Origin of the sequence: Pseudomonas sp. NPDC089395 (assembly GCF_044749525.1) — a bacterium.
GTDB lineage: Bacteria > Pseudomonadota > Gammaproteobacteria > Pseudomonadales > Pseudomonadaceae > Aquipseudomonas.
Window position 1 is genome coordinate 394,613 of the sequence record NZ_JBIVID010000003.1, and the last position, 56,744, is coordinate 451,356.

The following is a 56,744-nucleotide window of genomic DNA, read 5'->3' on the forward strand; positions in this document are numbered from 1 at the left end:
CTACGCCCTGCAGGACGCGGTCCAGGCGCACCGTGACCTGGAATCGCGCAAGACCACCGGCTCGTCGATCTTCGTCATCTGAGGAGGGCGCTGTCATGCAAGTCGAACAATTGACCTGCGCCATCGGTGCCGAGCTGGTCAACGTCAAGTTGGCCGATGCCATTCACGATGACGGGCTGTTCGCCGAGATCCGCGCCCAGTTGCTCAAGCATCGGGTGCTGTTCCTGCGCGATCAGGACATCAGCCGCGCCGAGCACGTGGCGTTCGCCCGCCGCTTCGGCGAGCTGGAAGACCACCCGGTGGCCGGCAGCGACCCGGAGCACCCGGGCCTGGTGCAAATCTACAAGTCTCCGGAAACCCCGGTGGACCGTTACGAGAACGCCTGGCACACCGACGCCACCTGGCGCGAAATTCCGCCCATGGGCTGCGTGCTGCGTTGCGTCGAAGCGCCGTCGGTGGGCGGTGACACCATGTGGACCAACATGGTGCTGGCCTACGACAACCTGCCGGCCGATATCAAGGCTCGCATCGAAGGGCTGCGCGCCCGCCACAGCATCGAGGCGAGCTTCGGCGCGGCCATGCCGATCGAGCAGCGCCTGGCCCTCAAGGCCCGCTTCCCCGACGCTGAGCACCCGGTGGTGCGCACCCACCCGGAAACCGGCGAGAAGGTGCTGTTCGTCAATGCCTTCGCCACCCATTTCAGCAACTACCACACCCCCGAGCGCGTGCGTTTCGGCCAGGACGCCAACCCCGGGGCCGGCGAACTGCTGCGCTACCTGGTCAGCCAGGCGTACATCCCTGAGTACCAGGTGCGCTGGCGCTGGAAGCCCAACAGCATCGCCATCTGGGACAACCGCAGTACCCAGCACTACGCCGTCATGGATTACCCCGCCTGCCACCGCAAGATGGAACGTGCCGGGATCATCGGCGACGCGACTTTCTGACCGTAAAAGAACAAGATTGAGGATTAGACATGCAATTCTTCGACGACTCGCTGCACCCGGAAAACATGGAAAAGGTAGTGATCACCGTGGCCCCTTATGGCCCGGAGTGGATGCCCGACGACTTCCCTGAAGACATTCCGGTCACCATGGATGAGCAGGTGCAAAAGGCAGTCGATTGCTATGAGGCCGGCGCCACCGTGCTCCACCTGCACGTGCGTGAACTCGATGGCACCGGCTCCAAGCGCCTGTCCAAGTTCAACGAGCTGATTGCCGGTGTGCGCGAAGCCGTTCCGGACATGATCATCCAGGTCGGTGGCTCGATTTCCTTCGCCCCGGAAGGCGAGGGTGAAGCGGCCAAATGGCTGAGCGACGACACCCGTCACATGCTGGCGGACCTTACGCCCAAGCCAGACCAGGTGACGGTGGCGATCAACACCACCCAGATGAACATCATGGAGCTGCTGTACCCGGAATACCTGGAAGGCACCTCGCTTTCCAGCCCGGCAATCCAGGCAGCCTATAGTGAAATGACCGTGCCCGCGGGCCCGGCCTGGGTCGAAGAGCACCTGCGTCGCCTGCAGGCCAGCGGTATCCAGCCGCACTTCCAGCTGACCGGCATCCACGCCTATGAAACCCTCGAGCGCCTGGTGCGCAAAGGCGTCTACAAAGGCCCGCTGAACCTGACCTGGATCGGCATCGGTGGTGGCTTCGACGGCCCGAACCCGATGAACTTCTTCAACTTCGTGAACCGTGCGCCGGACGGCTGCACCCTGACCGCCGAATCGCTGCTCAAGAACGTGCTGCCGTTCAACATGATGGCCTTGGCCATGGGCCTGCACCCGCGCTGCGGCATCGAAGACACCATCATCGACCAGCATGGCAAGCGGTTCAGCTCGGTGCAGCAGATCCAGCAGACCGTGCGCGTGGCTCACGAGCTGGGCCGTGAAATTGCCAGCGGCAAGGAAGCCCGTGCGATCTACCGCATCGGCGAGCAGTACGGATCCGTGGAAGAAACCCTGCTGGCCAACGGCATGGCGCCGAACCGTCGGCCGGGCCAGAAGGGCGTGCCACAGCGCGCTTGATGGTCCACTGGCCTCATCGCCGGCAAGCCGGCTCCCACAGGTACACCACTGTTCTCTGGGCAGTGGTCCTCCTGTGGGAGCCGGCTTGCCGGCGATGAGGCCAGCAAAAGCAGCACAGATTTTGGCAAGTGTTCATAACAACAAAAGCAACTTTAGCCAGATACCCGAGGAGGCAGCATGGCCACCTATCACGTTGGTGCGGCAGAACCAGGCACTGATACTTCGCTCGGCATCCCACGGCGCTATGCCTGGATCGTCTTCGCCCTGACCTTCGGTCTGTTGATTTCCGACTACATGTCGCGGCAAGTGCTCAATGCCGTGTTCCCGCTGCTCAAGCAGGAATGGCAGCTCAGCGACAGCCAGCTGGGGCTGCTCAGCGGCATCGTCGCGCTGATGGTCGGCCTGCTGACCTTCCCCCTTTCGTTGCTCGCCGACCGCTTCGGCCGGGTCAAGAGCCTGACCTTCATGGCGGTGATGTGGAGCCTGGCCACGCTGGGTTGCGCACTGGCCGAAGACTACCAACAGATGTTCATCGCCCGCTTCATGGTCGGTGTCGGCGAAGCTGCCTATGGCAGTGTCGGCATCGCCGTGGTGGTGTCGGTGTTCCCGCGTGAAATGCGCGCCACCCTGGCCGGCTCGTTCATGGCCGGCGGCATGTTCGGCTCGGTACTGGGCATGGCCCTGGGCGGCGTGATGGCCCAGCACCTGGGCTGGCGCTGGGCGTTCGCCGGCATGGCGTTCTTCGGCCTGATCCTGGCGCTTTTGTACCCGCTGATCGTGCGCGAAGCGCGCATTGCCCCCAAGCGCCTGGCCGAGACCATGGACAAGGCTGCGCTCAAGGCCATGCGCCCACTGCGTACCTTGTATAACAGCCGTTCGGTCATCAGTGCCTACATCGGCAGTGGCCTGCAGCTGTTCGTCGGCGGTACGGTGATCGTGTGGTTCCCCAGCTACCTGAACCGCTACTACGCCATGACCACCGACAAAGCCGGCGCGGTGGCCGCGATCATCGTGCTGTGCAGCGGTGTGGGCATCATCCTGTGCGGCATGCTCTGCGACCGCTTGGGGCGTAGCCGTCCGGACCGCAAGATCAGCCTGGCCATCGCCTACTGCCTGGGCAGCTGTGTGTTGCTGTCGATTGCCTTCGCCTTGCCGCCGGGGCTGCCACAGCTTGTGCTGATCTGCCTGGGCATGATGATTGCCGCCGGCACCAATGGCCCGTCCAGCGCCATGGTTGCCAACCTGACCCACTACACGGTGCACGGCACCGCGTTCGCCACCCTGACCTTGAGCAACAACCTGCTGGGGCTTGCCACCGGCCCGTTGATCACCGGCAAGGTGTCCGACGTGATCGGCTTGCAGTCGGCATTCCAGCTGGTGCCGTTGATCAGCATCGCTGCCGCTGCGGTGTTCTTCTACGCCAAGCGTCACTACCACCCGGACATGGCGCGCCTGAAGCACGGTGAAACCGCCCAGGCGCCTGTCCAGCCTGTACTGGAGGAGGCTCGCTCGTGAAGCGTTCGTTGTCGATTGATGTGTACTTCGATTTCATCTGCCCATGGTGCCTGATCGGCCGGCGCCAATTGCAGCGTGCCCTGGCGCAGTTCAAGGCCGCGCAGCCAGAGGTCGAAATCGACCTGGCCTGGCAGGGCGTGCAACTGCTGGCCGAGATGCCTGCCCAGGGGCAACCCTTCGCCGAGTTCTACCGCCGTCGTCTGGGCAGCGAGCAAGCGGTTCTGCAACGCCAGGCCCAGGTACGCGAGGCGGCCAGCATGGTGGGTGAGCAGATCGATTTCAGCCTGATCCAGCGCATGCCCAACACTGCCGACGCCCATCGTCTGTTCCTGCATGCCAGCGAACTGGGCGACGAGCAACAGGTCGAGGCGCTGATGGAGCGGCTGCTGGCGGCGTATTTCCACCGCGGCGAAGACCTGGGGGATCGCGACACGCTGTTGCGCATCGCCGAGGAATGCGGTTTCGCGCCGGAGGCCCTGGCCGGCAGCTTGCGGGGTGATGGCATGCCGTTCGTCAGCGCCAGCGCCGACATCGCGGGCCGTGGCGTGCCGTGCTTCGTCTTCGACGATCGCCTGCAGGTGGTCGGTGCCCAGCCGGTGGAAGCTTTGCTCGAAGCCATGCACATGGCGGTGGCCCGTTCGACGGGGGCAGGGCAATGAGTCAACGCATCGAAGTGCCGGCGCAGCGGGTGCCCGCCGTCGGCGAGCGCTGCCTGATCGAAGGCGAGGGCAAGAGCGTGGCGCTGTTCAACGTCGGCGGGCGTCTGCTGGCGATTGACGACAGCTGCCCGCACCAGGGTTCGTCCCTGTGCGCCGGCAAGCTCGAAGGTGCGGTGATCCAGTGCCGCGCCCATGGCCTGCGTTTCGACCTGACCAGCGGCTACCTGCTCAATTCCAAGGCGCTCAAGGTGGCCAACTACCCGGTAGAGGTCGAGGATGATCGGGTGTTCATCGTCCTGGCCGCCCAGGAGGCGTTGTCATGAGCACGCTTGCGATTACCCAGGTCAACAACCGCGTGCGTGAGCTGGCGCCAGGCCTGATCGTCAGCCTGATGGCCGCAGCCGCGGCGAGTTTTCTGGCTGAACACTACGGCGCGCCGGTGATGCTGTTTGCCCTGTTGCTGGGGCTGGCGCTGAACTTCCTGAGCACCGAAGGCAAATGCAAGGCCGGTATCGAGTTCACCGCGCGCACCGTGCTGCGCCTGGGGGTGGCCTTGCTGGGCATGCGTATCACCCTGGAACAGATGGCCGGTCTTGGCTGGAAGGTGGTGGCGCTGGTGGTGATCCTGGTGGTGGTGACCATCGGGGTGTCGATGATCGCGGCCAAGGCCATGGGTTTCCAGCGCCTGTTCGGCATGCTCACCGGTGGCGCCACGGCGATCTGTGGCGCTTCGGCGGCGCTGGCGCTGGCTGCCGCGTTGCCCAACCACCCGCAGAAGGAACGGGCCACGCTGTTCACCGTGATCGGGGTGTCGGCGCTGTCGACCCTGGCGATGATTCTCTACCCGATGATTGCCAATGCCTTTGGCTTGTCACCGCAGGCCGCCGGGATATTCCTCGGCGCCACCATCCATGATGTGGCCCAGGTGGTGGGCGCGGGTTACAGCATGTCCACCGAAACCGGCGATACCGCCACGGTGGTCAAGCTCATGCGCGTGGCCATGCTGGTGCCGGTGATCGTTGTCGCGGCCATGATCGCGCGTCGCCAGGGCACCGACACCGCAGGCAAGCGCCCGCCCTTGTTGCCTTGGTTCGCGGTCGGCTTCCTGATTCTGGCGTGCGTCAACAGCACCGGCTGGGTGCCGACGGTGGTGCAGGGCGGTATCAACGAACTGTCGCGCTGGTGCCTGGTGGTATCGATCGCTGCCTTAGGCATGAAGACCCAGCTCAAGGAGCTGGCTTCCGTGGGCATCAAGCCGATCCTGCTGATGGTGGGGGAGACGGTGTTCCTGGTGGCGCTGGTACTGGTGGTGATGCGCGTGGGGCTGTAACCGACAGCCCCAGACCTTCAGCGTACGCCGGCCGATCCTTGGCCGGCGTTGCGGTTGCGCTTGGGTGGTGTCTGCAGTTCGTGCTGCGCACGCCAGCTGGCAGGCGGCTGGCCGAACTGGCTGATGAACCAGCGGGTGAACGAGCTGTGCATGGAATAGCCGAGCATGTCGGCAATGCGCCCCAGCGAATAGCCGGGGCTTTCCAGGTAACGCACCACCAGGTCGCGGCGCACGCCGTTGACCAGCTCGCTGAAGGTCGCACCTTCTTCCTCCAGGCGGCGCTGCAAGGTGCGCACGTTCATGCCCTGGGTCTGGGCGATGTGCTCGATGGTGGCGCGACCCATGGGCATCAGCAGAAAGATCGCCTTGCGTACTTCAAGGGTCAGCGACGGCAGGTTCTCATCCTGCAACAACCCCACGTAACGCTGTGCCAGCCGCGCCATGCCTTCGTTGGCCTGGGGGTTGGCGGTGTCGAGGTCGGACGCCGAGCAGACGATGCCGTTGAAGTCGCTGTTGAACTCCAGCTTGCAGCCGAAGATGCGCCGATGGATGGCCAGGTCGGTGGGCGCTGCGTGGGTGAAGTTGGCGCTGATCGGGTGCCAGTGCGGGCCGAGCAGTGCCGAGCAGAAGCGGTGCATCACGCCAATGGCCAGCTCGATGGCCTGGCGACTGTGCATGGGCTGATCGGTGATGACCTCCTCACGGATGATCACGGTCTTGCCGATCTCTTCTACATGGATGGCCAGGGCGTTGTTGAGCAGGTGGCGGTACTGCACGATCACCTGCAAGGCATCGCGCAGCGAGTGCTGGTGGCTGATCAGCAGGCTGACTTCGCCGAAATCCGACAGCTGGCGCAGTTCGGCCATGCGCAGGCCGAACGCTTCACAGCCGCTCAGTCGCGCCGACTCTTCCAGCACGCTGATGGCAGCGGCCACGGGGATACGTTGGTCGGGGGTTTCCAGCAAGGAAGCGCTGAGGCCGTTCTGGGCCAGCAGGCCATGGCCGTTGAGGCCTAGATGGCGGGAAACTTCCAGGTAATTGGTCAGGGTCGCGGCACGGGCGAGCACGGTCATTTTATTGTTTTCCACGTGATCTTGATGAGCTCCCGCTGCGCTGGCGGGTTGTCCACTTATAGCGCTTGTGTCGTCAGATGCAAAGTCATTTCCGAGCGGCCGACCACGGGTGGTCGGCGCAAGCGAGGGCGTGTCATCAACTGAAAAGTTCGTGACGCGCAATGTAAAGCGCCTGGCAGGGCGACTCATTACTCTGGCCCCAAGCAGTCGGCAATCGACCGACCTAACAAGAACAAAGGGCCTCGACGTGGAAAAACTGCAAACCACTGCAACCGTGCTGATCGTGCCTGGCTTGCGCGACCATGTACCTGAACACTGGCAAACCCATTTGCAGGCACGCCTGGGCAAGGTCCGCTCGGTGCCGCCGCTGGAAACCGACAAGCTCAGCTGCAGCGCCCGCGTTGAAGCGATCGAGCGCGAGCTGGCAAGCATCGAGGGCCCGGTGATCCTGGTCGCGCACAGCGCCGGGGTACTGATGGTGGCGCACTGGGCTGCACGCTACCAGCGTCCGATCAAGGGCGCCTTGCTGGCCGCCCCACCAGACCTGAATACCGAATGGCCGGCCAATTACCCCACCCCCGACACCCTGCGCGCCAATGGCTGGGCGCCACTGCCCAGCGGCCGGCTGCCCTTCCCAAGCGTGGTAGCCGCCAGCCGCAACGATCACCTGGCCAGCTTCGACGCGGTCGCCTGCATGGCCGACCAGTGGGGTAGTGCGCTGATCGACCTCGGCGACGTCGGCCACCTCAACCCTGCCTCGGGCTTTGGCCCATGGCCACACGCCGAGGTACTCGTCCAGCAACTCGATCACTAAGCGGCGCAAGGCACGCGCACACCCAGGGTCCGCCAGCGCCCGATCATTGCTGGCACCTTGTACATCCCAAGCAGAGACATCGCATGAACAACAATAAAAAAGTTCTCTTCTGCCTTCACCGCCGCAACCTGATGGTCACACTGTTGGTCATCGGCGGGGTACCGGCTGCCCAGGCATTTCAACTCGACCTCTCCAACCCTGACTGGAGCGTGCGTTTCGACAACACCGCCAAGCTCAGCTATGGCCAGCGTGTCGAAGGTGAAAATTCCAAGATCGCCAATACCGCCAACCTCAACGACGGCGACAAGAACTTCAGCGTCGGCAGCGCGACGACCCAGCGCCTGGACCTGCTGACCGAGCTGGATGTGGTCTACAAGGACACCATGGGCATGCGCGTCAGTGCCGCCAGCTGGTACGACCACGCCTATGACAATGTCGGCTCCAACTCCAACCCGTTCCCAGGCCAGGCAGGCAATGCCGGCAACCTGGTGCTGGCGCGCCCGGTCGGCAACCTGCCGGCGGGCACCGTGCTGCAGGGTGGCCCGTCCAAGCGTCACGGCCTGAGCAACTACAGCGACCGTTACTACAACGGCCCGTCCGGTGAGTTCCTCGACGCGTTCGTCTTCTACAACACCGAAGTCGGCGAAGAATCGATGTTGAGCGGCAAGCTCGGCTGGCACTCGGTGTACTGGGGCGAAACCCTGTTCAACGCCGCCAACGGCATCAACTATGGCCAGTCGGCGCTGGACCTGGCCAAGCTGTACAACGTGCCGGGTACCGAAACCAAAGAACTGTTCATGCCGCGCAAGCAGCTGTCCATGAGCTTCACGGTCAACCCCGAGCTGACCCTGGCGGCCCAGTACTTCCTTGAGTTCGACAACTCGCGCCTGCCGGAAGGTGGCACCTACATGGGCGGCTACGACATGCTCGGCGAAGGTGCCGACATCTTCTGGCTGCCGGTGCCCAACGCCGTCGGCGGGGCCGGTGCCTTCTACGGTGCGCCCCGCGGTCATGACATCCGTCCACACAACTCGGGCGACTTCGGCGTGATGGCCAAGTGGAGCCCGGAATGGCTCGACGGCACCCTGGGCTTCTACTACCGCAACACCTCCGACCCGACCCCGGCGGTGCTGATCAACGCCCCCAACCTGCACACCGGCAGCCTGGCTGGCACCACCTACATGACAGCCTACGCCGACGACATCGACATCTACGGCATCAGCCTGGCGAAGAACGTCGGCCCGGTCAGCGTCGGGTTGGACGTCAACTACCGCGAGAACATGCCGCTGATCAGCAACTTCAGCACCATCAACGGCCCGCTGTACGACGCCCTGGCCGGCACTGCCGGCGGCACCAACCTGATCGGTGAAGTGCCAGGCCACGGTGAAACCGGTCTGGCCCGCGGCAAGACCTTCCATGTCGTGCTCAACGGCCTGGTCACCTTCGGCGCCACGCCGCTGTGGAACGCCTCGTCGCTGGCCGTGGAAGGCGCCATGACCCACCTGGTCAGCGTCGACGAGGCCGAGCAGACCTTCAAGGGTGACTCCACCTACGAAGGCGTCGACAAGGTCACCACCAATGCCTACACCCTGGCAGTCAACTTCACCCCGACCTGGTTCCAGGCGCTGCCGGGGGTCGATATCACCCTGCCGCTGTCCTACAACGTCGGCCTGAAAGGCAACTCGGCTGTCCAGCTGGGTGGTAACGAAGACTCCGGCAGCTACTCGATCGGTATCGCCGCTGACGTCTACCAGAAATACAAGTTCGACCTGAAGTACGTCGATTCCTTCGGCAAGTTCGATACCTGTGAGACCGGTACCGACAACAACACCCCAGGCACCAACGGACGCTACCAGTGCATCCCCGGACAGATCACTTCGCAGGCCGGCCTCGCGCCGCTGCTGAAGGACCGCGGCATGCTCACTGCATCGTTCAAGACCACCTTCTAAAAGCTCCAGTACAACAACAAAGCGGAGAAAAGCGATGAAGTATCTCAATAGCCTGCTGTCGGCCTCCATTGCGCTCGTCATCGCAGGTTCGGCCCATGCGGCCGCCCCGGCCCAGGAAGTCGCCCGACTGGGCAAGGACTTGACCCTGGTAGGTGCTGACAAGGCGGCCAACGCCGACGGCTCGATTCCGGCCTACCAAGGGGGCCTGAACACCCCGCCTGCCGATTTCAAACAGGGCGATAGCATGCGCCCCGATCCCTACGCCGCGGACAAACCGCTGCTGGTGATCGACGCCAAGAACGTCGACAAGTACAAGGACCAGCTGACGGCCACCACCGTGGAACTGGCCAAGCGTTTCCCGACCTTCCATATCGACGTCTATCCAAGCCACCGTACCGCCGCCTTGCCCAAGGCGCTGCTCGACAACACCCTGAAGAACGCCGCCAATGCCAAGTCCCTGGAAAATGGCCTGGCCATCGAGAATGTCCTGCCGGGTGTGCCGTTCCCGATCCCGCAATCGGGCGCCGAGGCCATGTGGAACCACCTGCTGCGCTACCAGGGTGTGGCGCAGAAGGCCAAGTATGACTCCTGGAACGTCGACTCCGCCGGTGTCGCCGCCCTGGCCACCACGGGACTGGCCTATAACGCCTACCCGATCTACGAAGACCTGAACAAGGTCATCGAACCCAAGGACATCTATTTCCAGACCAAGCTGTACTTCGAAGGCCCGGCCCGTCGCGCCGGCGAATCGATGATGCTCAAGGACGCCGCCAACCCGCTGGTGCAAGAGCGCCGCGCCTGGCAGTACCTGCCGGGTCAGCGCCGCGTGAAACTGGCACCTAACCTGGCCTACGACACGCCGAACCCAGGTACCGCAGGCTCGGGCACCTTCGATGACGTGTATGTGTTCAACGGTGCGCTGGATCGCTACGACTGGACCCTGGTCGGCAAGAAGGAAATGTACGTGCCGTACAACACCTACAAGCTGACCTACATCCACGACCCGAAAGCCCTGACCACCCCGAACCACCTGTCGCCTGATCAGGTGCGCTGGGAGAAGCACCGCGTCTGGGTAGTGGAAGGCACGCTCAAGGGCAACGCTCGCCACATTTATGCCAAGCGCCGCTTCTACCTCGACGAGGACAGCTGGTTCGCTTTGGCATCCGACCAGTACGACGCCCGTGGCCAGCTGTATCGCGGCTCGTTCAGCTTCTTCACCCAGAGCTACGACAAGCAGATCCCCAACAACAACCCGCATGTGGTCTACGACCTGGTCGGTGGTACCTACAACGTCAACGGCCTGATCGGCCCACACGGCGGTATCGAGTACATCACCCCTCTGTCCAAGGCGCAGTGGTCGCCGGAAGCCCTGGCTGGCGCCGGTATTCGCTGAACCCGTCGATCCGCCTGCCGGCCCACCCTGGAGGGCCGCCGGCAGGTTTTGCAGAGGATGTGGCATGGCTTCTTTGAACAAGTATGCGCCGTTGGCGCTGGCAATCACGCTCGCCCTGGGCGGCACCTTCGGTGCGGCCCAGGCGGCGTATGTCGATGTGCTGGACTTGCCGGCCAAGGCCAGCGCACTGGCGTCGCACACCGCGTTGCGCGATGTGGCGCGGGCCGGTGACCGGCTGGTGGCGGTGGGGCCCCGTGGCCACATCGTGTATTCCGACAACCAGGGCCAGGACTGGCGCCAGGCCAATGTGCCGGTAAGTGCCGACCTCAATGCCCTGGTTTTCCCCACTCCCGAGCAAGGCTGGGCGGTGGGCAACGATGGCGTGATCCTGCACAGCGGTGACGGCGGTGCCACCTGGGCAGTGCAGCTCGATGGCCGAGGCATCGGCGCGTTGGTGACGGCCCATTATCAAGCCCTGGCCACGGCCCACCCGGACGATGAGCGCTGGGCGCAGTTCGCCGCCGAAGGCCAGCGCCTGGAGCAGGAGGGCGCCGACAAGCCGTTCCTCGGCGTGTGGTTCACCGACGCCAGGCATGGCTACGCGGTGGGGGTGTTCAACCTGATCCTGCGTACCGACGACGGCGGCAACAGCTGGGTGCCGATGCAGGACAGCACCGACAACCCGCAAGGCTTGCACCTCAATGCCATCCGTGCGGTGGGCGATGAGCTGTACGTGGCCGGCGAACAGGGCCTGCTGCTCAAGTGGAATGCCCAGCAGCAGCGCTTCGCCGCCTTGCCAAGCCCTTACCAGGGCACCTGGTTCGGCCTGGTTGGCAAACCTGGCGAAGTGCTTGCCTATGGCCTGCGTGGCCATGTGGCGCGCAGCCTCGACGGCGGGCAGAGCTGGACCAAGGTGGACACCGGCCTTGCCCTGAGCATTACCTGCGCCAGCCTCGACAGCAGCGGTGACTTCTGGCTGTACAGCCAGGCTGGACATGTGCTGCGCAGCCGTGACGGCGGCCAGAGCTTTGCCGTGCAGCCGCAGGTGCCGCTGGCACCGGTGGCCGGCGCCCTGCAGACCGGCGCCAACGGCATCGTGCTGGTAGGCGAGCGCGGCGTACGCGTACTTGCGGCCCACTAAGACCCACAAGAATTACAAGAGAACCTCGTGATGGCCAACATCAAGCAAGACACCATGCCGGTGATCCGCGACCTGCGGGATTTCGACCGGCATTCCGGCAACCTGCTGGAACGCATGGTCTTCAACTATCGCCCGCTGTTCATGCTGTTCATGGTGCTGGCCACGCTGGTCCTCGGGTATGTGGCTGTGACCCGCCTGGAACTGCGCCCCAGCTTCGAGAAAATGATCCCGCAGAGCCAGCCCTACATCCAGAACTACCTGGAAAACCGCAAGTCGCTGCGCGGCCTGGGCAACTCGGTGCGGGTGGTGGTGGAGAATACCCAGGGCGATATCTTCGACCCTGAGTACCTGGACGTGCTCAAGCAGATCAACGACGAGCTGTTCCTTGCCCAGGGCGTCGACCGTGCCTGGATGAAGTCGTTGTGGAGCCCAGGTGTGCGCTGGACCGAGGTCACCGAGGAGGGCTTCCAGGGCGGCCCGGTGATGCCCGACGACTACCAGGGCAAGCAAGCCGATATCGAACAGCTGCGCCAGAACATCAGCCGTGCCGGTATCGTCGGCAGCCTGGTGGCGACCGACTTCAAGTCGAGCATGCTGGTGGTGCCGCTGCTCGACCACGACCTGGCCACCGGACGGGGCATCGACTACCGGCAGTTCTCGCAGATGCTCGAAGAGAAGCTGCGCGACAAGTATGAATTCGACGGCGACACCAAGGCGCGCCTGTCAGGTGAAGAAGGGCACGGCAAGTACAAGGTGCGGGTCATCGGCTTCGCCAAGCTGATGGGCGACCTGATCGACGGCCTGATCCAGGTGATGATGTTCTTCGCCCTGGCCGTGGTCACTTCGCTGGTGATCATCTTCCTTTACACCCGCTGCGTGCGCAGCACCTTGCTGGTGGTGTTCTGCTCGCTGGCAGCGGTGGTGTGGCAGCTGGGTATCGTCGGTTGGCTGGGCTATGCCATCGACCCTTATTCGATCCTGGTGCCGTTCCTGATCTTCGCCATCGGCGTGTCGCACGCGGCGCAGAAGATGAACGGCATCATGCAGGACATCGGCCGGGGTACCCACAAGCTGGTGGCGGCGCGCTACACCTTCCGCCGCCTGTTCGTGGCCGGGGTGACGGCGCTGCTGGCGGACGCCGTGGGCTTTGCCGTGCTGATGCTGATCGACATCCCGGTGATCAAGGACCTGGCGATCACCGCGAGCATTGGCGTGGCGGTGCTGATCTTCACCTCGTTACTGTTGATTCCGGTGTCGCTGTCTTACGTTGGCGTGGGTCGCAAGGCGTCCGAACGCGCCCTGCGCATCGACCTGCGTGCCGCCGAGCACCGTGGCTTCGGCAAACTGTGGGACGCGCTCGACCGCTTCACCACGCGCAAGTGGGCCACCGGTGCGGTGCTGGTCGCCACGCTGATGGGCCTGGGCGGCTTCTGGGTGAGCCTGCAGCTGAAGATCGGCGACCTCGACAGTGGTGCGCCGGAGCTGCGTGCGGACTCGCGCTATAACCGCGACAACGCCTACATCACCAGCCACTACGCGCTGTCCAGCGACATGTTCGCGGTGATGATCAAGACCGCGCCGGAAGGCTGCCTGAACTACAAGACGCTGATCCTGGCCGACCGACTGGCCTGGGAGCTGCAGCAGTATCCGGGCGTGCAGACCACGGTGTCGCTGGTCAACGCCGTGCGCCAGATCACTGCAGGCTCGTTCGAGGGCAACCCGAAGATGAGCAGCCTGCAGCGTAACCAGGACATGCTCAACTACGCCGCCCAGCAGGCCTCGGTCAACGCTCCGGAGCTGTTCAACAACGACTGCTCGATGATGCCGGTGATCGCTTACCTCAAGGACCACAAGGCCCAGACCCTGGACGACGTGGTGGCCATCGCCGACCGCTTCGCCCGCGAAAACAGCACCCCCGACCGCCAGTTCCTGCTGGCTGCCGGCAGCGCTGGCATCGAGGCCGCCACCAATATCGTGGTGCGCGAAGCCAACCGCACCATGCTGCTGTTCGTCTACCTGGCGGTGACGCTGTTCTGCCTGATCACCTTCCGCAGCTGGCGCGCGACCCTGGTGGCGCTGCTGCCACTGGTGCTGACCTCGGTGCTGTGCGAGGCGCTGATGGTGTTCATGGGCATTGGCGTGAAAGTGGCCACCTTGCCGGTGATCGCCCTGGGCGTCGGTATCGGTGTGGACTACGCCCTGTACCTGCTCAGCGTGCAACTGCATTACCAACGCCAGGGCCGCACCCTGGGCGAGGCCTACCAGAATGCCGTGGCCTTTACCGGCCGGGTGGTCGGGCTGGTGGGTATCACCCTGGCAGCCGGTGTGGTCGGCTGGGCCTGGTCGCCGATCAAGTTCCAAGCCGACATGGGCATCCTGCTGACCTTCATGTTCCTCTGGAACATGCTCGGTGCGCTGCTGCTGATCCCGGCGCTGTCGCACTTCCTGCTGCCCGACAAGCGCTTTGTCGCTGCCGCTCCCACCCCCTGCGAGGCTGATCCTCAGCCTTGTGACAGCGCCCCGGTGCCGCGCGCGCAAGCGCGGGTGCAGGCGTAAGCAGGCCTTCGAGTCGAAACGAACAAGGAAATCGGAAACAAACTTCATGGCCAAGACAAAAATTATGCCCCCGGCACCCGGTGCCTACGACTACCCACTGCTGATCAAGCGCCTGCTGATGTCGGGCGTGCGGCACCAGCCGGACCAGGAAATCGTCTACGCCGACAAGCTGCGCTACACCTACCGCGAGCTCGACCAGCGGGTGCGGCGCCTGGCCAACGTGCTGCGCGCAGCCGGCGTCCAGGCCGGCGACACCGTGGCGCTGCTGGACTGGGACAGCCACCGTTCGCTGGAATGCTTCTTCGCCGTGCCGATGATCGGTGCGGTGCTGCACACGGTGAACATCCGCCTGTCGCCGGAGCAGGTGGCCTACACCATGAACCACGCCGAGGACGACGTGGTGCTGGTGCATGACGACTTCGTGCCGCTCATGGAGCAGATCCACGGCCAGTTGGGCACGGTCAAAGGCTACCTGCAACTGACCGACGGGGAGGCCGCGGCCACTTCGCTGCCGGTGCTGGGCGAGTACGAGACGCTGCTGGACGCGGCGAGCAGCGAAGCCGAGTTCGAAGACTTCGACGAGCAGTCAGTGGCCACGCTGTTCTACACCACCGGCACCACCGGCAACCCCAAGGGCGTGTACTTCTCGCACCGCCAGTTGGTGCTGCACACCCTGAACCAGCTGGGCACCTTCGCGGCCTACGAGGGCCAGCCGCTGCTGCGCTCCAGCGACGTGTACATGCCGATCACACCGATGTTCCATGTGCACGCCTGGGGCGTGCCGTACACGGCCACGGTGCTGGGGATCAAGCAGGTGTATCCGGGCCGCTACGAGCCGGACAAGCTGGTGCGGCTGTACCGCGAAGAGGGGGTGACCTTCTCCCACTGCGTGCCGACCTTGCTGCAGATGATGCTTGAAAGCGCGCAATCCCAGCACACCGATTTCAGTCGCTGGAAGATCCTGCTGGGCGGCAGTGCGCTGACCCACGGCCTGGCACGCCAGGCCAGCGAGCGCGGCATGCTGATCTTCAGCGGCTACGGCATGTCGGAAACCTGCCCGTTGCTGACCTTGACCCACCTGCGCGACGAAGACCTGGCCTTGCCGATGGGCGAGCAGGTGGCGCAACGGATCAAGACCGGTGCCCCGGTGGCCATGGTCGACCTGCGGATCGTCGATGCCAGCGGCAATGAGGTAGCCCACGACGGTGAGTCGCTGGGCGAGATCGTGGTGCGCACGCCGTGGCTGACCCAGGGTTACCTGCACGAGCCGGAGAAGGGCGCCGAACTGTGGCAGGACGGCTGGCTGCACACCGGCGACATGGGTTCGATCGACCGCCATGGCGTGCTGGAGATCAAGGACCGGATCAAGGACGTGATCAAGACCGGCGGTGAGTGGATCAGCTCGTTGGCACTGGAGAACCTGATCAGCCAGCATGCGTCGGTCAACGCCGTGGCGGTGGTGGGCATTCCCGACGAGCACTGGGGCGAGCGACCGATCGCGCTGGTGGTCTGCATCCCGGGTGACAGCCTGGACCAGCAGGGGCTCGAGACGCACCTCAAGCAATTCGTCGAGAGTGGCCTGATCAACAAGTGGGCCATTCCACGGCAGGTGCACTTCGTGGCCGACATCCCCAAAACCAGCGTTGGCAAGATCAACAAGAAGCTGATCCGCGAGATGCACATGGGGGCATGAACCGCCCCGGCAGGCGGCGCCGCCCACGGGCGGCACCGCTGTCGGGTTCAGTAGTGCAGGCAGATCTTGCCGAAGTGCCTGGCCGACCGTTGGTAGGCAAAGGCGTCGGCAATCCGCTCCAGTGGGTAGCGGCTGTCGATCACCGGGCGCCATTCGAAGTTTTCCAGCGCGCGCACCATGTCCTGCTGTTGTTCGCGGCTGCCGACGATCAGGCCGCGCAGGGTTTGCTGCTTGCGCATCATCTCGACGGTCGGCACGTTGCCGGCGATGCCGGTCAGTACGCCGATCAAGGCGATGTGCCCACCCGCCGCGCAGGCCCTGATCGAGTTGGGCAGGGTGCCCGGGCCACCCACTTCCACCACGATGTCCGCGCCGCGCCCACCGGTGGCGGCCAACACCACATCGCCCCAATCGGGGTGCTGACGGTAATTGATCACCTGATCGGCACCCAGTGCCAGCAAGCGGGCCTGCTTGTCCTGCGACGAGGTGGTGGCGATCACCCGCGCGCCCATGGCCTTGGCCATTTGCAGGGCGAACACCGACACCCCACCTGTGCCCAGCACCAACACCGTATCGCCGGCCTGCAGGCGGCCGTCCACCACCAATGCGCGCCAGGCGGTCAGGCCCGCAGTGGTCAGCGTGGCCGCTTGCTCGTGGGTGTAGCCTCTGGGCGCGTGGGTAAAGGCCAGGGCGGGCATGTTGACGTACTCGCGGGCAAAGCCGTCGACGCCATCACCGGGTACGGTCTTGAAGGTGCTGGGCACCGCTCGGCCGGCTTGCCAGTGGGGGAAGAAACACGAGACCACGGCATCGCCAACGGCAAATTCCGTCACGTTGGCGCCCACGGCGGTGACCACCCCGGCACCGTCTGCCATGGGGATGCGCTTGTCGTCGACCTTGAGTTGGCCGCAGACAACGCCCAGGTCGTGGTAGTTGAGCGAACTGGCATGGATGCGCACCTGGATTTCCCCAGGTTGCGGTGCGCCGGGCATGGGCAGTTCGACCAGGCGCAGCTGGTCCAGGCCGCCGGGGCGCTGGAGTTGGATGGCTTTCACGTTACGGGTCCTTGCGACGGTTGAGAAAGGGTCGAAGCACAGTCTGGCCGGATCATAGGCATGCCCGGCCGCGCCTTTGTTGACCTGAGATGACAATCGGTTTCCCTTTGATGACAGGCCCCCCGAAGGTGTCCCAAAACGTCAACTTTTGCTTTGGCGCAATCCCTATAACTGCAAGTCCCTACACTTCTGCATTCGGATATCCGCCATGAGCAAGCAGTTTGAACATCAAGTGGTTCTGATCACCGGCGCCACCGCAGGCATTGGCTATGCCACGGCGATCGCCTTCGCCCGAGAGGGTGCGCGGCTGGTCGTTTCCGGGCGCAATACCACGGCCGGGCAACAGCTCTTGGCCGAGTTGCATGCCATGGGGGCACAGGCTGAGTTCGTGAAAGCCGATGTCAGCGATGAAGCGCAGGTGACCCAGTTGGTCGACCGCTGCGTGGAGCGTTTCGGGCGGTTGGATGTGGCGGTGAACAGCGCCGGCTACGAAGGCGCGCGCGGCCCGATCAGGGAGCAGACGGTGGAGGCGTACACGGCCGCGTTCAATGCCAACGCGCTGGGGACTTTCCTGTGCCTGAAGCATCAGCTGCGGGTCATGGCCGATCAAGCGTCGGGCGCCATCGTCAACCTGTCGTCGACCATGGGCAGCCGCGGCAATGCACTGGCGCCGATGTACGTGGCCAGCAAGCATGCCATCGAAGGTTTCACCAAGTCGGCGGCGCTGGAAGCGTGCCAGTTCAATGTGCGGGTCAATGCGGTGGCACCGGGGCCGATCGCTACCGAGATGCTTGAGCGCATTGCCGATGGGGCGGACAAATTGCCGATGGTGGCGGCGACCATTCCGGCGGGGCGTATTGGCAGGCCGGAAGAAGTGGCGGATGCGATCTTGTTCGTGGCGTCGCAGCAGGCGAGCTTCATTACCGGGCAGGTGCTGCATGTGAATGGTGGCAAGACGGCGCTGTAGTTCGGCAGGTCCATTGGCCCTGTCTGTCAGGGCCCTATCGCCGGCAAGCCGGCTCCCACAGGATTTCTGCAAGACTTGAACCTGCGCAGTAACTGTGGGAGCCGGCTTGCCGGCGATAGGGCCAGTCCTGACACTGAAGAACGCGCAGACAATCCGCATCTGCACAGCCCCACAATTCCACTTTTAGAGCTATTTCTCTACAAGTCGGTCATCCTCGAAATCGCCAGCAAAAATGCAAGATTTTTGTAGGCAAAATTCCCACCAAATGTAGGAAAGGTCTATTTCCTCGGCGAAGGATGGCCAGCCTAGGAAATGTGCGCCAAGGTTCGGGACTTCGATTGTTCTCTGAATGAGCGAGGAGTCTAGGAACATGGACCAGTCCAATACGCCTGTGGCACAAACTCAGACCAGCAAGAAGGGTTCTACGGCGATTGCCTATCACCAGTCCATGCAGTGCTACTTCCGGCCTGAAACGGAAGAGTTGGTGTTCATCGCTGACAGCGAAGCAGGCGCGTTCGAAAGCCACTGGCGCGGCATGCTGGCCAGCATGGACGCCTTTCACCAGGCTGGGGCGGTCTATTCCAGTGCACTGCAAGCCTACGGCCTTGCAGCCCAAACCGGGCTCTCAGCTTTGCAGCAGGAACGCCACGACAAAGCGGTGAGAACCGCTGAGCAGGCGTTGGACGAAAACCGCAAGGCCATTCAGGAAAAACTGGGCGAGTTTTCCATGGAGGGCATGAGCTATGACGATGTGGTCGAACTTATTCCCATTGGCGGCCAGGGCGCCAAGGGCAAAAAAGGCGGTAAGTCGACGCGCTATGCGTATGTCAAGAAAGGTTACTTCAGCAAAACCCAGCAAGGGCTGAAACTGCACTCGGTGTCCCTCAAAAGCAGTGACGGCAAGGGTGGGGCGCAAAGCTTCATCAGCAAGGACAAACATGGCAGGGCCTTGATCGATACAGGAAAGCTCGGCAAGCAACTGCGTGCGCTTGAATGGCCGAAGCTGAAGCTTGAGCTTAAAGATGTACTGAAATGGGCCAACCCGGATTTCGACCTTGAAAGTTTGGGCGTCGATGAGGTGCTCTTCGATTGGGCGGAAAGCTGGAATCACAGTTTGCACGGCGAAAAAAAGGATCTTATTGCCAATGTGGATCTCTCTGGCGGGGCGCAATTCATGCGCTACGTCTCAAACATGGGCGCCAGCGCCGAATTCGATCCCCACAAGGGACAGGCTGCGATCAAGGGTGAACGCAAATGGAGCCTGACGTTGGCCTCAGGCACGGTCGCCCTGACTGCGTATGTGCCAGACCGTTTCGGCTGGAACCTGAAGTACACCGACAGCGACCAGAAGCTGTTCGACATGGGGCATTTCCGTCTGGTCGTCTCCCCGAGTTTGACGGGCTTTATCGGCGCGTCGGTAGTGCTCGAAGGGCAGTTGCAGGTGATGGTTAAAGGCGACAAGCAACTGCTGGCTGGCCAGTCAGGGGGGCGACTGCCGCGCTTCAAGGAGCGGCGTACGCGTGGGGCTGTGTTTTACCAGCAGATGGCCGAAGAAGATGAAGGTCTTAACTTATCCGCTGAAGGCTTTGCGGGTGTTCGTGCGGAGGCCGGACTCAAGGGTAGTTTGCAATGGCTGAAGCCGGCTGAGCCCTATGACCCTGAAGCAGTGTTCCCGGCTTACTGAACTCCACTGGCGAGTTTACTGACTTTTGCAGCATTGCCGGCAATATCTCAGGGTTGGCAGGGCTAGGTGCTGGGAGGAAATTTCACTGCACGTTTATCAATGGCCGATTTTACTTTCATGTGGCTGCGAGTGTGTGTTGGGGTGTGGGGGCAAAAGGGGCCGTTATTTGTGAGGTGGGTGTCAATACGATTGTTGAGTTTGGGGCATGGTTGATCTATCAGCTATATCGTTTGGATTATAGTTTTCTCGATGTGGTGAGGGAGGACGCTTTTGCTGCGTATAGCCAATACTGCGTAATGCAAGTTATGGATGTGGCGTTAACGGTTCATGAGACTTACGGCCGCTTGTCTGGTGCTGCAACTGATGTGCGTCAGCACTTTAGAAAAGTTGTTATAGGGTTCATTGATGATGCTAAAGAGGGAGTGAGTGCTTCGCAAAGGAGAAATACCTTGGCGGCTAATACGATTTCTCGACGGCAAGATTTGCTGCGATGCACGCCGGAGGCCAAGGGCATACTTTTGTATCTGCTCACGCGGCATGGAAAATGGGATCGTGTGGATCCTGAAAATCGAAATAGCGCTTTTCTTGATGTATTTACGACTCGTAAGGAGGCCGTAATCTGGGTGCTGAGGAGTATTCAGACCCGGGCCGAGTGGCGAAAAGTATTATGCCGATTGACGGTGGACGGCAGCAGTTTGGCTAAAAATGCTGATGAGGTCACTATTGAAAAAGAGCAAGAGCAGCATCTCATTGATTTTTTGCAATTAGGTTTCAATCGCGATGGCGACCTTCATAAGGCTAAGAATGAACTGGTTTCCATCCGGCAGCGATTGAAAACGGAAATTGCGTGGGGGTATGCGCTTGCTATGAATGACACATGGTACTACCGGCTCAACAGTGCCTCCAATCCTCATTATCCCCAGCGCTGCCACTTCGGGCCTTGTGATGAACGTCTTGGGTAGTTCGCAAGATTTTGGAGTGGTCGTGAAAGTTATCAAGATTTTATTTTGTGCGGTTGTTGCTTGTGCCTTGGTAAGTTGCGAGGTCGTGGAGAATGAGGAGCTGAATGATTTCATTCGAACGGTAAAGGGGAACATGATTTTTGTAGAAGGTGGGGAGTATTTGATGGGGGATTATGGAGTGGAGCATGGACCGGAGGGGCTGCCTTATGACTTAAATAATAATAATAAGCCGTTGCACAGAGTGCAGCTCGCAAGCTTCTTTATGGCAAAATTCAAGATTAAAAATGGAGAATATGGGGTTTATTTGGCTTCCAATAAGCTTTCAGTGAGACAGGATGCCGCTGAGGATGAGGAGTTTATGCAAGTCAGTATTCCGCCCAATAATCCAGCCCATATTGATTGGTACGAGGCTGAAAATTACTGCAACTGGCTTGCAGATGTTACCAAGCTTCCCTTTGCGCTGCCGACAGAGGCTCAGTGGGAATATGCTGCACGTAGCCGAGGTCGTTTTCTTATGGTTGCTACAGACGACGGAACCTATAAGGTGACGAATGATAGAGCAACCAAGGATTGGCGGAGCGGGCCTAGAGGGATCAATATTTCTACACTTCGGGACAGGGAAGAATTTGGAGATGAAATGAAGTGGACAACCGGGATCTATAGTCCCCTGCCGGTCGATAGGTTCCCACCTAACCCGCTGGGGCTGTACTCAATGTCTGATAATGGGTTTGAGTGGGTAAGCGACTGGTATGATCCGGACTACTATCAATATTCCCCAATCCAAAATCCACAAGGGCCTGATCAGCCTGTTTACAAAGGTCGTGATTCAAATCATCAGTATGCAAAGGTCCTTCGAGGAATAGCTTATGCAAATCCCCTTTGGGGTGGTGGTGTAAACGTACAGCGGAGCTACAGAAGTCCAGATGGCTATGTTCAGAGTTTTCTGTCGGATGGAAGCTTTTTGAACTTGAGTGATAAAACTGCTCGGTGCGTTGTAAACAGCGAAGTTTCTTTAGAGTGAAGTCAAACGTGCATGTGAAGGTTGAGGCGCGTCACTCAATCAACCCACATGCAGCTTGCGCTGCAGCCAAAACGCTGGCTGAACCATCGAGAAAACGCACTGAGGCACGAGAACCCGAGCGATTCGGCAATCTCGCCATGCGAATGCCGCGAATCACGCAAATGCCTGACCACCTGCTCCTGGTTGGCGACGCAGGAAGCGCGTCAATTCAAGGTTGGCTGCTCGGGCCCTATCGCCGGCAAGCCGGCTCCCACAGGATTTGGCGCAGCCTCAAGGGCAGTGGAGAACCTGTGGGAGCCGGCTTGCCGGCGATAGGGCCAGTACAGGCACTCACCCCACATGCACCTTGCGCCAGGCCCTCGGGCTGCACCCAAACCGCTGGCTGAACCATCGAGAAAACGCACTCAGGCACGAAAACCCGAGCAACTCGGCAATCTCGCTGTGCGAATGCCGCGAATCACGCAAATGCCTGACCACCTGCTCCTGGCGCACCTGGTCCAGGATCGAGCTGAAACTCTCCCCATGCCGCATCAGCCGCCGGTGCACCGTGCGCCGGTCGACGCCCAGTTGCTCCGCCACCTGTTCCACCGACAAGCGCCCCGTCAGCAGTAGCTGCCAGACCAGGCGCCGCACCGTATCCACCACCGTTTCACTGACCGCCCCCCGGGCTTCCAGCTCCCGGCGCACAGACCGCGCGGCAGCCGGGTCGCTACCCGGCAGCGGCGCATCCAGCTCGGCAGAACGGCAGACAATGCCATCGACCACGCTGTTGAACTGCACACGGGGGCCGAACAGCCGCAGGTGAGTCGAGCGGTCCTGGGGTGCGCGGTGCCGGAAGCACACCGAGCGCGGCTGCCACTGTTCACCGAGCAAGGTCTTGAGAGTGCGGTAGGTGACCCCGATCATCAGGTCGACCGACTGGCGGGCGGGCAGTTGCTGGTGGGTGATCTGCTCACCGCGAATCACCGCGATGCCGTCGCGCTCCTCGATCAGGATCAGGAAGCCTTCATTGTGCAGGTGCAGGTAGCGCTGCAGGGTCTCCAGCGCCATGCGCAGGGTGCTTTCCTGGCGCATCACCTGGGCCAGCGGCCCGAGGTTGGACAGCTGGCGCTGCTCGGCCATGCGCAGGCCGAAGTCCTCAACGCCGGCCTGGCCGGCCGAGTTTTCCAGCAGGTGCCAGACCCCGTTGACGCTGATCTTGAAGTCGCTGCGCTCAAGGCACGCCGGGTCAAGTTGCACCGCCCGCAACTGGGCGATCGGGTCCAGCCCGCAGGCGCGGGCGACCTCGGCGTAGTGGGTGAGGCAAGCGCTGACAACCCTGTTGGCCATACGGGGGGCACGTCCCTGAAAGTGTCGGTCTGGATGTCCCGAAAGGTTAAATATCGCCTGGCCTGTTTTAGCAGACTCAAGGGGTGTCGACAAACGCCAAGGAGATGCCTGATGAACGCCTCGCTCACCGAAGACAAGATGTCCGCCACACCGACCCTCGACCACCTGCGTGCCAGCGGCGGGATGAACCCGGCCTGGGACAGTTTCGTCAACCTCGATCCGCAATGGGCCGAGCAATTCCTGCACACCGCGGCGCTGCCGGTAAAGCGCGGCCTGATCGACCCCAAGACCTACGAGTTCCTCGCCATCGCGGTGAACGCGTCCTGCACGCACATGTACAGCCCCGGTGTGCGCAGGCATACCCGCAATGCCCTGAAGCTTGGCGCGACCCCTGAGGAAATCCTCGCGGTGCTGCAGTCGGTCGCCATGCTCGGGATCCACACCTGCAGCCTCGGAGCACCGATTCTGCTGGAAGAAATGGCCAAGCTTGCCGCTGAAGCCGACTAAGCCGTCGGTCTGCACCGACACACCTTTGATAATGACAACAAGGAACACCCCATGAACTTCCTCGATGGCCACCTGTTCACCGAAAACCAGCAGCCGCTGATCATCACCGCGGCGCCCTATGCCCCCTCCTGGGTGCCGTCCGACTTCCCCGAGGACATTCCGGTGACCATGGCCGAGCAGGTACAGAAAGCCGTGGACTGCTACAACGCCGGTGCCACCGTGCTTCACCTGCATGTGCGCGAACTCGATGGCAAGGGCTCCAAGCGCCTGTCCAAGTTCAACGAGCTGATCGCCGGCGTGCGTGAAGCCGTGCCGGAGATGATCATCCAGGTAGGCGGCTCGATCAGTTTCGCCCCCGAAACCGAAGGCGCCGCGGCCAAATGGCTGAGCGACGACACCCGCCACATGCTGGCCGAGCTCGACCCCAAGCCGGATCAGGTCACCGTCACGGTCAACACCTCGCAGATGAACGTGGTCGAGCACTGGGGCTACCAGGACGTGCGCGGTACTTCGATGGAAGACCCGGCGGTCTACGAGGCCTACAAGGAAATGACCGTGCCGGCACAGCCGGGCTGGGTCGAGGAGCACGTCCGTCGCCTGAGCGCCGCGGGCATCCAGAGCGCCTTCCAGTGCTACAACCTGAACAGCTTCGAGTCGGTCGAGCGCCTGATGCGCCGTGGCATCTACAAAGGCCCGCTGGTGATGAACTGGGTGGCCATCGGCGGTGGCATGGATGTGCCGAACATCTACAGCCTGGCCAACATCGTGCGGGCCGTGCCGGACGGCGCGGTGCTCACCGTGGAAAGCTCGATGCGCAACGTGCTGCCGGTCAACATGATGGGCATCGCCATGGGCCTGCACGTACGCTGCGGCATCGAGGACAACCTGTGGAACCAGTCTCAGACCGAGAAGATGTCCACGGTCCAGCAGATCGAGCAGCTGGTGCGCATTTCGCGTGAATTCGGCCGTCCGATCGCCACCGCCAAAGAGGCCCGTGAAATCAGCAAGATCGGCGTGTTCTACGACACCGTCGAAGAAAGCCTGCAGGCCAATGGCTTTGCGCCAAACCGCAACGGTGGCCAGCAGGGCTTCCTGCACAAGACGGCTGCAGCCGTCTAAACCTCTGCACGCCTGACGTGCACCCCGCAGGGCGGTCGGCCACCGCACGGCCGCCCTGCAGGCTACAAGCTCGATTCACAACAACAATAAAATCGATGAGGTTGCAGCATGGCCGCCTATCACCCGTGCGCTGAAGATGGTACCGACACCTCTGCAGGCATACCCAGGCGCTATGCCTGGATTGTCTTTGCCCTGACCTTTGGCCTGCTGATCTCCGATTACATGTCGCGGCAAGTACTCAATGCCGTGTTCCCACTGCTCAAGGGCGAATGGGCGCTGTCCGATGGCCAGCTGGGGCTGCTCAGCGGCATCGTGGCGCTGATGGTCGGCCTGTTGACCTTTCCGTTGTCGTTGATGGCCGACCGTTTCGGCCGGGTGCGCAGCCTGGTGCTGATGGCCATGCTCTGGAGCTTGGCGACCCTGGGCTGCGCACTGGCCGAGAACTACCAGCAGATGCTGGTCGCCCGCTTTCTGGTGGGCGTTGGCGAGGCGGCCTACGGCAGCGTCGGCGGGGCCGTGGTGATGTCGGTGTTTCCGCGCCACATGCGCGCTACCTTGCAAGGTTCGTTCATGGCCGGGGGCATGTTCGGCTCGGTGCTGGGCATCGCCCTGGGCGGCGCCATCGCGCAGCAGTTCGGCTGGCGCTGGGCGTTTGCGGTCATCGCGCTGTTGGGCCTGGTGCTGGCGGTGGTCTACCCGGCCATCGTCAAGGAAGCGCTGGTCTCGCCCAAGCGGCTGGCTGCCCTGGCCGACAAGGCCAATTGCGCGGCGCAGCGCCCGCTGCGCACGCTGTATGCCACCCGCTCGGTGCTGTGCGCCTACGTGGGCAGTGGTTTGCAGCTGTTCGTCGGGGGCACGGTGATCGTCTGGATGCCCAGCTACCTCAACCGTTACTACGCCATGAGCACCGACCAGGCCGGCAGTGTGTCGGCGATCATCCTGCTGTGCGGGGCGGTCGGCATCATCCTGTGCGGCACGCTCTGCGATCGCCTGTCGCGCACCCGGGTGGACCGCCAGGTCAGCCTGAGCGTCGCCTACTGCCTGGGCAGTTGCCTGCTGCTGTCGCTGGCGTTCGCCTTGCCACACGGCTTGGCGCAACTGGTGTTGATCTGCCTGGGGATGATGGTCGCGGCAGGCACCAATGGCCCGACCAGCGCCATTGTCGGCAACCTCACCCACGCCTCGGTGCATGGCACCGCGTTGGCCACCCTGACCCTGGCCAACAACCTGCTCGGCCTTGCCAGCGGACCGCTGATCACCGGCAAGGTGTCCGACCACATCGGGCTGGATGCCGCCATGCAACTGGTGCCGCTGATCAGCCTGGCGTCGGCAGCGGTGCTGCTTTACGCCAAGCGTCATTACAACAACGACATGGTGCATTCGCGCCGTGTGGCAACGGGCTTGCCCCGCGAATCCGGCCAACCCATCAGCTGATTGGAGACCCCATGGCTGCCAAGCAAAACAAAGTCATCGTCACCTGTGCCGTTACAGGTTCGATCCATACGCCCTCGATGTCGCCCTACCTGCCGGTGACCGCCGCAGAGATCGAAGAGGCCGCGGTGGGCGCGGCAGAGGCGGGCGCGGCCATCGTGCACCTGCACGCGCGCGACCCGAATACCGGCCAACCTTCGCAGGACCCGCGCCTGTTCATGGAGTTTCTGCCCCAGATCAAAGCGCGCTCGGATGTGGTGATCAACCTCACCACCGGGGGCGCGCCGAACATGCTGGTGGAAGAACGCCTGCAGCCGGCGCTGCAGCTCAAGCCTGAAGTGGCGTCGCTGAACATGGGCTCGATCAACTTCGGCCTGTACCCCATGCTCGATCGCTTCAAGGACTTCCAGCACCCCTGGGAGCAGCCGTACCTGGAGGGCTCGCGGGACCGGGTGTTCCGCAATACCTTCAGCGACATCCAGTACATCCTGGAGTCCTGCGCAGACAACGGCACGCGCTTTGAAATCGAATGCTATGACATCGGCCACCTGTACACCGCCGCGCACTTCCTCGACCGCGGCATCGTCAAAGGGCCGCTGCTGATCCAGTCGGTGTTCGGCCTGCTCGGCGGCATCGGCGCGCACCCCGAGGACGTGCTGCACATGAAGCGCACGGCCGACCGCCTGTTCGGCGACGACTACTACTGGTCGGTGCTGGGCGCGGGCAAGCACCAGATGCCGCTGGCCACCCAGGCGGCGACCATGGGCGGCAACGTGCGGGTCGGCCTTGAAGACTCGCTGTGGGACGGGCCGGGCGTGCTGTCGCGCAGCAATGCCGACCAGGTCAAGCGTGTGGTGTCGATCCTCAAGTCGCTGAACCTCGAAGTGGCCAGCCCCGACGAGGCGCGGCAGATGCTCAAGCTCAAAGGGGCCGACCAGGTCGGCTTCTGACACCCTGCTCGCCAGCCTGAGGAGGCCATTGCATGACCCTGCTGATCCGGGCTGGCGCCCTGACCCATTACCTGGAAGTCTGCCAGCGGCTCGGGGTGGACCCGGTGCCGTTACTGGCTGACGTCGGCCTGAGCAAAGCCCAGCTGCAGCACGCCGAGCACCGCCTGTGCGGTGAGGCGGCGGTGCGTCTGCTGGAAAACAGCGCGGCCGCCAGCGGCTGCCAGACCTTCGGCCTGAACATGGCCGTAGCGCGGCAGCTGTCGGACCTGGGCGCGGTCAGCCTGTTGCTGTGCCACCAGCGCTCGCTGCGCGATGCGCTGCAGGTGCTGCTGCATTACCGGCACCTGATGAACGAGTCGGTGGCCATCCATCTGGACGAGGAGGGGGGCAAGGCGATCATTCGCCAGGACGTGCTCACCCGCGCCTCGATGCCCAGCCGCCAGGCCAACGAGCTGGCCATGGGCGTGCTGTTCCGACTGTGCGCCACCTTGCTCGGCAAGCACTGGCGGCCGTACAGCGTCCATTTCACCCATCCGGCACCGGCCAACTTGCAGCTGCATCGGCGTCTGTTCGGCTGTGAACTGGTCTTTGGCAGCCACTTCAACGGCATTGTCTGCCCGGATGGCAATCTTGAGCTCGGCAGCGGCCAGGCGGACCCCGCGATGGCGCGCAATGCCCAGCGCTATGTGGTGCCGCTGCAGCAGGACGGCGGGCCGTTGCTGGTCGATGCCGTGCGCAAGGCAATTCGCCAGTGGCTGCCGGCGGGGCGCGCGACCATCGAGCACATCGCCCAGCTGCAAGGCATGAACGTGCGCACCCTGCAGCGTCGGCTGGACGATCAGGGCCTTGTGTTCAGCGGGTTGATCGGCGAAGCGCGCCGCGATCTGGTCCTGCGTTACCTGGGCAATTCCAACTACCCCTTGCAACGCATTGCCGTGCTGCTGGGCTTCTCGGTGCCAACGTCCTTTACCCGCTGGTTCATCAGCCAGTTCGGCATGCCGCCTGCGACCTGGCGAAAAAAAAACGGCAGACTGCTGGCACAGCTGCCGTAAAAGACCCGGTGCCAAGGGCACCGGGCGTGCGATCGATCAGTAAGGCTTGTCGCCGATGATGCCGGCGCGGTTCATCTTGCGATGGCAGGGCGGGTAGTCCATGACCGCGTAGTGCTGGGTGCTGCGGTTGTCCCAGATGGCGATGCTGTTGGGCTTCCAGCGCCAGCGCACCTGGTACTCAGGGATCGTCGCCTGGCTTATCAGGTAGCGCAGCAGGTCGGCACCCCCGGGGTTGAAGTCCTGGCCGAAGCGCACCCGCTCGGGCGTGTGGTAGTTGCTGAAGTGGGTGGTGAAGCTGTTGACGAACAGCACCTTCTCACCGGTTTCCGGGTGAATGCGCACCACCGGGTGCTCAGCGTCCGGGTAACGCTCCTTGAGGGCCAGGCGTTTTTCGATCGGCATGGCCGCGCCGAAACTGGCCTCGATACTGTGCCGGGCGCGCAGGCCTTCGATCTTGGCTTTGACATCCGTTGGCAGGCGGTCGTAGGCCACGACCATGTTCGCCCACACGGTGTCGCCGCCCACAGGCGGGCACTCCAGGCAGCGCAGTACCGCGCCCATCGAAGGGTTTTCGCGCCAGGTGGTATCGGTGTGCCAGGCGTTTTCATAGCGGTCCACCGGGGTTTGCGGCGACTTGTGAATCTGCACAAGGCCCGGGTAGTCGGGGTGGCTGCCGACCACCGGGTGGTCCTCCAGCTCGCCGAAGCGCCGGGCGAACGCCACATGCTCGGCGTGGCTGATGTCCTGATTGCGCAGGAACAGCACGCGGTGCTTGAGCAGTTGCTGACGAACTTCGGCGAACAGCCCATCGTCATGGATGGCGTCGGCGAGGTTCAGGCCGACCAGTTCCGCACCGATGGTACAGGTCAATTGTTCGACTTGCATGATGTGGCCCACCCTTAGATGCAGAAGATCGATGAGCCGGTGGTCACGCGTGCCTCCAGGTCACGGTGCGCTTGCACGGCATCCTTGAGCTCGTACTGCTGGTTGATTTCGATCTTGATGCGCCCGCTGCCGACATGGTCGAACAGCTCGCCGGCGAGGGCGGCTTTCTCGGCCGGGTCGGCGATGTAGTCGGCCAGGGCAGGGCGGGTCACGAACAGCGAACCCTTCATTGCCAGGATCTGCGGATCGAACGGTTCGATGGTGCCCGAGGCGGTGCCCACGCAGACCATCAGGCCGCGGCGCTTGAGCGAGTCGAGCGAGCTCATGAAGGTGTTGCGGCCAACGCTGTCGAACACCACGTTGACGCCCACGCCGTCGGTCAGCTCGCGCACGCGCTTGGCGACGTCTTCGTGGCTGTAGTTGATGGTGTGCGCGCAGCCATGGGCGCGGGCGAGCTCGGCCTTGGCGTCGGTGGACACGGTGCCGATCACGTTCAGGCCGAGCAGCTTGGCCCATTGCGAGACGATCAGCCCGACACCGCCGGCGGCGGCGTGCAGCAGAATGGTGTCGCCCGCCTTGAAGTCATAGATGCGGCGCAGCAGGTAGGACGACGTCAGCCCGCGCATGGTCATGGCTGCAGCGGTTTCGCAGCTGATGTTTTCGGGCAGCTTGATCAGCGGAGCGGCGGGGATGATGCGCTCGGTGCTGTAGGCGCCCAGGGTATTGATGAAGCCGGTGTAGGTCACACGGTCGCCGACCGCGACGTTGGTCACGCCCTGGCCCTGCGCCACGACCACACCCGCTGCCTCGACGCCGATGCCGTTGGGCATGGGGATCGGGTAGGTGCCGTTGCGGAAATAGGTGTCGGCGTAGTTCAGGCCAACGGCCACATGACGAAGTAGTACTTCTCCCGGGCCAGGTTCACCGACTTCGACGTCTTCGTAGCGAAGGACTTCGGGGGCACCGGTTTCGTAGAAGCGTACGGCTTTGGCCATGAGTGTGTTCTCCAGTCTGCATTGTTGTTGTGAGCGTCAGGACACGCTGGAACAGACTGTAGGCCGCAGGAAAAGGCGGTGCTTCACATCGGGTGACAGGGGGCTGTCTTTTCATGACAGGTGGAGCGCTGACACCCATCAGCGCCCTACACCCATGCTGAATTCGGTCCATTCGGCACTGACGTTGACGCTGGGGCCACGTATGCTCGGAGCGGTCTGTAATAAAAATGACTTCGAGGGAATGAGTCACCATGAAACTGGCAGAGTGGGCAGAGATCCAGGAAATCTACAAACGCAGCCGTCGGCAACCGAACAAGCGATTGTTCAAGTGGGCGAATGCACGCAGGTTGTGGCCGATGTGGGCAGCATTTGCATCGACACTGCTGCTGGTGGCCTTCGCGCTCTGGGCCATGATCCACCCGGCGCTGTTGCCCTATGCCTACATGGCGCTGCTGCCCTGGGGGCTCGCGCTTTACTTCACGCGCCTGAAGGGACTACGGACGATGCATGCGCAGGCGTTCGACGACCATGTGATCGATCGGCAGTCGTTCCACCACCGGGAAAGCACCCTGTGTTACGCCTTTTTTCTGGAGAGCCTGCGCAAGCAAGGCTACACGGCGGCAAAGGCCCGTGAGCTGTCAGCGTATTCAGACCTTGTCGGTAAGCCCGCAAGGCCTCCGTTGTCGCAGAACCTGGGTTTCGCGTCGCTCGTCGCCTTCATGATTGCCATCAGCACAGAGCTGATCAAGAGCGCAGAAGTGTTCACAAGCCAAGGGTTGGCAGTCGTGATAATTGGCGTTGTCGCCTTGTTCATCTATTGGCTGGTGCTGGATGGCATTTACAGCGGGGCCTACCAGAAGGCTTGGATAAAACGCTATCTGGACATGGCTGCCTGGGACCTGGAGCATTCGCCGGAGTGTGACGACGATGTAGCGCAGCCCTGTGGGAGCGGGCTTGTCCCGCGAACATGGGCGTAGCCCGTGCCAGGCTTCTTCAGTGTCTGGGGCTGGTGATACTCTTGTGGGAGCCGGCTTGCCGGCGATGAGGCTGGCACCGGCAAAAGCGCTTTGAATCAGTGTCCGTTTTGGGTCGAAAGCTGACCGTCGTGGATGAGCTCCATCGGCCCATAGCGGTCAGTGGTTGTAGACCTTTTGGGTCAAATCACTTTTACCGCGCGGCCAATGAACTTCACCGGTCCCGTCGGCAGCCCGGTAGGCGAACCGCCGGATTTCTCCAATGTCAGCTCGAACAACTGGTTGGCCTCTAGCGGTGGCAGGCTCTGTAGCGGAACACGATAGGGCTCTCCGGGCTTGACCAGGCCCAGTGAAACCGGTGCGCGCCACTGTTCGCCCTTGGTCCAGAACTGAAGGGCCATGCCTTCAGGGACAACATCCTGGCCAAGCGGGATCAGCTCGATCATGCGGCTGTCGCTGGTCTGCACCACCCAGCCGGCGGTCTGGCTGCTCGGTGCCACCAATACCACCACGAATTGAGTGGTGGGCGGGGGCGCAGTAAGCAATGTAAACGCCAGGACCGCGCTTGCTGCCAGCCCCGCAGCACTCAGCCCTTGCCATAGACCTAGGCGTCGCCACCATTTGACTCGCTGTTGGGCGGCGGGTGCGGCCAATTCATTCAGGCTGCGCTGGATACGGCCCCACAGGCGGACGCTCGGTGGCTGCGGCGCAGCCAGCGCGGTCAGCTCCAGCAAACGTGTCTCCCAGGTATCCACGGCGGCGCGCAAAGCCGGATCGCTGCCTAGTCGCTCGGTCACTGTGGCGTGTTGCTGTGGCGACAGGGTTCCTAGCACAAACTCGCCGGCGAGGCTGTCCAATTCCTCGGCAGTATCCGGCTTCATTCCAGGCACTCCCGCAATGCCTTTAGGCTGCGCTTGATCCAGGCTTTGACGGTGCCCAATGGCGCCCCCAGCAGCCCGGCGATTTCGGCGTGGCTGCAGCCGTCCACATAGGCGTGCAGGATGCAACGCTGCGGCGCAGGCTGCAGTTTTTCGAGGCAACGGTAGATCTTCGCCGACCCTGACCAGAGGTCAATGTCATCGAATCCCCCGTGCAATGTGGGCGTCGTATCCATTTCGGCTTCGTCCAGCACGGTTTCACGGCGCGAATCGCGGATCGAATTCAGTGCCAGGTGGCGGGTGATGCTGTAGATCCAGCCGCGCGCCGAGCCGCGTGCCGGGTCGAAGCTGGCGGCGCGGGTCCAGATGCGGATAAACGCATCGTGGACGATGTCTTCTGCGCTGGCGTTGTCACGCGCGATACGCCGGGCAACGCCCAGCAGGCGCGCACCTTCGTGGTCGTAAAGCGCCTGCAGGGCGTGCCGGTCTCCCTGAGAGCAGGCCTCCAGGCAGCGGTGGTAGTCGAACGGGGCGACAGGCGAGTTCAACGTGTGCAGCTTCCTTGTGTCATGCAAGGTACCCCGGCGATCCAGCCGGGGGCTTGCCAACGAGCGTAGATGAACGATTGCAAGGTGTCTGCTCAAGTGCGCATTACTTGTCTGTCCAGAACACATAATCGGCCTGGTACTGGACGACCTGCCTGGTACCTTTGTTCTGCGCCGTGCAGTCGCTTGCCGGCGCCACGCCGCCGCGTGTGGCCAGGCGCTGGATGTAGCTGACTCCCTGCATGGCGCCTTTACCTTCGGCTGGGTTGGCCTTGACCAGTTGATAGGGTATCGCGCCCTTATCTGCAGGTGCCACCGCCAGCTGGGTGCCGGTGACTTTCGATCCGTCCTTGGCCTGCCAGGTGGCGGGTGGGCCGTAGTAGTCGCCCACTTGTTTGCCGGCACGGTCATTGAGCACGGCCTTGGGGCCGACGAAGGTCCATTCGGTTTGGCCGGGGGTGTTGGCCTTGTCGCGGCACTCGTAAGTAATCTCGCCGACACCGACGGTCTCAAGCATGACGCGATGGCCATCGGGAACCTTGACCGCATCTGGCAGTGCGGATTGGGCGTGAGCGGGTTGCAGCGCCAGGGCGAGGCTGCAGGCGAGCAGGCAGGCGGAGGGTTTGAGGCTCATGGGTAGTGCTCCTTACAGGTCATTTGGCTGGGCAGCCACAGGCCGCCCATAAGCAATACCCGCAAACGGGTGTACTGGATGCACTGAATGGGGAAAAAATTGGTTTCGCCCATCACGACCGGCAGCTAACGACCCAGCGCGGACTTTCAAGCATGGTCCGAAAATCCCTCTTGCACCCAGCCTGCGGTCCTCAGGCACCTTCCGCAGATTTAGCAGGTTTTGGCGGCAATGGACCAATAAACATCACTTTCAGTCGATCACGACCAATGACGCGTGCCAGTTCCGCGATGACGCAGTACATGAAAATCAGGGTCACGAGCAGGATCTGTATGGCCCAGAAGCGCGGCCAATTCATCGAGGACCACAGCAGGGAATTCGCGTCCATGAAGCTCGGAGCCTCCTTCCAGTAGTCGTAAAGCCGCTCCAGGTAATGCACCACCAGCGCGACCAGGGCATACATGAGGGTCTTCCAACTGACATTCCATATCAGCGGCTTGTCAGGGAAACGGTTGATGAAGGGCAACATGTCTGCCACCAGAACAGACTTTCCAAGCACCAGGGATGCAATCAGCACGGATGCCGAAACGGGAAGGTCCACCCCTGACCCCTTGATCATGAGGGCGCGGATAAGGGCCACGATGTGCAGAATGATGAAGAAGAATAGGGTCGGGGGAAGCGCCTTCATGAATTCATGTTTGATCTTCAGCAGCACGTTGCTCATTGTCGCTCCTCCAGAAAGTGAGACGCTTCAGGTGACTGCGGATATCAGTCAATGGGGAAACAGTAACGTCACTGCGGCGCGGAACCCCCAGCCTTGAGGCCCCTCTCCAGATCTATCCAGCCAATACCTCGGGCCTGCCTGGATTGTCAGGGGGTGGCCATTGATTTTCAGCAGTTGGGTGACGGTCAGGTTGATGGGTACGGACCACTCGCGTGCTTGCCAATCATAGGTTGATTCGGAGTTGATGCCGTACGTGGTGTGGGTCTCGGTGGTATAGGACAGAAAAGGTTGCAGGAAGGTCTGGTTGACCTTTTCCTTCTCATCCGGCGGGCTACCATCAAGGCCCCAGATGTGGTTGGCGAGTATGCCGCGGGTCCAGCCATTTGATTGCTTGAGCGCCACTGCGGTAGGGCCCAGGCCCCATTGCTCGTTACCAAGCAATTCATCACTGCCGGTTGGAATCAACAAAGCCGGACCCGCCCCAAGAATCCAACCACTGTCGGTGGGTTTGCTGGGGGAGAAGAAAAAGCTTTGCGTGATATCCCCGGCACCCGATTTGTCCGCCGCGCCATTGGGGGCCAAGCCATGCTGGTCGATAAGCGGGAGGATGGTACGTGAAATGAGGTTCCAGTCCTCGTTCAACTTGAACGGCAGTACTGGCTGGATGTTGGTCACGCTGTGCATGCCCTCGCCGGTGGGCCCCATCTTCTGATCCCAGTTGTACTGCACGGGCAGGCTGTACATGGCCGCTACAGGGTTGAGCGCTGCCTTGGCCAATTCCGCCGAGTCTTCGGCATGGGCACCACTGGCCTGTACGACAACCATCATGACGAACAAGCACGTGAGATGAATTCGTTGCATGTACTCTCTCTCTGCTGGCGGGTACTGAGTGCAATCACGACTGGAAGCTATCGCCCCCTAGCAGCTATACGCAAACCACAAAAAGCGGCTGGAGGCAGTCTGGTACAGTCATTTCGTCACGCCGCGCTCACCAACATATTCAACTATCAAGTCTAGGGTTCCCCGACCGCCTCTTCTTAAACAAGCAACTAGAGATAGCCATGGAATGTCGGTGAGTCGGACTTGATCGTGCGGTAGGGCTCGCACCTCACCAGCAGTCCCACCTGCGGGTCCGCCGTCCGGTAAATAAATAAGTACCCATGCTCCGCGCGACTCAAGGACCAGTCCTAGACGAAAACCTTCGCCTTCGGAAATCATGCCTACTTTGGCCCCTTCGATGTTCTCCAAACCTGCAAATCGTGACGCGACGTCTTTAATTAGTTGATAGCCAGGAAGATTTCCGAGCAAACGATCCTCAACAGTGTGCAGCGTATTTTCTGCAGCCTTGGTTTTAGCCAGTAACCCGGCAAAGAAGCAAATAGCCCCTAATGCAACTATAGCCACCAGCGTAATGGCCGTGCCGCCGAGAAAGGTGTAACCAGACAAAAATGGAGCAATTTTCTCAATTGGCGCTCTCAAGAGATGAATGGCTTTCTCTATGAGTATGAAAAGCACCACGAGTGGAAAAATGAATAGCAACCCGCCTGCGATAGTTGTTTTCACAAAACGAAACATGGTGTTTCCTCCGTCAGCAGGCAGTAGCCCGTCTGTTTCCTACAGGTATTAACCTGTTTAGCTCAAGCCCACGAGGTTGGCCACCTGCATAAATCACACCACGGACCTAATCTAGGGATGAAGCTCCCGTTTGCTCCAATCCTGCGCGGTCTAGATTAGGCCGCTCTTTTTGTCCCATAGCAACCAGTGGCAATATTTCCTCTAAATATCCCTGATCGTTGAGTCACCGTATTGCCTCCGGTGCTCAAGAGGCGTCATTTCAAACCACCTCAAGTGGGCGCGGCAGAAAGATGTGGTGCGCCGATATCCTAATTCGCCGGATATCTGTCCTACCGTGAGGCTGGTTTTGCGTAACATTTTCTCAGCCTGCCTACGGCGGATACGGTCCAAACATTCCTCAAAGTCAAAAGCTGCTTGAGACATCCGGCGCTGCAGAGTGCGTGGATGAAGATCAAGCGCTAGGGCGACTTGCTCTAATGTGCATCGCTGTTGAGGCAGTAGAATGATAATCTGCCTTTCGACTTCCACGCTAATATCATCAGACGGAGTTTCTTGTACTTCAAGACAGTATCGGACCATGGCATGCACATTAGCGTCATGCTTAACGCATGCTTGGCATAACGTATCTGCAGGAATGGCTAAATAATTTTGACCCTGAGCAAATAGGACTGCGCAGTTAAAATAATTATCATAATTTGAAGTGCTGCCTAGAGGTGCATGCGAAAAGGCTAGAGCATGCGGTTTAAGGGGGAAGCCTCTAAGATCTCCAATGAGTAGCGCAATTGTGGCGATCCACAATTCCATGCCTTGAGGCTTAATTGAAGATTCTGATTGAGCGGCTTCGAAATATATTACTGCTTGCCCAGGGCGGTGCTCCAATCGCAAGCGAATATCATATCCACAATGGCGTATATACCGGATGAGCGATATCAAAGCGTGGCCGACGGTAGCTGCAGACATCGCTAAGTGGCGAAGAGTCCCCAAAAGCGAATGATCATATAACATTGGTAAATCTTGGTTGATTCTAGGAAGCGCCAATGCCTGAACGTGGCTTTTGAAAATATTGACCAAATTTCGATGATGCCTTTCGCCGCCCAGTATGGTAAGGCTTGGTGCATCAGGCATTGCAACTTCACTTTCCGACCGAAATCGGTCTATTGTTTTCTTGCGCATCCTAAAAAAATCAGTATCGCGAAGGCTATCCATGAGTTCGCGCCCCTCGTTAATGAATCATTTAGAAATGCCCCGCTCAAGTGTTAACGGGGCAGCTCTGATTATTTCTTGAGTTGCTGTAGAACGCCGGCCATGTCTTTGGCCCAGCCATCCAATACCGCCTTGGCATCCTTGGCTTGCATCACTTGTGATGAGTTGTCCAATTCAGCGCCGGCCCCCTTGCGCACGACTTCAGCCACTACTTGATTGCTATTACCATCAATGAACGCTGCTTCAGTCGCGATGCTGGTGTCCTGGTCACGAATGCCGGTGGCGGTGCTGATGCCGGCTGCAACCAGAGCAATTGGGATGACCTCATAGGGACGCAAGCTTTTGGTCTTGGCACTGACAGCAGTGATCGCGGGACGCACCACTAGCACGTTTGGCCCTGGGCTGGTCGCCAATGGCAACACTTGTGAAAAATGGTTCTTCAGGGTCTGGTCGTAGTATTGGGTAATTCCTTGCAGCGTCGATTGCGGAATTTTCTCTGTCGGCTGAGGTTTCGGATAGAGCTGGCTTGGCTCCAGATAGATACTCGAGTACTGCTTGGCGTCAACACCCGGCTTGATCCATCGCATCACCGGTGCTCCTGAGGGAGACTTATCCTCCTTCAGCACACTGTAATCCTTGAGAAAGCCAGAGTACTGATCAGCTTCGACATACTTGCTGGCGCAGCCATGCAGCATGAGCGTGGTCAGGCACAGCGTTGCAGCCATTACCTTGGTTTTCATGCAGTGTCTCCTTCCTTATGAGTAGCGATGAAACGCGTGTTCAGAAGCGCCAGGTGGCGCCCCCGCCAATGATGTGCAGTGCGCTGTTGTCGTAGCTGCCGGACAAGGTTGTACCGGAACGTGACTTTGTCTGTTCGATGTCCATATCGCCCAACCAAACTAGGGTGTAAGCCATGTGCAGATCCAGTCCAGCATCCACGGCATAATTGACCCCAGCAGCGAAGCGCCAGGCTTCACCCATGGGGTTATCGACGGTGCGATCTTCATCATCCACAGCGGAGCTGTCGTAACCCAGGCCCATGCTCCAGCGCCACTGCGGGGTAGCCTGATACATTGCACCTAGCGAGGCATGCCAAGTGTCTTTGTATTGGCGATCGACAGTACGGTTCGTGCCGTCTCCGTTAGCATCGACATCTACGCCAACATCTCCAAAATCGCTCCAGTCTTGCCAACCGAGGCTGCCCAGCAGCGTCCACTGATCGTCAAGTTCATGGGCCAAACTGAACGTGACGGTTTGCGGCACGTTGAGGTCGAGCTCCAGCGAATCCACATCAAGACGGCGCAATCCGGCATTTATCAACGGATTACTGATCTCGCTCAGGTGGGGTTTATCCTCGAATTCCAGTTTGACTTTGCTGGTGTAGGCAAGGCCCAGCCGGGTACTGGGATCGACTTGATAAAGTACACCCAGGTTCACACCGACACCCACATCGGTGTCCTTGTATTCCAACTGACCATCTGGGCGGTCGGCCAGTCCTAACAAATTATTGTTGATCGCCATCTCGGTGCGGTAATAGCCGACCATGATCCGCGGGCCGATGCCGATCGACAGATCATCTGTAAACTTGTAGGCCCACGTGGGTTGCAACGAAACACCGATGATCGCAGCCTCTTGCGTAAAGTAGCGACCGGCCCAGTCATCGTCATAGTCCAGTGCCAGGCCAAAGTTACCGTACATACCGAAGCCGATGGCCGAGCGTTCATCGATCTGGTGGCTGACGAACAGGCTGGCCCCAGGGAGGTACTCAAGAGAGTTTCCGCCCTCGTTGCCATCGAATTGGTTGCTGCTATTACGAGAGAAACTCAGGTCGCCAAGAATAACCTGGGCATTGGCACTGAGCTGCGTGCCCTTGAGTTGCGTAATGCCTGCGGGGTTGCTCATCAGTACGCTGGGATCTTTGGCCAGCGCAGCGGACCCTGCATTTGCCAGCCCATTGCCTTCCTGGCCAGCCTCATAGATGAGAATTCCGCCCGCCCAACTGGCGTTGGCATGGATGGCCGTGGCGAGGGCAATTGCCGGCACATAGCATGCGCGCAATCGCGCACCACGCGCTGAGCTGGCTCGTTTGTTTTTCATCATGGCTCACTCCAATTCCAAAGAGTCGCGAGGGCTGGCTAGAGCCTCACGTACCGAACGAGGCAAGGCTTCGAGTTACGTCGAAAGCCTTGCCTACGTCCGCTAACGCCGGTGAGCCATCAAGGTGTGACGATCGGGAACCAGAAGTCGAAGGTGTCCATGTAGCTCATCAGCTCTTCGAGCTTGCCCTCGTTGCCGTTGATCTTCACGTCGCCTTTGCTGACCGCGTCCTTGAGCGTGGTCTGCTTGAGCATGATGTTGTTCAAGGTGTCACGGGTCAGGGTGATGGTCGCGTCGGCGTCCTTGGCTTGCATGCCTTCGGTGTGGTTGAGTACACCGTTGACCATCTCCAGCGTGTACTTCTGTTTCAGGTCAGTGAAGTCCAGGTTGAGGGTGATGTGCTTGTCGCCCACCTCAGGCCCTTTCAGGCGCATGGCCAGGAAGTCGAAGAACAGGTCCAGGTCCATCGCCTTGACGGTGTCGGGGCTGGCGGTGTCTGGCGTTGGCAGTTTCTGCACGCCATTGCGCAGTTCCTGGGCACCGGTCAGGTAGAAGTTGCGCCATGGGCCGCTCTCGGCCTGGTAGCCCAATTGCTCCAACGTGTCGGCCTGCAGGTTCTTCGCCGCCTGGTTGTTCGGATCGGCGAAGACCACGTGGTTGACCACCTCCGCCACCCAGCGGTAGTCACCCTTGTCGTAGTACTCCTTGGCCTTTTTCAGTACAGCGTCGGCGCCACCCATCATGTCGACGTAGCGCTTGGCCTGCTCATCCGGCGGCAGCTCCCACAAGGTGGCAGGGTTGCCGATGAACCAGCCCAGGTGCAGTACGTAGGTGGCCTTGACGTTGTGGTTGAGCGAGCCGTAGTAGCCACGGTTGGAGAAACGGTTGGCGATCGACGGCGGCAGTTTCACCTGCTCGGCGATCTCGGTCATGGTGTAGCCCTTGTTGGCCAGGCGCAGGGTTTCGTCGTTGATGTAGCGGTACATGTCACGCTGCGACGACAGCTGATCCTTCACTTCCTTGTTGCCCCAGACCGGCCAGTGGTGCATGGCGTACATCACCTGGACGTCGTCACCCCACATTTTCAGCGCTTCGTTGAGGTACTTGGACCACGGCAGCGGCTCGCGGATTTTCGCACCTCGCAGCGAGTAGGTGTTGTGCAGGGTGTGGGTGGAGTCTTCGGCCGTGTTCAGGGCCTTTTTCTCCTTGATGTAGTAGAGCATCTCGGCCGGCGCCTCACTGCCCGGCGCATAGAGGAACTCGTAGGTCAGGCCGTCGATCACGTGCTTCTCGCCGGTCTTCTCGATGATGTCGGTCGGCGGGATCAGGGTCACGGTGCCGGCCGAGGTGGTGGTCCCCAGGCCCGCACCGAGCTGGCCTTTATCATTCGGCGGCAGCAGGTTGCCGTACATGTAGCTTGCACGCCGGCTCATGGCGGTACCGGCCATCACGTTCTCGGCCACGGCGTGTTCGAGGAAGCCCTTGGGCGCGTAGACCTTGACCTTGCCAGCCTTGACGTCCTCTTCGTTGATCACGCCGCGCACGCCACCGTAGTGGTCGACATGGCTGTGGGTATAGATCACGGCGACTACGGGCTTTTTCGGCCGGTGCTTGTAATACAGATCGAGCGCTGCTTTGGCCGTTTCGCTGGAAATCAGCGGGTCGAAGATGGTGATACCTTCTTTACCCTCGACGATGGTCATGTTGGACAGGTCGTAGTTGCGCACCTGGTAGATGCCATCGGTCACTTCGAACAAACCGGAAATATTGATCAGCTGCGACTGGCGCCACAGGCTGGGGTTGGTGCTGGCCGGGGCCGCTTCACCTTCCTTGATGAACCCGTACTTATTCGGGTCCCAGATCATGTTGCCGTTAGGGCCTTTGATCGGCTCCGAGGGTAACGGTGCGATAAAGCCTTTGTGGGCCAGTTCGAAAGAAGTCTTGTCGTTGAAAGGAAGCTCTTTGAGCAATGCGTCATTGGCCGCTTTGGTGGCATCTGTTGCCGGTTTTGGCGATTCGGCTGCCCACGCCTGTGTGGTGAACGCGATAGCACTCGCGAGGAGGAATGACGAACCCAGTTTCCAGAGAGAGGAAGGGTTTACAGTTGCTTTTTCGTATGTGCTCGGTCTTTTCGCAATCAACATCAGAAACTCCTTTTAAACGAATGCGCTGTGCCGGATAGGTAACTGCCAGCGAACGATTTTTACAGCGATAACAAGTAGTCACGTCCCAATGACTAAACGAGTGAGTACTCTCTTTTCATGCCATGGCTAATCATGAATGAGACGCGAATCTACTCAATTGAATTTAAACATTAGACGACAAGCTCTGCGTTTCAAGTGTTAACTCTAAAAAAGGATTGAACCTTTGAGCTAAATCGGTTGTTTGGCATTTTGCCATCACGAAAGCGCTATAATGATCGGCCCGCAGACAGCTAGAAGCACATTGGACACGGCGTAACAGACCGTAAACCCCACCACAGGTGTATTGCTTCCAGATTGCTCGATGATTTTGTTCATCGAAGCGGCTTCGGTCTGAGCTCCCGCCAAGGCTCCGAGCAAGATCATGGGATGAAGGCCCAGAACGTCGCGTCCAAAGTAGAGCGTCACCAAGGGAGGGATCAGTGTGACCAATGCACCTGCCACTACTAGCGCGAGCCCCTGCTCCAGGATGGCCGCTAGCGCCGCAGGTCCGGCTAGTAGTCCTACCACTGCGCCAAATGCAGTCAGCCCGAATTCGGAGAATGCCCACTGCGCAGCCGGTGGTAGGGCACCTAGTTCCGGGTGTCGCGAGTTGTACCAACCGATCAATAGACCTGTCAGCAGGATTCCGCCGCCAATCCCCAGCTCGACTGGGATCATTCCGATGTGAGTCGAGAGCAAACCGAGCAGCGAGCCAAACACCAGGGCCAAGGCGTGAATGGCAATATCAGTGCGGTCGCTCGGTTTACGCTCACGCCCTAATTGAGCCGCTAATGCATCAACGCTTGTTGCACGTCCCGTCAGGCTGATCACATCGCCTCGACGCAGCACTGTTTCGGGCAAGAGCGGTAACGGCAGACCTTGGCGAGTGATATCCGTCAAGAAGCACCCCATGCGCTCGGAGCCGACAAGCGCCTTCTTCACCTGATGAGTGGTGCGGCCGGCCAATTGACGGTTGGTGAGCACGACGTCTCAACGTGCCGCGGTTCAGACTGCCGAAGAATTCCGGTCCGCTCTTAAAACCGACCGCGTAGATGAACAAGGCGAAGAACACTGCCTTCAGTTCATGGGGTACTTGCACACCGACTTGACCAATCAGCAACCCCATTAACAGGGCACCAGCGACGGAGCCCAAGTGAAAGGTCCCAATCTTCACGCGCCCCAACATGACCCCAGAAGCAATCGCCAAAAATAAAGCAATTTCCGGGTTGGCACGCAATGCGCCAACGGCAAGTTCCATCATCCCCTCCTGAATCCAGAATCTATTACCGAATTGATCCAGTACTGAGTATTCGAAAAATCCAGATGCGATAAGAGGTGTCATGAAATGTGCATCGGCTTCCTTCGAAGCGTATGCTTTATTGACGTCGATTGCCTGCTAAATGCCCCGTTTTGAGGCGCTGACGACTGACCCAAACATGACTCAGGTACACGAACTCATTATTTGCGAGTACTGCGATGCGGTATATCACCGCATTCCCTTGCAACGTCATCAGAGCGCCGAGTGCACCCGCTGCGGCGGCCTCCTTTATCGTCACACCAGCTTAAGTGTGGAACAGCGCTTGGCGCTGAGCGTGGCCGGTGGGGCGCTGCTGATTTTCGCCAATGCTTACAAACGCCGGCGCAGAACAGCATCGCAAGCCTAGTTCATCGTCTTGCTGACGCTGGTCTTGGGGTTTGCTGTAGAGCTTGATCCAGGCGTAGAGGCTGTGAACGGACATGCCCAGGCGCTGGGCAACATCAGCGACAGGCTTGCCTTTCTCGGTCACTTGCTTGACCGCTTCGATTTTGAATTCTTCGGGGTAACGCTGACGACTCATGGCACCTCCTATTTGGGCCTCATTATGAGGCTTGGAGGTGTCTATGAAACCAGGGGCGATTCAGTCAGTTTGGACCCAAAGCAGACATCTGGATGTTGGGGCGCTTCGCGGCCCATCGCCGGCAAGCCGGCTCCCACACCGTCCCTGCTGGCTCAGTACCGTTTGTGGCGGCCTATGACAGCGGGTTCGCCAGGGGTTGTGGCCGTGCACGCCAGGCCACAGTCATCAGCAGCCCTAGCCCCGCCATCGCTGCCCCTGCTACTGAAATCGCCGGATAACCCAACCCCGCATTGATCACCGCTCCACCCAACGCCGCCCCGATGGCATTGCCCAGGTTGAACGCACCAATGTTCACCGCAGACGCCAGGTTCGGCGCGTCCTTGGCAGCCTCCATCACACGCATCTGCAGCGGCGGCACCAGGGCGAAGCTGGCGGCGCCCCAGACCAGGATGGCCACGGCAGTCGGCAGCGGCCAGCCCAGCACCAGCGGGAACACCAGCAACACTGCAATCAGCACTGCCAGCGAGACGATCAAGGTGCGGTCAACCGAGCGGTCCGCTGCCTTGCCACCCCATACGTTACCCAAGGTCAGACCAACGCCGAACAGCACCAGCATGGCCGTGATGAACGTGGTCGAGGCCCCGGCTTCGCTGTGCAGGATGGGCGCGATATAGGTGAACACGGTGAACATGGCACTGGAGCCCACCACCGTCAGCGCCAGTGCCGACAGCACCGGCCCGCGCGCCAGCACACGGATCTCGGCCAGCGCGCCATCGCTGGCAGGCAGCTTCAGGTTGGGCAAGGCAAACCACAGCGCCGCCATCGTCAGCAAGCCAAGGCCGGCAATGCCCCAGAACGCAGTGCGCCAACCCATCAGTTCGCCGAACCAAGTAGCCATCGGCACGCCGCCAATGGTGGCCAGTGTAAGCCCCATGAACATCGCTGCCACGGCCCCGGCACGTTTTTCCGGCGGCACCAGGCTGGCCGCGACAATCGACCCTACGCCAAAGAACGCGCCATGGTTGAGCGAAGTGACTACCCGGGCGATGAGCAGGCTTGGGTAGTCGGTGGCCAGCGCCGACATCAGGTTGCCCAGGGTGAAAATCGCCATCAGCCCGATCAGCAGGTATCGCCGCGGGATCTTGCCGGTGGCCAGTGTCATCAATGGCGCGCCGATCAGCACGCCAATGGCGTAGGCGCTGACCAGCAGCCCAGCGGCAGGGATCGAAACGCCGAGATCGGCGGCGATACTGGGCAACATGCCCATGGGTGCGAACTCGGTGACACCGATGCCGAAGGCACCGACAGAGAGCGCGACGAGAGGTGGGTTGATACGCATGGCAAAGCTCCTAATCTGTGCCTGAAATGCTACGATTCGAGCTTTCAAAGCACTAGATCCCTTTTCTGGCAACCACCTTTGCGCAAGGGGCACAAATGGACTACAACGGGCGATCCGGCGAGATGGAGGTATTTGCCAAGGTGGTGGACGAAGGCAGCCTGTCGGCAGCCGCGCGTGCGCTAGGCCTGACACCGTCGGCCGTCAGCCGCATCATCGCCCGCACCGAGCAGCGCCTGGGCACCCGCCTGCTGTTGCGTACCACCCGTGCGATCACCCTGACGGCCGAGGGCGACGCCTACCTGCACGGCGCACGACGCATCCTCGCCGACATGATCGAAGTGGAAGAAGCCATCACCGACCAGGGCGTGCCGCGGGGTCGGCTGAGGGTCAGTGCCGCGCTTGGCCACGGCAGGCAAACCGTGGTCCCGCTGGTAGCCGCGTTTAGCGCCCTTTACCCACAAGTGCTGGTCGACCTGACACTGAGTGACGAGATCACCGATATCCTCGGCGGCCAGGCCGATGTCGCCTTGCGCTTCGGCCATCTGCCGGACAGCTCGCTGAGTGCACGCTTGATCGGCGACACCGGCGAAGTCATCGTTGCCTCGCCCGCGTACCTCGAACGCTGCGGCGCACCCCTGCAACCTGAAGACCTGGCCCGGCATAACTGCCTGCGTTTCAACTTCCGCCGTGCGATGGCCGAATGGCCGTTTGTTCGGGAGGGGCAGGCTTTTTCGCTGAAGGTGGCCGGCAATATCGAATGCAGCAGCGGCGAGGCGCTGGCGCAGATGGCCAAGGTTGGCGCCGGCATTGCACGGATCGGTACCTTCACCGTGGCCGATGAGCTGCGAAGCGGCGAACTGGTGCCGCTGCTGGAGGCTTTCAACCCGGGCGACCGGGAGCCGATCCACGCCGTGTTCGTCGGCGGCCCGGCGATGCCGGCGCGGGTGCGGGTGTTCGTGGATTTCATGGTGGCCAATCACCAGGGCTGGCCGACGCCGCCGTGCCAGGCGGCATCGGGCTAAAAACACGCCGGCGCAGGGAACGTCTGCCCTGCGGCGACCTCCCACAGTAATGCAGGGCGAGCGACGCGCTGCCATTCACACTTGGAGGACGGGCGCTGATGAAAAAGATCCTGATGGTGCTGACATCCCACGATCAGTTGGGTAATACCGGCAAGAAAACCGGCTTTTGGCTGGAAGAGTTCGCCGCCCCTTACTACGTGTTCATCGATGCCAACGCCGACGTCACCCTGGCCTCGCCCAAGGGCGGCCAGCCACCCCTGGACCCGAAGAGCGACGAGGACGACGCGCAGACCGATGCCACCCGGCGTTTTCGCGCTGACACCGAAGGGCAGATGGCGCTGGCCGACACGGTACCGCTGAGCGAAATCGACCCGTACAACTTCGATGCCGTGTTCTATCCCGGTGGCCATGGGCCGCTGTGGGACCTGGCCGAGGACCAAGATTCGAAAACGCTGCTGGAAGCTTTTTACGCCTCCAACAAGCCGATCGCCGCAGTCTGCCATGCACCTGGCGTGTTCAAGCAGGTCAATGCACCGGATGGCCATCCGGTGGTCAAGGGCAAGAAAGTGACCGGTTTCGCCAACAGCGAGGAAGACGCCGTCGGGCTGACCCAGGTGGTGCCGTTTCTGGTCGAGGACATGCTCAAAAGCAAAGGTGGCGAGTATTCCAAGGCTGCTGACTGGGCGAGTCATGTGGTCGAGGACGGCCATCTGATAACAGGGCAGAACCCTGCCTCGTCGGAGGGTGTGGCCAAGGCACTGCTCAAGCGGCTTTCGCGCGAGTAGCCAGCGTGCCATGCCGCTGAATGTGCTTACACCACGGCTGCGGGGTAAGTGTCGCGCAGGCTCGCCCGCAGCCACTCGATGAACCACAGCGCATCGTCACTTAGCATCTGTGAAGGCGCGAGCACCTGGTAGCTCTCCAGCGGCACGCCCTGCGCCACACAGCGCACCAGGCTCCCCGCCTGCAGTTCGCGCCCGACCAGTACGTCGGTGGCCAAGGCAATCCCGTGCCCGCTCTGCGCCAGGTTCAGCACGATGTCGTTGCTCAGGTGCGATGCATCGGCCTTGGCCCTCACCCTGACGCCTTGGGCGGCGAACCAGCTGCTCCACCAGTTGCCGTCGTCGACATGGATCAGCTTGCAGCGGGGCAAGTCGCGAACGGACAAATGCTCGGGCAACTGCGCCCGGTAGGCCGGGGAGCACACGGCAAACACTTCGGGGCGGATCAACACCTCGCGAACGCCAGACAACTCCCCGGGCAAGCCGTAGGCGATGCCCAGGTCGGCCTGGCGAGCATCGACGCTGGTGAAGGTGGCGTTGGGTTCGATGGCGATCTTCAGCTCCGGCCGCAGCGCACGCAGTACCTCGATGTGCGGCGTCAGCCAGCGCGAAGCGAACGCCGGCACACACAGGATGCGCAACCAGCGCTCGGCACTGCGCCGCCCGCAGCGCATGCCGGCGTCTGCCAGCAGCTGCAGCGACTCGGACACCGCCTGGTAATAGTGGGCACCGTCCTGGGTCAGGCTGACGCCCCGTGGTGAACGGTCGAGCAGGCGCACGCCCAGCCAGTCTTCGAGGATTTTCACATGCCGGCCAATCGCCGGCTGGGTGACGTGCAACGCGCGGGCCGCCGCAACGTAACTGCCCAAACGCGCTGCCGCCTCGAAGGCGCGCACGGCATTCAGCGGAGGGAGCCGGTCAATCGCCATGGGGTGAACATCCTAAGCTGTCAGTTTTTTTAATAGCGGCGGAAAATTTATTGTGCTTTTCCGCTCCCCGCAAGTTCTCGACACTCGCAAGGCGTACTTCCACGCCCTACGAGGAGCCGCCCATGCTGGCGATACCAACAATAAAACGATCGTTCACCGTGCTGTCCGTGCTGGCTGCCATGACCGGCGCGGCGCATGCCGACGACGCCAAGGGGCCGTGCGGCGTGCCCGGGCTGCAGACGTGCCCGCAACCCTTCGACAAAGTGCTGCCCGCGCCCAAGGACATGCTCACCTGGGACCAGGCAACCCGCGTGGTAGGTTTTCGCAACACCTACCGCCTGTACGGCGGTGACGTCTTCAGCACCCACGGCGCCAAGCCGTACCCGCTGCCTGCAGCCGACCACACCCTCGCCGATGTGCGCTACACCCTGGAGGGCAAGCCCCAGGGCCTTGCCGACTACCTGCACAACCAGAGCGTGACCGGCCTGCTGGTGCTCAAGGATGGCAAGGTGGCCTACGAGCACTATGCGCAAGGCAACACCGCGCAAACGCTGTGGACGTCACGCTCGGTGGCCAAGTCGGTGGTCAGCGTGCTGGTGGGCGTGGCCATCAAGGAAGGCAAGATCAAGTCGGTGGACGACAAGATCACCCAGTACGTCCCCGAACTCAAAGGCAGCGCCTGGGAAGACGTGACGCTGCACCAGCTGATGCAGCACACCTCCGGGGTGGTCTGGGACGAGAACTACGCGTCGAAGGATTCCGACTTCTCGCACATGACCCAGTGCGAAGCCAAGCCCGACCCGTACCAGTGCGTGCTCAACCTGGTGCGCTCGGTGAAGCGCAAGCCGGGGGTCAAGCCTGGCGAGGTCTGGTCGTACAACACCGGCGGCGCCTGGCTGGTGGGCCGCGTGCTGGAAAACGCTACCGGCCAGACCCTCGCCAAATACCTGGAGAAGCAGGTCTGGAGCCGCTATGGCATGCAGCAGGACGGTGTGTGGCACGCGCTGGTGCCCGGCAAGGTCGACATGGGCGGCCACGGTTTCAACGCCACCCTGCGCGACTGGGGCCGCTTCGGCCAGTTCGTGCTGAGCGGCGGCCAGTTGCCGAGCGGTGAAAAGCTGCTGCCGGATGACTGGATTGCGCGCTCCACGCACTGGACCCAGGCCAAAGGCTCGGTGACCGCCGCCGCGCCGAACGGGCAATACGGCTACCAGTGGTGGTACAACGCGCCCGCCCCGGATGCCAAGGCCGAGCCGAAGCAAACGGCGAACAGCGGCCAGACGTTCTGGGCGCTGGGGATCTTCGGCCAGACCATTGCCATCAACCCGGCCGAGCACCTGGTGGTGGTGCAGTGGTCGACTTGGAAGAACGCCGAAACGCCGAGTTCGTTGTATGACGAACAGGCGGTGTTCGTGAATGCCGTGGCCGAGGCGTTGGACCGTGGCCAGGCGAAGTAAGCTGCGCTTTTGCGTATAGAACAAAGGGTGTACATGCGCCGCTGAAGTCGTGGGAGCCGGCTTGCCGGCGATGCAGGCGTCATCATTGGATGGCACCGGCTTCGCCGGTGATCGCCGGCAAGCCGGCTCCCACACAATCCCCGCGGCCGAAGCTTGTGACAGGGCCATGAACGAAATGTGGGAGCCGGCTTGCCGGCGATCGAGGGCAATGCCCTCGCTCGAGCAGGCCTATTCCATTGCCTGAGCCAGTCCCTGATCCTCGCCCAGAAAGCCCCCACTCTGATGCTCCCACAGCCGCGCATAGGTGCCGTTCCTGGCCAGCAACTCACTGTGCGTGCCCTGTTCGATGATGCGCCCTTCATCCATCACGATCAGCCGGTCCATGGCCGCGATGGTGGAGAGCCGATGGGCGATGGCGATCACGGTCTTCCCTTGCATCATCTCGTCGAGGCTTTCCTGAATGGCCACTTCGACTTCCGAGTCCAGCGCGCTGGTGGCTTCGTCCAGCAACAGGATCGGCGCATTCTTGAGCATCACCCGTGCAATGGCGATGCGTTGGCGCTGGCCGCCGGACAGCTTGATGCCGCGCTCGCCCACCAGGGTGTCATAGCCGCTATGGCCCTGGCGGTCACTCAGCTGCTGGATGAACCCGTCGGCCTGGGCATTGACCGCGGCGCTGCGGATTTGCGCATCGCTCGCCTCGGGGCGACCGTAGGCGATGTTGTCGCGGATGGAGCGGTGCAGCAGGGAGGTATCCTGGGTCACCATGCCGATGGCACTGCGCAGGCTGTCTTGGGTCACCTTGGCGACGTTCTGCCCGTCGATGCGGATGGTGCCGCCGTCGACGTCGTAGAAGCGCAGCAGCAGGTTGATCAACGTCGACTTGCCAGCACCGGAACGGCCCACCAGCCCGACTTTCTCACCGGGTCGGATGTGCAGGTTCAGCCCATCGAGCACCTGGCGCTCACCGTTGTAGTTGAAACTGACATTGTCGAAGCTCACGGCGCCGCCGGATGTCACCAGAGCCCCGGCGTTCGGCGCATCCTGCACCTTGGGGCCACGGGTCAGGGTAGCCATGCCATCCTGCACGGTGCCGATGTTCTCGAACAACGAGGTCATCTGCCACATGATCCAGTGCGACATGCCATTGATGCGCAAGGCCATGGCGGTGATCGCCGCCACCGCACCGGTGCCCACCTCGCCCTGGTGCCACAGCCACAAGGCATAGCCACCTGCACCCAGGATCAGGCCGACCACCAGTGCCTGGTTGACGATCTCGAACTGGCTGACCAGGCGCATCTGACGAAAGCCGGTCTGTTTGAAATCCTCCATCGCCGCACGGGCAAAATGCGCCTCGCGCTTGGAGTGGGAGAACAGCTTCACGGTGGTGATGTTGGTATAGGCATCGGAGATGCGCCCGGTCATCGACGAGCGCGCGTGGGCCTGTTCTTGCCCGACCTTGCCCAGGCGCGGCACGAAGTACAGCATGGCCAGGCCGAACAGCGCGAGCCAGGCAATGAACGGCAGCATCAGCTTCAGGGCGAAACCGCCGGCCAGGGCGATGATCGCGATGAAGTACACGCCAATGCCGGGGACGATCTCGATGACCGTGAACAGCACCTCGCGCACGGCCAGCGCGGTCTGCATCACCTTGGTGGTGACCCGGCCGGAGAACTCATCGGAAAAGAACGACAGGCTTTGGCGCAGCATCAGGCGGTGGAAGTCCCAGCGCAAGCGCAGCGGCAGGTTGATCGCCAATACCTGGTGTTGCATCAGGGTGCGCAGGGCCACCAGCGCGATGCTGGCCAGCAGCACCAGGCCGATACTCCACAGCACGCGGCTTTCCTCGCCGCTCACCCCGCCGCCGGTCTGCCAGGTCGAGAGCAGGTCGACGACCTGGCCGAGGAAGGAGAACAGCCAGGCTTCGTAGATCGACACACCGGCGCTGAACAGCGCCAGCGCGAGGATGTAGCCGCGGGCTCCCCGCGTGCAGGCCCAGAGGAAGCGCAGCAGGCCGACCGGGGGTGGCGGGGCTTCATCGGGCGGGAATGGGTCGAGCCATCGTTCGAACACGCGCAGCATGGTAAATCCCCTAATGGTCAAGTATCGCCGAGTTGCGACAGCGGCCTGGCCACCTGCTCCAGTGACCGCCGCTCGGCCGCCACGCCCCACAGCGCCTGGGCCAGCGCGGCGATGATCATCAGCGCCGCGCCTATCAGATAACCATACAGCACATTCAGGCGCTCGCCGGTTTCGATCAGCGCGCCGAACAGGGTGGGACCGATCAAGCCGCCCAACCCGGTACCGAAGGCATAGAACACCGCGATGGCCAGGGCGCGAATTTCCAAGGGGAAGGTTTCCGCCACGGTCAGGTAGGCGGAGCTTGCCGCCGCCGAGGCAAAGAAGAAGATCACCATCCAGGCGAGGGTTTGCTGGGTCACGTCGATCAATTGCTGCTGGAACAGGTAACCACTGACGACCAGCAGCACCCCGGACAGCAGGTAGGTGGCGCTGATCATGATGCGTCGGCCAAGCACGTCGAACAATCGCCCGAGCAGCAGTGGCCCACAGAAATTGCCCAGGGCGAAGGGCAGTACGTACCAGCCCACCTGGGCCGATGGCACGCCATAGAAATCGGTCAGCACCAGCGCGTAGGTGAAGAAGATCGCGTTGTAGAAGAACGCCTGGGCGGTCAGCAAGGTCAGTCCTACCAGCGCCCGTTGCCGGTGCACCACGAACAGGCTGCGCCACACTTCGGCCAGCGGTGTGTGGTCGCGGGCGTGCAGACGCAGAGCAGGGGCTTGCAGCGGCGGTATGGCGATGCCGCGGTGATGGTAGTGCTGCTCGATGGCGGTGACGATGCGCTCCGCCTCTTCAGGGCGGTTGTGGATCACCAGCCAACGCGGGCTTTCTGGTATCCACAGGCGCATCAGCACAATCACCAGGCCGAGCAGCGCGCCGATGCCGAAGCACAGGCGCCAGCCCAGTTCGCCGCCGGCCACTGCCGGATTCAGCAGAACCACCGCGCCCACCGCACCGAGCGCCGCGCCGAGCCAGAACGTGCCGTTGATGGTCAGGTCGACCCAGCCACGCAGGCGTGCCGGGGTGAATTCCTGGAGGGTCGAGTTGATTGTCGTGTATTCGCCGCCGATACCGGCGCCGGTAAGAAAGCGAAACAGCAAAAAGCTCCAGACATCCCACGAGAACGCCGTGGCCGCGGTGGCGCCGATGTACAGGAACAGTGTGATGAAGAACAGCTTGCGCCGCCCCAGACGGTCGGTCAGCCAGCCGAACAACAGCGCGCCGAGCACGGCCCCGGCGATGTAGGTAGCGCCTGCAATGCCAATGTCGGTGTTGCTCATGGCCAGCGTCGGGCTTGCCTTCAAGGCCCCGGCCAGGGAGCCGGCCAGGGTGACCTCCAGGCCATCGAGCAGCCAGGTAATGCCCAGCGCAGTGACCAGCAAGGTGTGAAAGCGCGTCCAGGGCAGCCGGTCGAGACGGGCGGGGATATCGGTGCAGTAGCTGCGTGTTTGTGTCGGTGCGCCGGTGGGGTGCGTGGTCATGGAGGGGCCTGTTCACGAGCAGGGGGGCCGCAACGCGGCCCCCTGACTTTCATCTGTCGTACGCGTTTACTTGCCGTGTTTGGCCTGCAGTGCCTTGGCCTGTTCAAGGTGGTGCTGGAGCGTCGGCAAGGCATCACTGGCGAATGCCTTCAGCTCAGGCTTGTCGGAGGACGTGGCCTCTTTCTGGAACAGCTCCACTGCCTTCTCGTGGGCATCGACCTGGTTGTTGACGTAGGCCTTGTCGAACGACTCTTCACGCCATTCGAGGATCATCTTCTTGACCTTGTCGGTCAGCGCCGCTTCGTCGGGCACGCTGATGTCCAGCTTGCGGGCGATATCCCCGAGCTTCTGGTTGGCCTTGGTGTGGTCGGTGACCATCTGCTGTGCGAACTGCTTGATGTCGGCGCTCTGGGATTTTTCCTGAGCCAGGTTGCTGGTCACCACTTCGGCGATCCCTGCCTCGGTGGCGGCATCGACGAAATCATCGGAGCTTGCGGCCTGTACGTGGAAGGAAGCCATGCTCACCAACAGCGTAGCGCCGGCGAGTTTCAGAAATGGATTGCTCATCGTTCACTCCTTCGTTTCAGGGGCGCGACCTCAGTGTCGCAATCGGTTGAGCCGCGCCAGCCCGCAAAGGTTTACTTTTTTTCGCGAGCACCGTTGGTCCCCCCGTGGGCCATGCCGATCGAATCCGGGAGCAACTGTCTTACTCCAAATCTGTAAATCAGCCCAAATCCCCTGTGGGAGCCGGCTTGCCGGCGATGAGGCCAAGGCAGGCAAAAGCAGGTCGGTGTGTCTGCTCGGGCCCTATCGCCGGCAAGCCGGCTCCCACAAGGTGGCTGCGACAAACTTTCAATGGGTCGTGCAGTTCCACGCGAGGTGCCCGGTATGACGGTGATGCGCCCTGTAACCCACCGCCAGCTCAGTCAGCTGGCGGATGATGACCCACAATCGCGCTACCAGGTCATGCTGCAAGGCCCGGATGCCGAAGGCCGGGAGTGGCTTGCCAGGCAGTTGCGCCGTACCGAGGTGATGACCGACGACCTGCCCGATACGCCCGAGGCGCTCGCACAATGGGCGCACGCCCACGCCGCCAAAGTGGCCCACGAGCATACGGCCTACCTGCAGCAACGCGCCGCTGGCGCGCCTCGGCGTTACTTCGCCAACCGCGCCCAGGCGCTCTGGTTTCTGCAGCAGGTCGCTCCCACCAAGCTAGTGGACGGCGCCTGGCTGCATGGCACCCTGCGCCACTGGCTCGACCCACGCTTTCACGGGTTGATCCGCACGTTTCTCGAAGAACTCGGCGACGGCGACCCACGTTGCAACCATGTGTTGATCTATCAACGCCTGCTGAGTCGTCTGGGCTGCGCACAGCTGCTGCCACTGGACCCCACGCGCTACCTGCAGGGTGCGTTGCAACTGGCGCTCGGGCAGTATGGCGAAGACTTCCTGCCCGAGGTGATTGGCTACAACCTGGGCTACGAACAGCCCCCGTTGCACCTGTTGATTACCGCCCACGAGCTCGCCGAACTCGGCATCGATGCCCATTACTTCCAGCTGCATGTCACCATCGACAACGCCGCCAGCGGCCATGCCCGACGCGCCCTGGAAAGCCTGCGCCTGCTGATGGCGGGGGAGGACGCTCAGGCCTTCTATGGCCGTGTCAGGCAGGGCTATCGCCTCAATGACCTGGGCACCGATACACCGTCGTTGATCGCGGGTTTCGACCTTGAAACCGAGCTGTTGGCAGCGCTTGAGCGCAAGCGGGTGTACGGCCAGTGCATGCATTCGGACCGTTGCCGCCTGCAAGGCCGCACCATCAACCAGTGGCTGGCCGAAGCCGGAGGGATGCCGGGTTTTCTCCGAGCCCTCGAAGCACAAGGCTGGGTGCGCCGCGGCGAAGACCCGTCGCACAGCCGTTTCTGGGCACTGATCGATGGTCCGGTGGCCGCCATGTTCGGGGTGTTCAATGCCTACGAGAAACAGCTCTGGCATGACTGGATCGCCCACGAGTGGCCGGGTGTGCAGTATCGGCGAGTGGCGCCAGGGCAGTGGGAGAACGAACTGGCGCTGGAAGAGGGTGCTGACAAGTCGCACGGCTCGCCCGATGTGGATCGATTGATTGCACGGATGTCCGCAGGTTGCCACGCGCAACCGGACGGCCTGCGCGCCACCCGCGACTACATCCGCGCCACGGGGCTTGCGCAGGGAGGGCCACGCTGATGTTGCTCGACCAACAGCAAACCCAGGCTGACCAAGCCCTGCTGCAACTGGGCCGGCGCCTGCGCGCCGATGGCTACCGTTTTACCTGCGTGACGCCGGCCACCCAGGCGCGGGTCAATGCCAGGCCCCAGGCGCAACAGGCTCATGACTTGCGCGACGTGTTCGGCTGGAGCCGGCCATTTTCGCCTTCATTGATCAGCACCGACGAGCTGCAGCAATTGACGGCGGCCGGCGTGCTGCAGGGGGAGGGCAATCTGCTGCGCAGCACCGTGCGTTGGTCCAGCCTCGACGACCTGCTGCTGACCCATTCGGCATGGCCTACCGACAGCAGCGATGCCGTGTTCTTCGGCCCGGACAGCTACCGTTTCGCCCAGGTCATCCGCGATCACCTGCAGCACCGCCTGCACCCTGTACAGCACGCGGTCGATATCGGTTGCGGCAGTGGCATCGGGGCGCTGCTGATCGCCCGTGCCGCGCCCCATGCGCAGGTCAGCGCGGTGGACATCAACCCCTTGGCCCTGCGCTATACCGCGATCAATGCGGCGCTGGCCGGGGTGGCCAATGTGTCGGTGGAGCCCAGTGACTTGCTGGCCGGAATCACTGGCACGTTCGACCTGATCGTGGCCAACCCGCCCTACATGCTCGATGCCAGCAAGCGCACCTATCGCCACGGCGGCGGCACATTGGGCGCTGAGCTGTCATTGCGCATCGTGGAGCAGGCGTGCCAGCGCCTGGACGCTGGCGGCACCTTGTTGTTGTACACCGGCGTTGCCATTGTCGAGGGCCGCGACGCATTGCTGGAAACGGTGCGCCAGCGCCTGCAGGGTTCGGCCTTCAGCTGGGTGTACCGGGAAGTGGACCCCGACGTGTTTGGCGAACAGCTGCTCGAACCCGGTTACCAACAGGTAGAGCGCATCGCGGCAGTCGCGCTGACCCTGACCCGCAATGGCTGAGCCTACGATGGCTGCAGCGTGCACGTTCGGCATCGAGGAGGAATACCTGCTGGTGGATCTTGCCAGCGGTCAGGTACAGGCCAGGCCATCGCAAGCGGTGGCCCGTTGTTGCCAGAAGGTGCTGGGCGAGCATTTTGCCGAAGAAATGTTCTGCAGCCAGATCGAGCTGGTTTCGCCGGTGTTCGACAACCTTCAACAGGCTCGCCATTTCTTCGCCGAACACCGCCTGCGCCTCAACGAGGCATTGGCTGAGGAGGGGCTGGGGCTGTATTGCGCCGCCAGCCACCCCAACGCGCCGTGGCGGCGCCAGCAGGCCCGCCGCACAGCACATTTCCGCCAGCTGTTCGACGACTATCAGGCGGTGGCCCAGCGCAGTCTGTTGTCGGGTCTGCATGTGCACGTAGGCGTGCCTGCGGGCTGCGACCGCATGCAGCTGATCAATCGTCTGCTGTACTGGCTGCCCTTGTTGCTGGTGCTCAGCACTTCGTCGCCCCTGTGGTGTGGCCAGGCCACGGGCTACCAGAGCTATCGCCGGGTGGTCTGTGGAGAGTGGCCGCACATGGGGCTGCCCGAGCCGCTGGTGGATTGGAACGCCTACCTGCGCTATCGCGCCCTGTTGCAACGCACCGGCGCGCTGGCCGTCGACGGAAACTTCTGGTGGGCAGTGCGACCCTCACGGCGCTTCCCAACGGTGGAACTGCGTATCTGCGATGCGTGCCCGCGGCTGGAAGACGGGTTGGCCATTGCCGGGCTGTTCCGCCACCTGGTCGAGCAGGCGCTGCACACCCGCGACGGTACGCGGCCGATGACTCGGGAACTGCGTTGGGTCACCCAGGAAAACTACTGGCGGGCTTATCGTTATGGGCGTGAGGGCACCTTCCTTGGTGTGCATGACGAGCAAGCGGTGAATGCCGCAGGGTGGCTGGCGCAGCTACAGGCGCTGCGGCCTCCCGTCACCGTGGATGCCGAGCGCTCGTTCAGGCACGCCGAACGCCTCTTGAGTGAAGGCACCAGCGCCGAGCGCCAGTTGGCACGCTTCGACCAGGCCCGTGCGCAAGGCCTGGACGTGCGCGGGGCGCTGCGCGCAGTGGTCGAGCAGGTGCTGCGGGACTCGGGGCATTGATCGACTCGTTTGCCCCGAAGAATGTAACCGCGTCAGGTGCGCAGGGCCTGGCGTGGTTTCGATTTGCCTTTCAACCCGTAGTAGGCACCCAGCATCAGCAGATAGCCCACCCACTTGTAAGGCAGCAACTTCACCATCAGGCCAGCGGCTGTCCAGTCGTCCCAAGAGTTGCCGCCGCCACCGAGAAACAAGGCCAATGTCAGCAGCTGGGTGAACACGACGTAGGCGCCACCGAACTTCAGCAGAAACAGGCATACGCGCTTGCGTTTGGCGCGGTATTCGGCCTCGCTGCCAGCACCGGACCGCACGCCACCCAGCACAGCCCCTACGACCAGTAGCCCAGCCGCACCGGACACGAGGGAGAGGAGGGTGGATGCCTCCTCCAGGTCTGCGTTACCGCCATGCAGATAGATGAAGTAACCCAAGTAAGCCAGATAAAGGGCGAAACCAATCTTGAAAGGACGGGACATCATCGCAAAGCCGATCAACGCAGCGACGATACCAATGAAAGCCAACATTCGGTTCTGCTCCTGCCCGTTCACTCGATGGTCAAGTGAAACGCCTTCTAGAGAATGCCGGCAGGATAGTGCCAATTTGCC

The 56,744-nt window shown here is 61.7% G+C and carries 50 protein-coding genes and 3 pseudogenes (1 of these 53 cut by a window edge); 30 read left to right on the forward strand and 23 right to left on the reverse strand.

Annotation, left to right across the window (positions count from 1 at the left end; translation table 11 throughout):
- The 7 genes from ACIPZG_RS10175 to ACIPZG_RS10205 all read left to right on the forward strand — a co-directional run.
- On the forward strand, positions 1-82 hold the 3' portion of the coding sequence (locus ACIPZG_RS10175; RefSeq protein WP_400713038.1) for a quinone oxidoreductase family protein. 899 nt of this gene lie to the left of the window's left edge; only the last 82 of its 981 coding nucleotides appear in the window; its start codon lies beyond the left edge, outside the window; it ends in the stop codon at positions 80-82.
- Between the two features lie 13 nt (positions 83-95).
- Positions 96-944 carry a TauD/TfdA dioxygenase family protein gene (locus ACIPZG_RS10180; protein ID WP_400641889.1) on the forward strand — a complete coding sequence of 283 codons (849 nt, stop codon included), beginning with the start codon at positions 96-98 and terminating at the stop codon, positions 942-944.
- 29 nt (positions 945-973) lie between these two features.
- Complete coding sequence (locus ACIPZG_RS10185; RefSeq protein ID WP_400641888.1) at positions 974-2,026, forward strand: 3-keto-5-aminohexanoate cleavage protein; 1,053 nt, start codon at positions 974-976, stop codon at positions 2,024-2,026.
- Between the two features lie 177 nt (positions 2,027-2,203).
- A complete protein-coding gene (locus ACIPZG_RS10190) occupies positions 2,204-3,541 on the forward strand; it encodes an MFS transporter (protein WP_400713041.1) in 1,338 nt (445 codons plus the stop codon).
- Positions 3,538-4,200, forward strand: coding sequence for a DsbA family oxidoreductase (locus tag ACIPZG_RS10195; RefSeq protein WP_400713044.1), 663 nt, complete (start codon positions 3,538-3,540; stop codon positions 4,198-4,200). The genes ACIPZG_RS10190 and ACIPZG_RS10195 overlap by 4 nt, the downstream gene beginning before the upstream one ends.
- Positions 4,197-4,523 (forward strand): Rieske (2Fe-2S) protein, encoded by a 327-nt coding sequence (locus ACIPZG_RS10200; RefSeq protein WP_400713047.1) that lies wholly within the window; start codon positions 4,197-4,199, stop codon positions 4,521-4,523. The genes ACIPZG_RS10195 and ACIPZG_RS10200 overlap by 4 nt, the downstream gene beginning before the upstream one ends.
- Complete coding sequence (locus tag ACIPZG_RS10205) at positions 4,520-5,530, forward strand: YeiH family protein (RefSeq protein WP_008095752.1); 1,011 nt, start codon at positions 4,520-4,522, stop codon at positions 5,528-5,530. Before ACIPZG_RS10200 ends, ACIPZG_RS10205 begins: the two co-directional genes overlap by 4 nt.
- A 17-nt stretch (positions 5,531-5,547) precedes the next feature.
- Here the strand turns inward: ACIPZG_RS10205 and ACIPZG_RS10210 are convergent, their stop codons facing one another.
- Positions 5,548-6,603 (reverse strand): AraC family transcriptional regulator, encoded by a 1,056-nt coding sequence (locus ACIPZG_RS10210; RefSeq protein ID WP_400713303.1) that lies wholly within the window; start codon positions 6,601-6,603, stop codon positions 5,548-5,550.
- Between the two features lie 247 nt (positions 6,604-6,850).
- Between ACIPZG_RS10210 and ACIPZG_RS10215 the strand changes: the two genes are divergently transcribed.
- From ACIPZG_RS10215 to ACIPZG_RS10240, 6 genes are all read left to right on the forward strand, one after another.
- Positions 6,851-7,417, forward strand: coding sequence for an RBBP9/YdeN family alpha/beta hydrolase (locus ACIPZG_RS10215; protein ID WP_400713050.1), 567 nt, complete (start codon positions 6,851-6,853; stop codon positions 7,415-7,417).
- An 83-nt stretch (positions 7,418-7,500) separates the two neighbouring features.
- Positions 7,501-9,366 carry a DUF1302 domain-containing protein gene (locus tag ACIPZG_RS10220; RefSeq protein WP_400713053.1) on the forward strand — a complete coding sequence of 622 codons (1,866 nt, stop codon included), beginning with the start codon at positions 7,501-7,503 and terminating at the stop codon, positions 9,364-9,366.
- Positions 9,367-9,400: 34 nt separating this feature from the next.
- A complete protein-coding gene (locus ACIPZG_RS10225) occupies positions 9,401-10,759 on the forward strand; it encodes a DUF1329 domain-containing protein (RefSeq protein WP_400713056.1) in 1,359 nt (452 codons plus the stop codon).
- A 64-nt stretch (positions 10,760-10,823) separates the two neighbouring features.
- Complete coding sequence (locus tag ACIPZG_RS10230) at positions 10,824-11,900, forward strand: WD40/YVTN/BNR-like repeat-containing protein (RefSeq protein ID WP_400713059.1); 1,077 nt, start codon at positions 10,824-10,826, stop codon at positions 11,898-11,900.
- A gap of 30 nt (positions 11,901-11,930) precedes the next feature.
- A complete protein-coding gene (locus tag ACIPZG_RS10235) occupies positions 11,931-14,456 on the forward strand; it encodes an RND family transporter (protein WP_400713062.1) in 2,526 nt (841 codons plus the stop codon).
- 46 nt (positions 14,457-14,502) lie between these two features.
- The gene (locus ACIPZG_RS10240; RefSeq protein ID WP_400713065.1) at positions 14,503-16,149 is read left to right on the forward strand and encodes a fatty acid--CoA ligase; all 1,647 of its coding nucleotides are present in this window, start codon (positions 14,503-14,505) and stop codon (positions 16,147-16,149) included.
- Between the two features lie 47 nt (positions 16,150-16,196).
- Here the strand turns inward: ACIPZG_RS10240 and ACIPZG_RS10245 are convergent, their stop codons facing one another.
- A complete protein-coding gene (locus ACIPZG_RS10245) occupies positions 16,197-17,204 on the reverse strand; it encodes an NAD(P)-dependent alcohol dehydrogenase (RefSeq protein WP_400713068.1) in 1,008 nt (335 codons plus the stop codon).
- Between the two features lie 208 nt (positions 17,205-17,412).
- Here ACIPZG_RS10245 and ACIPZG_RS10250 point away from each other — a divergent pair, with 208 nt between their 5' ends.
- The 4 genes from ACIPZG_RS10250 to ACIPZG_RS10265 all read left to right on the forward strand — a co-directional run bounded on the left by ACIPZG_RS10250 (position 17,413) and on the right by ACIPZG_RS10265 (position 21,838).
- Positions 17,413-18,171: an SDR family NAD(P)-dependent oxidoreductase gene (locus ACIPZG_RS10250; RefSeq protein ID WP_400713071.1), complete on the forward strand. Its 759-nt coding sequence runs from the start codon at positions 17,413-17,415 to the stop codon at positions 18,169-18,171.
- Between the two features lie 370 nt (positions 18,172-18,541).
- Positions 18,542-19,855: a hypothetical protein gene (locus tag ACIPZG_RS10255; RefSeq protein WP_400713074.1), complete on the forward strand. Its 1,314-nt coding sequence runs from the start codon at positions 18,542-18,544 to the stop codon at positions 19,853-19,855.
- 173 nt (positions 19,856-20,028) lie between these two features.
- On the forward strand, positions 20,029-20,817 hold the full coding sequence (locus ACIPZG_RS10260) for a hypothetical protein (protein ID WP_400713077.1): 789 nt from the start codon (positions 20,029-20,031) through the stop codon (positions 20,815-20,817).
- A gap of 22 nt (positions 20,818-20,839) precedes the next feature.
- Positions 20,840-21,838 (forward strand): formylglycine-generating enzyme family protein, encoded by a 999-nt coding sequence (locus tag ACIPZG_RS10265; protein ID WP_400713080.1) that lies wholly within the window; start codon positions 20,840-20,842, stop codon positions 21,836-21,838.
- Between the two features lie 330 nt (positions 21,839-22,168).
- Here the strand turns inward: ACIPZG_RS10265 and ACIPZG_RS10270 are convergent, their stop codons facing one another.
- Positions 22,169-23,167, reverse strand: a complete 999-nt coding sequence (locus ACIPZG_RS10270) for an AraC family transcriptional regulator (protein WP_400713081.1) — start codon at positions 23,165-23,167, stop codon at positions 22,169-22,171.
- A 111-nt stretch (positions 23,168-23,278) separates the two neighbouring features.
- Between ACIPZG_RS10270 and ACIPZG_RS10275 the strand changes: the two genes are divergently transcribed.
- From ACIPZG_RS10275 to ACIPZG_RS10295, 5 genes are all read left to right on the forward strand, one after another.
- Positions 23,279-23,674: a carboxymuconolactone decarboxylase family protein gene (locus ACIPZG_RS10275; RefSeq protein WP_008100974.1), complete on the forward strand. Its 396-nt coding sequence runs from the start codon at positions 23,279-23,281 to the stop codon at positions 23,672-23,674.
- Positions 23,675-23,725: 51 nt separating this feature from the next.
- Entirely contained in the window at positions 23,726-24,793 is a 1,068-nt protein-coding gene (locus ACIPZG_RS10280; RefSeq protein WP_400639779.1) for a 3-keto-5-aminohexanoate cleavage protein, read from the forward strand.
- 108 nt (positions 24,794-24,901) lie between these two features.
- Complete coding sequence (locus ACIPZG_RS10285) at positions 24,902-26,227, forward strand: MFS transporter (protein ID WP_400713083.1); 1,326 nt, start codon at positions 24,902-24,904, stop codon at positions 26,225-26,227.
- Between the two features lie 11 nt (positions 26,228-26,238).
- On the forward strand, positions 26,239-27,174 hold the full coding sequence (locus ACIPZG_RS10290; protein ID WP_400713085.1) for a 3-keto-5-aminohexanoate cleavage protein: 936 nt from the start codon (positions 26,239-26,241) through the stop codon (positions 27,172-27,174).
- Between the two features lie 32 nt (positions 27,175-27,206).
- Positions 27,207-28,226, forward strand: coding sequence for an AraC family transcriptional regulator (locus ACIPZG_RS10295; RefSeq protein WP_400713087.1), 1,020 nt, complete (start codon positions 27,207-27,209; stop codon positions 28,224-28,226).
- A 36-nt stretch (positions 28,227-28,262) separates the two neighbouring features.
- Here the strand turns inward: ACIPZG_RS10295 and ACIPZG_RS10300 are convergent, their stop codons facing one another.
- Both ACIPZG_RS10300 and ACIPZG_RS10305 read right to left on the reverse strand, forming a co-directional pair.
- Positions 28,263-29,111, reverse strand: a complete 849-nt coding sequence (locus ACIPZG_RS10300; RefSeq protein WP_400713090.1) for a TauD/TfdA dioxygenase family protein — start codon at positions 29,109-29,111, stop codon at positions 28,263-28,265.
- A gap of 14 nt (positions 29,112-29,125) precedes the next feature.
- Positions 29,126-30,106, reverse strand: a complete 981-nt coding sequence (locus tag ACIPZG_RS10305; RefSeq protein ID WP_400713093.1) for a quinone oxidoreductase family protein — start codon at positions 30,104-30,106, stop codon at positions 29,126-29,128.
- A gap of 251 nt (positions 30,107-30,357) precedes the next feature.
- Between ACIPZG_RS10305 and ACIPZG_RS10310 the strand changes: the two genes are divergently transcribed.
- Positions 30,358-31,083: a hypothetical protein gene (locus ACIPZG_RS10310; RefSeq protein WP_400713096.1), complete on the forward strand. Its 726-nt coding sequence runs from the start codon at positions 30,358-30,360 to the stop codon at positions 31,081-31,083.
- Between the two features lie 179 nt (positions 31,084-31,262).
- Here the strand turns inward: ACIPZG_RS10310 and ACIPZG_RS10315 are convergent, their stop codons facing one another.
- From ACIPZG_RS10315 to ACIPZG_RS10365, 11 genes and pseudogenes are all read right to left on the reverse strand, one after another.
- A complete protein-coding gene (locus ACIPZG_RS10315) occupies positions 31,263-31,961 on the reverse strand; it encodes an anti-sigma factor domain-containing protein (protein WP_400639786.1) in 699 nt (232 codons plus the stop codon).
- Positions 31,958-32,506: a sigma-70 family RNA polymerase sigma factor gene (locus ACIPZG_RS10320; protein WP_400713099.1), complete on the reverse strand. Its 549-nt coding sequence runs from the start codon at positions 32,504-32,506 to the stop codon at positions 31,958-31,960. Before ACIPZG_RS10320 ends, ACIPZG_RS10315 begins: the two co-directional genes overlap by 4 nt.
- 103 nt (positions 32,507-32,609) lie before the next feature.
- On the reverse strand, positions 32,610-33,137 hold the full coding sequence (locus ACIPZG_RS10325; protein ID WP_400639788.1) for a DUF3455 domain-containing protein: 528 nt from the start codon (positions 33,135-33,137) through the stop codon (positions 32,610-32,612).
- Between the two features lie 190 nt (positions 33,138-33,327).
- On the reverse strand, positions 33,328-33,858 hold the full coding sequence (locus ACIPZG_RS10330; RefSeq protein WP_400639789.1) for a hypothetical protein: 531 nt from the start codon (positions 33,856-33,858) through the stop codon (positions 33,328-33,330).
- A gap of 48 nt (positions 33,859-33,906) precedes the next feature.
- Complete coding sequence (locus ACIPZG_RS10335) at positions 33,907-34,719, reverse strand: transporter (protein WP_400713102.1); 813 nt, start codon at positions 34,717-34,719, stop codon at positions 33,907-33,909.
- Positions 34,720-34,827: 108 nt separating this feature from the next.
- A complete protein-coding gene (locus ACIPZG_RS10340) occupies positions 34,828-35,433 on the reverse strand; it encodes a hypothetical protein (protein WP_400713105.1) in 606 nt (201 codons plus the stop codon).
- A 201-nt stretch (positions 35,434-35,634) separates the two neighbouring features.
- Positions 35,635-36,639: an AraC family transcriptional regulator ligand-binding domain-containing protein gene (locus ACIPZG_RS10345; RefSeq protein ID WP_400713108.1), complete on the reverse strand. Its 1,005-nt coding sequence runs from the start codon at positions 36,637-36,639 to the stop codon at positions 35,635-35,637.
- Between the two features lie 68 nt (positions 36,640-36,707).
- Complete coding sequence (locus ACIPZG_RS10350) at positions 36,708-37,376, reverse strand: DUF3313 domain-containing protein (RefSeq protein WP_400639793.1); 669 nt, start codon at positions 37,374-37,376, stop codon at positions 36,708-36,710.
- Positions 37,377-37,416: 40 nt separating this feature from the next.
- Positions 37,417-38,733 (reverse strand): OmpP1/FadL family transporter, encoded by a 1,317-nt coding sequence (locus ACIPZG_RS10355; RefSeq protein WP_400640127.1) that lies wholly within the window; start codon positions 38,731-38,733, stop codon positions 37,417-37,419.
- Positions 38,734-38,852: 119 nt separating this feature from the next.
- A complete protein-coding gene (locus ACIPZG_RS10360) occupies positions 38,853-40,703 on the reverse strand; it encodes an alkyl/aryl-sulfatase (protein ID WP_400713111.1) in 1,851 nt (616 codons plus the stop codon).
- A gap of 429 nt (positions 40,704-41,132) precedes the next feature.
- Positions 41,133-42,177, reverse strand: a pseudogene (locus ACIPZG_RS10365) (hypothetical protein).
- Between the two features lie 175 nt (positions 42,178-42,352).
- Between ACIPZG_RS10365 and ACIPZG_RS10370 the strand changes: the two are divergent.
- Positions 42,353-42,547 (forward strand): annotated as a pseudogene (locus ACIPZG_RS10370) (paraquat-inducible protein A); the annotation flags it as partial.
- 33 nt (positions 42,548-42,580) lie between these two features.
- Here ACIPZG_RS10370 and ACIPZG_RS10375 read toward each other — a convergent pair.
- Positions 42,581-42,754: pseudogene (locus ACIPZG_RS10375) on the reverse strand (transposase); the annotation flags it as partial.
- Positions 42,755-42,926: 172 nt separating this feature from the next.
- Positions 42,927-44,093, reverse strand: a complete 1,167-nt coding sequence (locus tag ACIPZG_RS10380; RefSeq protein ID WP_400713114.1) for an MFS transporter — start codon at positions 44,091-44,093, stop codon at positions 42,927-42,929.
- A gap of 95 nt (positions 44,094-44,188) precedes the next feature.
- Between ACIPZG_RS10380 and ACIPZG_RS10385 the strand changes: the two genes are divergently transcribed.
- Together ACIPZG_RS10385 and ACIPZG_RS10390 are read left to right on the forward strand one after the other, a co-directional pair.
- Entirely contained in the window at positions 44,189-45,115 is a 927-nt protein-coding gene (locus ACIPZG_RS10385; RefSeq protein WP_400713117.1) for a LysR family transcriptional regulator, read from the forward strand.
- A 98-nt stretch (positions 45,116-45,213) separates the two neighbouring features.
- Positions 45,214-45,900 carry a type 1 glutamine amidotransferase domain-containing protein gene (locus tag ACIPZG_RS10390; RefSeq protein WP_400713120.1) on the forward strand — a complete coding sequence of 229 codons (687 nt, stop codon included), beginning with the start codon at positions 45,214-45,216 and terminating at the stop codon, positions 45,898-45,900.
- Positions 45,901-45,926: 26 nt separating this feature from the next.
- On the opposite strand, the gene ACIPZG_RS10395 is transcribed toward ACIPZG_RS10390, so the two are convergent.
- Positions 45,927-46,826: a LysR substrate-binding domain-containing protein gene (locus ACIPZG_RS10395; RefSeq protein WP_400639798.1), complete on the reverse strand. Its 900-nt coding sequence runs from the start codon at positions 46,824-46,826 to the stop codon at positions 45,927-45,929.
- Positions 46,827-46,948: 122 nt separating this feature from the next.
- Here ACIPZG_RS10395 and ACIPZG_RS10400 point away from each other — a divergent pair, with 122 nt between their 5' ends.
- The gene (locus ACIPZG_RS10400; protein WP_400713123.1) at positions 46,949-48,283 is read left to right on the forward strand and encodes a serine hydrolase domain-containing protein; all 1,335 of its coding nucleotides are present in this window, start codon (positions 46,949-46,951) and stop codon (positions 48,281-48,283) included.
- A gap of 228 nt (positions 48,284-48,511) precedes the next feature.
- On the opposite strand, the gene ACIPZG_RS10405 is transcribed toward ACIPZG_RS10400, so the two are convergent.
- From ACIPZG_RS10405 to ACIPZG_RS10415, 3 genes are all read right to left on the reverse strand, one after another.
- Entirely contained in the window at positions 48,512-50,365 is a 1,854-nt protein-coding gene (locus tag ACIPZG_RS10405; RefSeq protein ID WP_400713126.1) for an ABC transporter ATP-binding protein, read from the reverse strand.
- Positions 50,366-50,382: 17 nt separating this feature from the next.
- Complete coding sequence (locus tag ACIPZG_RS10410; protein WP_400713129.1) at positions 50,383-51,846, reverse strand: MFS transporter; 1,464 nt, start codon at positions 51,844-51,846, stop codon at positions 50,383-50,385.
- 66 nt (positions 51,847-51,912) lie between these two features.
- On the reverse strand, positions 51,913-52,413 hold the full coding sequence (locus tag ACIPZG_RS10415; RefSeq protein ID WP_400713131.1) for a DUF4142 domain-containing protein: 501 nt from the start codon (positions 52,411-52,413) through the stop codon (positions 51,913-51,915).
- A gap of 321 nt (positions 52,414-52,734) precedes the next feature.
- Between ACIPZG_RS10415 and ACIPZG_RS10420 the strand changes: the two genes are divergently transcribed.
- Genes ACIPZG_RS10420 through ACIPZG_RS10430 form a run of 3 tightly spaced genes read left to right on the forward strand, consistent with a single transcriptional unit; the run spans position 52,735 to position 56,145 of the window.
- Positions 52,735-54,069, forward strand: a complete 1,335-nt coding sequence (locus tag ACIPZG_RS10420) for an iron-containing redox enzyme family protein (RefSeq protein ID WP_400713134.1) — start codon at positions 52,735-52,737, stop codon at positions 54,067-54,069.
- Positions 54,069-55,022, forward strand: coding sequence for a methyltransferase (locus tag ACIPZG_RS10425; protein WP_400713137.1), 954 nt, complete (start codon positions 54,069-54,071; stop codon positions 55,020-55,022). The genes ACIPZG_RS10420 and ACIPZG_RS10425 overlap by 1 nt, the downstream gene beginning before the upstream one ends.
- Before the next feature lie 7 nt (positions 55,023-55,029).
- Entirely contained in the window at positions 55,030-56,145 is a 1,116-nt protein-coding gene (locus ACIPZG_RS10430; protein WP_400713306.1) for a carboxylate-amine ligase, read from the forward strand.
- Between the two features lie 32 nt (positions 56,146-56,177).
- On the opposite strand, the gene ACIPZG_RS10435 is transcribed toward ACIPZG_RS10430, so the two are convergent.
- Complete coding sequence (locus tag ACIPZG_RS10435) at positions 56,178-56,663, reverse strand: hypothetical protein (protein ID WP_400713140.1); 486 nt, start codon at positions 56,661-56,663, stop codon at positions 56,178-56,180.
- Between the last annotated feature and the right edge of the window lie 81 nt (positions 56,664-56,744).

Excerpts from the sequence above, each read along its gene's own strand:
- ACIPZG_RS10180 (WP_400641889.1), top strand. The coding sequence starts at position 96 with ATGCAAGTCGAACAATTGACCTGCGCCATCGGTGCCGAGCTGGTCAAC.
- ACIPZG_RS10185 (WP_400641888.1), top strand. The coding sequence starts at position 974 with ATGCAATTCTTCGACGACTCGCTGCACCCGGAAAACATGGAAAAGGTA.
- ACIPZG_RS10190 (WP_400713041.1), top strand. The coding sequence starts at position 2,204 with ATGGCCACCTATCACGTTGGTGCGGCAGAACCAGGCACTGATACTTCG.
- ACIPZG_RS10200 (WP_400713047.1), top strand. The coding sequence starts at position 4,197 with ATGAGTCAACGCATCGAAGTGCCGGCGCAGCGGGTGCCCGCCGTCGGC.
- ACIPZG_RS10205 (WP_008095752.1), top strand. The coding sequence starts at position 4,520 with ATGAGCACGCTTGCGATTACCCAGGTCAACAACCGCGTGCGTGAGCTG.
- ACIPZG_RS10210 (WP_400713303.1), bottom strand. The coding sequence starts at position 6,603 with ATGACCGTGCTCGCCCGTGCCGCGACCCTGACCAATTACCTGGAAGTT.
- ACIPZG_RS10220 (WP_400713053.1), top strand. The coding sequence starts at position 7,501 with ATGAACAACAATAAAAAAGTTCTCTTCTGCCTTCACCGCCGCAACCTG.
- ACIPZG_RS10225 (WP_400713056.1), top strand. The coding sequence starts at position 9,401 with ATGAAGTATCTCAATAGCCTGCTGTCGGCCTCCATTGCGCTCGTCATC.
- ACIPZG_RS10230 (WP_400713059.1), top strand. The coding sequence starts at position 10,824 with ATGGCTTCTTTGAACAAGTATGCGCCGTTGGCGCTGGCAATCACGCTC.
- ACIPZG_RS10235 (WP_400713062.1), top strand. The coding sequence starts at position 11,931 with ATGGCCAACATCAAGCAAGACACCATGCCGGTGATCCGCGACCTGCGG.
- ACIPZG_RS10240 (WP_400713065.1), top strand. The coding sequence starts at position 14,503 with ATGGCCAAGACAAAAATTATGCCCCCGGCACCCGGTGCCTACGACTAC.
- ACIPZG_RS10250 (WP_400713071.1), top strand. The coding sequence starts at position 17,413 with ATGAGCAAGCAGTTTGAACATCAAGTGGTTCTGATCACCGGCGCCACC.
- ACIPZG_RS10255 (WP_400713074.1), top strand. The coding sequence starts at position 18,542 with ATGGACCAGTCCAATACGCCTGTGGCACAAACTCAGACCAGCAAGAAG.
- ACIPZG_RS10270 (WP_400713081.1), bottom strand. The coding sequence starts at position 23,167 with ATGGCCAACAGGGTTGTCAGCGCTTGCCTCACCCACTACGCCGAGGTC.
- ACIPZG_RS10275 (WP_008100974.1), top strand. The coding sequence starts at position 23,279 with ATGAACGCCTCGCTCACCGAAGACAAGATGTCCGCCACACCGACCCTC.
- ACIPZG_RS10280 (WP_400639779.1), top strand. The coding sequence starts at position 23,726 with ATGAACTTCCTCGATGGCCACCTGTTCACCGAAAACCAGCAGCCGCTG.
- ACIPZG_RS10285 (WP_400713083.1), top strand. The coding sequence starts at position 24,902 with ATGGCCGCCTATCACCCGTGCGCTGAAGATGGTACCGACACCTCTGCA.
- ACIPZG_RS10290 (WP_400713085.1), top strand. The coding sequence starts at position 26,239 with ATGGCTGCCAAGCAAAACAAAGTCATCGTCACCTGTGCCGTTACAGGT.
- ACIPZG_RS10295 (WP_400713087.1), top strand. The coding sequence starts at position 27,207 with ATGACCCTGCTGATCCGGGCTGGCGCCCTGACCCATTACCTGGAAGTC.
- ACIPZG_RS10300 (WP_400713090.1), bottom strand. The coding sequence starts at position 29,111 with ATGCAAGTCGAACAATTGACCTGTACCATCGGTGCGGAACTGGTCGGC.
- ACIPZG_RS10305 (WP_400713093.1), bottom strand. The coding sequence starts at position 30,106 with ATGGCCAAAGCCGTACGCTTCTACGAAACCGGTGCCCCCGAAGTCCTT.
- ACIPZG_RS10310 (WP_400713096.1), top strand. The coding sequence starts at position 30,358 with ATGAAACTGGCAGAGTGGGCAGAGATCCAGGAAATCTACAAACGCAGC.
- ACIPZG_RS10315 (WP_400639786.1), bottom strand. The coding sequence starts at position 31,961 with ATGAAGCCGGATACTGCCGAGGAATTGGACAGCCTCGCCGGCGAGTTT.
- ACIPZG_RS10325 (WP_400639788.1), bottom strand. The coding sequence starts at position 33,137 with ATGAGCCTCAAACCCTCCGCCTGCCTGCTCGCCTGCAGCCTCGCCCTG.
- ACIPZG_RS10330 (WP_400639789.1), bottom strand. The coding sequence starts at position 33,858 with ATGAGCAACGTGCTGCTGAAGATCAAACATGAATTCATGAAGGCGCTT.
- ACIPZG_RS10335 (WP_400713102.1), bottom strand. The coding sequence starts at position 34,719 with ATGCAACGAATTCATCTCACGTGCTTGTTCGTCATGATGGTTGTCGTA.
- ACIPZG_RS10340 (WP_400713105.1), bottom strand. The coding sequence starts at position 35,433 with ATGTTTCGTTTTGTGAAAACAACTATCGCAGGCGGGTTGCTATTCATT.
- ACIPZG_RS10345 (WP_400713108.1), bottom strand. The coding sequence starts at position 36,639 with ATGGATAGCCTTCGCGATACTGATTTTTTTAGGATGCGCAAGAAAACA.
- ACIPZG_RS10350 (WP_400639793.1), bottom strand. The coding sequence starts at position 37,376 with ATGAAAACCAAGGTAATGGCTGCAACGCTGTGCCTGACCACGCTCATG.
- ACIPZG_RS10355 (WP_400640127.1), bottom strand. The coding sequence starts at position 38,733 with ATGAAAAACAAACGAGCCAGCTCAGCGCGTGGTGCGCGATTGCGCGCA.
- ACIPZG_RS10380 (WP_400713114.1), bottom strand. The coding sequence starts at position 44,093 with ATGCGTATCAACCCACCTCTCGTCGCGCTCTCTGTCGGTGCCTTCGGC.
- ACIPZG_RS10385 (WP_400713117.1), top strand. The coding sequence starts at position 44,189 with ATGGACTACAACGGGCGATCCGGCGAGATGGAGGTATTTGCCAAGGTG.
- ACIPZG_RS10390 (WP_400713120.1), top strand. The coding sequence starts at position 45,214 with ATGAAAAAGATCCTGATGGTGCTGACATCCCACGATCAGTTGGGTAAT.
- ACIPZG_RS10395 (WP_400639798.1), bottom strand. The coding sequence starts at position 46,826 with ATGGCGATTGACCGGCTCCCTCCGCTGAATGCCGTGCGCGCCTTCGAG.
- ACIPZG_RS10400 (WP_400713123.1), top strand. The coding sequence starts at position 46,949 with ATGCTGGCGATACCAACAATAAAACGATCGTTCACCGTGCTGTCCGTG.
- ACIPZG_RS10405 (WP_400713126.1), bottom strand. The coding sequence starts at position 50,365 with ATGCTGCGCGTGTTCGAACGATGGCTCGACCCATTCCCGCCCGATGAA.
- ACIPZG_RS10410 (WP_400713129.1), bottom strand. The coding sequence starts at position 51,846 with ATGACCACGCACCCCACCGGCGCACCGACACAAACACGCAGCTACTGC.
- ACIPZG_RS10415 (WP_400713131.1), bottom strand. The coding sequence starts at position 52,413 with ATGAGCAATCCATTTCTGAAACTCGCCGGCGCTACGCTGTTGGTGAGC.
- ACIPZG_RS10420 (WP_400713134.1), top strand. The coding sequence starts at position 52,735 with ATGACGGTGATGCGCCCTGTAACCCACCGCCAGCTCAGTCAGCTGGCG.
- ACIPZG_RS10425 (WP_400713137.1), top strand. The coding sequence starts at position 54,069 with ATGTTGCTCGACCAACAGCAAACCCAGGCTGACCAAGCCCTGCTGCAA.
- ACIPZG_RS10430 (WP_400713306.1), top strand. The coding sequence starts at position 55,030 with ATGGCTGCAGCGTGCACGTTCGGCATCGAGGAGGAATACCTGCTGGTG.
- ACIPZG_RS10435 (WP_400713140.1), bottom strand. The coding sequence starts at position 56,663 with ATGTTGGCTTTCATTGGTATCGTCGCTGCGTTGATCGGCTTTGCGATG.